45 protein-coding genes, 1 tRNA gene and 2 pseudogenes (1 of these 48 only partly in view) are annotated in these 57,671 nt (G+C 70.3%); 30 read left to right on the top strand and 18 right to left on the bottom strand.

The genetic code is table 11. The features are described from left to right. Positions 1–445, top strand: the 3' portion of a protein-coding gene (locus ACWEVS_RS16850; RefSeq protein WP_452412792.1) for a 1-aminocyclopropane-1-carboxylate deaminase/D-cysteine desulfhydrase. 377 nt of this gene lie to the left of the window's left edge; only the last 445 of its 822 coding nucleotides appear in the window; the start codon falls outside the window, past its left edge; it ends in the stop codon at positions 443–445. Here ACWEVS_RS16850 and ACWEVS_RS16845 read toward each other — a convergent pair. Continuing rightward, positions 379–1,053: a DUF6766 family protein gene (locus ACWEVS_RS16845; protein ID WP_449916559.1), complete on the bottom strand. Its 675-nt coding sequence runs from the start codon at positions 1,051–1,053 to the stop codon at positions 379–381. The two genes, ACWEVS_RS16850 and ACWEVS_RS16845, sit on opposite strands and share 67 nt — an antisense overlap. A gap of 79 nt (positions 1,054–1,132) precedes the next feature. Then, the gene (locus tag ACWEVS_RS16840) at positions 1,133–1,519 is read right to left on the bottom strand and encodes a hypothetical protein (protein ID WP_452552195.1); all 387 of its coding nucleotides are present in this window, start codon (positions 1,517–1,519) and stop codon (positions 1,133–1,135) included. Positions 1,520–1,561: 42 nt separating this feature from the next. Between ACWEVS_RS16840 and ACWEVS_RS16835 the strand changes: the two genes are divergently transcribed. The 5 genes and pseudogenes from ACWEVS_RS16835 to ACWEVS_RS16815 form a co-directional block, all read left to right on the top strand. Further along, positions 1,562–2,065 (top strand): DinB family protein, encoded by a 504-nt coding sequence (locus ACWEVS_RS16835; RefSeq protein ID WP_449916554.1) that lies wholly within the window; start codon positions 1,562–1,564, stop codon positions 2,063–2,065. A gap of 494 nt (positions 2,066–2,559) precedes the next feature. Then, the gene (locus ACWEVS_RS16830) at positions 2,560–2,871 is read left to right on the top strand and encodes a PEP-utilizing enzyme (RefSeq protein WP_452552193.1); all 312 of its coding nucleotides are present in this window, start codon (positions 2,560–2,562) and stop codon (positions 2,869–2,871) included. A 427-nt stretch (positions 2,872–3,298) separates the two neighbouring features. Continuing rightward, a tRNA-Ile gene (locus ACWEVS_RS16825) sits at positions 3,299–3,372 on the top strand. A 530-nt stretch (positions 3,373–3,902) separates the two neighbouring features. Then, positions 3,903–4,586 carry a hypothetical protein gene (locus tag ACWEVS_RS16820; protein ID WP_452552192.1) on the top strand — a complete coding sequence of 228 codons (684 nt, stop codon included), beginning with the start codon at positions 3,903–3,905 and terminating at the stop codon, positions 4,584–4,586. Between the two features lie 38 nt (positions 4,587–4,624). Further along, a pseudogene (locus ACWEVS_RS16815) lies at positions 4,625–4,769 on the top strand (IS1380 family transposase); the annotation flags it as partial. A 472-nt stretch (positions 4,770–5,241) separates the two neighbouring features. On the opposite strand, the gene ACWEVS_RS16810 reads toward ACWEVS_RS16815, so the two are convergent. Continuing rightward, on the bottom strand, positions 5,242–6,084 hold the full coding sequence (locus ACWEVS_RS16810) for a sulfurtransferase (protein WP_452412797.1): 843 nt from the start codon (positions 6,082–6,084) through the stop codon (positions 5,242–5,244). A gap of 315 nt (positions 6,085–6,399) precedes the next feature. Between ACWEVS_RS16810 and ACWEVS_RS16805 the strand changes: the two genes are divergently transcribed. Beyond that, a complete protein-coding gene (locus ACWEVS_RS16805; RefSeq protein ID WP_358145912.1) occupies positions 6,400–6,525 on the top strand; it encodes a hypothetical protein in 126 nt (41 codons plus the stop codon). Between the two features lie 34 nt (positions 6,526–6,559). On the opposite strand, the gene ACWEVS_RS16800 is transcribed toward ACWEVS_RS16805, so the two are convergent. Together ACWEVS_RS16800 and ACWEVS_RS16795 are read right to left on the bottom strand one after the other, a co-directional pair. Continuing rightward, positions 6,560–7,645, bottom strand: a complete 1,086-nt coding sequence (locus tag ACWEVS_RS16800) for an RICIN domain-containing protein (RefSeq protein WP_449916547.1) — start codon at positions 7,643–7,645, stop codon at positions 6,560–6,562. Positions 7,646–8,455: 810 nt separating this feature from the next. After that, positions 8,456–10,138 carry a hypothetical protein gene (locus ACWEVS_RS16795; protein ID WP_452552190.1) on the bottom strand — a complete coding sequence of 561 codons (1,683 nt, stop codon included), beginning with the start codon at positions 10,136–10,138 and terminating at the stop codon, positions 8,456–8,458. Between the two features lie 409 nt (positions 10,139–10,547). Here ACWEVS_RS16795 and ACWEVS_RS16790 point away from each other — a divergent pair, with 409 nt between their 5' ends. The 7 genes from ACWEVS_RS16790 (at position 10,548) to ACWEVS_RS16760 (ending at position 18,326) form a co-directional block, all read left to right on the top strand. Continuing rightward, positions 10,548–11,756: a vanadium-dependent haloperoxidase gene (locus tag ACWEVS_RS16790; RefSeq protein WP_452412799.1), complete on the top strand. Its 1,209-nt coding sequence runs from the start codon at positions 10,548–10,550 to the stop codon at positions 11,754–11,756. A gap of 731 nt (positions 11,757–12,487) precedes the next feature. Continuing rightward, complete coding sequence (locus ACWEVS_RS16785; RefSeq protein WP_452412800.1) at positions 12,488–12,622, top strand: hypothetical protein; 135 nt, start codon at positions 12,488–12,490, stop codon at positions 12,620–12,622. Between the two features lie 713 nt (positions 12,623–13,335). Beyond that, on the top strand, positions 13,336–14,088 hold the full coding sequence (locus ACWEVS_RS16780) for a hypothetical protein (protein ID WP_452552188.1): 753 nt from the start codon (positions 13,336–13,338) through the stop codon (positions 14,086–14,088). Between the two features lie 186 nt (positions 14,089–14,274). Further along, complete coding sequence (locus tag ACWEVS_RS16775) at positions 14,275–16,116, top strand: peptidoglycan-binding protein (protein ID WP_452552186.1); 1,842 nt, start codon at positions 14,275–14,277, stop codon at positions 16,114–16,116. Next, positions 16,109–16,786 carry an ABC transporter ATP-binding protein gene (locus ACWEVS_RS16770; protein ID WP_354913179.1) on the top strand — a complete coding sequence of 226 codons (678 nt, stop codon included), beginning with the start codon at positions 16,109–16,111 and terminating at the stop codon, positions 16,784–16,786. Before ACWEVS_RS16775 ends, ACWEVS_RS16770 begins: the two co-directional genes overlap by 8 nt. 2 nt (positions 16,787–16,788) lie before the next feature. Next, positions 16,789–17,967, top strand: coding sequence for an ABC transporter permease (locus ACWEVS_RS16765; RefSeq protein WP_452412803.1), 1,179 nt, complete (start codon positions 16,789–16,791; stop codon positions 17,965–17,967). A 53-nt stretch (positions 17,968–18,020) separates the two neighbouring features. Next, on the top strand, positions 18,021–18,326 hold the full coding sequence (locus ACWEVS_RS16760; protein WP_452552185.1) for an ATP-binding protein: 306 nt from the start codon (positions 18,021–18,023) through the stop codon (positions 18,324–18,326). A gap of 20 nt (positions 18,327–18,346) precedes the next feature. On the opposite strand, the gene ACWEVS_RS16755 is transcribed toward ACWEVS_RS16760, so the two are convergent. From ACWEVS_RS16755 to ACWEVS_RS16745, 3 genes are all read right to left on the bottom strand, one after another. Then, entirely contained in the window at positions 18,347–19,132 is a 786-nt protein-coding gene (locus ACWEVS_RS16755; protein WP_449916533.1) for a carbon-nitrogen hydrolase family protein, read from the bottom strand. Positions 19,133–19,259: 127 nt separating this feature from the next. Next, entirely contained in the window at positions 19,260–20,996 is a 1,737-nt protein-coding gene (locus ACWEVS_RS16750) for an ABC transporter family substrate-binding protein (protein WP_452552183.1), read from the bottom strand. A gap of 199 nt (positions 20,997–21,195) precedes the next feature. Next, the gene (locus tag ACWEVS_RS16745) at positions 21,196–22,803 is read right to left on the bottom strand and encodes an N-acyl-D-amino-acid deacylase family protein (protein WP_452552181.1); all 1,608 of its coding nucleotides are present in this window, start codon (positions 22,801–22,803) and stop codon (positions 21,196–21,198) included. Between the two features lie 152 nt (positions 22,804–22,955). Here ACWEVS_RS16745 and ACWEVS_RS16740 point away from each other — a divergent pair, with 152 nt between their 5' ends. From ACWEVS_RS16740 to ACWEVS_RS16730, 3 genes and pseudogenes are all read left to right on the top strand, one after another. After that, positions 22,956–23,936 carry an ABC transporter permease gene (locus ACWEVS_RS16740; protein ID WP_449916526.1) on the top strand — a complete coding sequence of 327 codons (981 nt, stop codon included), beginning with the start codon at positions 22,956–22,958 and terminating at the stop codon, positions 23,934–23,936. Continuing rightward, positions 23,929–24,837: an ABC transporter permease gene (locus tag ACWEVS_RS16735; protein WP_452552179.1), complete on the top strand. Its 909-nt coding sequence runs from the start codon at positions 23,929–23,931 to the stop codon at positions 24,835–24,837. The genes ACWEVS_RS16740 and ACWEVS_RS16735 overlap by 8 nt, the downstream gene beginning before the upstream one ends. Further along, positions 24,834–26,893: pseudogene (locus ACWEVS_RS16730) on the top strand (ABC transporter ATP-binding protein). Before ACWEVS_RS16735 ends, ACWEVS_RS16730 begins: the two are co-directional and overlap by 4 nt. Before the next feature lie 34 nt (positions 26,894–26,927). Here the strand turns inward: ACWEVS_RS16730 and ACWEVS_RS16725 are convergent. From ACWEVS_RS16725 to ACWEVS_RS16715, 3 genes are all read right to left on the bottom strand, one after another. Further along, positions 26,928–29,843, bottom strand: coding sequence for a BTAD domain-containing putative transcriptional regulator (locus tag ACWEVS_RS16725; RefSeq protein ID WP_452552178.1), 2,916 nt, complete (start codon positions 29,841–29,843; stop codon positions 26,928–26,930). Positions 29,844–29,962: 119 nt separating this feature from the next. Further along, a complete protein-coding gene (locus ACWEVS_RS16720) occupies positions 29,963–30,670 on the bottom strand; it encodes a serine hydrolase domain-containing protein (RefSeq protein ID WP_452552204.1) in 708 nt (235 codons plus the stop codon). A 38-nt stretch (positions 30,671–30,708) separates the two neighbouring features. Next, the gene (locus ACWEVS_RS16715; protein WP_452552176.1) at positions 30,709–33,837 is read right to left on the bottom strand and encodes an AfsR/SARP family transcriptional regulator; all 3,129 of its coding nucleotides are present in this window, start codon (positions 33,835–33,837) and stop codon (positions 30,709–30,711) included. A gap of 123 nt (positions 33,838–33,960) precedes the next feature. On the opposite strand from ACWEVS_RS16715, the gene ACWEVS_RS16710 reads away from it, so the two are divergent. After that, complete coding sequence (locus ACWEVS_RS16710; RefSeq protein ID WP_452552174.1) at positions 33,961–35,106, top strand: serine hydrolase domain-containing protein; 1,146 nt, start codon at positions 33,961–33,963, stop codon at positions 35,104–35,106. Between the two features lie 76 nt (positions 35,107–35,182). Then, a complete protein-coding gene (locus ACWEVS_RS16705) occupies positions 35,183–35,386 on the top strand; it encodes a hypothetical protein (protein WP_452552172.1) in 204 nt (67 codons plus the stop codon). A gap of 10 nt (positions 35,387–35,396) precedes the next feature. Here ACWEVS_RS16705 and ACWEVS_RS16700 read toward each other — a convergent pair whose 3' ends face one another. Continuing rightward, entirely contained in the window at positions 35,397–35,561 is a 165-nt protein-coding gene (locus tag ACWEVS_RS16700) for a hypothetical protein (protein ID WP_449916514.1), read from the bottom strand. A gap of 152 nt (positions 35,562–35,713) precedes the next feature. On the opposite strand from ACWEVS_RS16700, the gene ACWEVS_RS16695 reads away from it, so the two are divergent. From ACWEVS_RS16695 to ACWEVS_RS16680, 4 genes are all read left to right on the top strand, one after another. Beyond that, complete coding sequence (locus ACWEVS_RS16695; RefSeq protein ID WP_452552170.1) at positions 35,714–37,555, top strand: serine hydrolase domain-containing protein; 1,842 nt, start codon at positions 35,714–35,716, stop codon at positions 37,553–37,555. 425 nt (positions 37,556–37,980) lie between these two features. Continuing rightward, positions 37,981–39,024 carry a CAP domain-containing protein gene (locus tag ACWEVS_RS16690; protein WP_449916506.1) on the top strand — a complete coding sequence of 348 codons (1,044 nt, stop codon included), beginning with the start codon at positions 37,981–37,983 and terminating at the stop codon, positions 39,022–39,024. Between the two features lie 249 nt (positions 39,025–39,273). Beyond that, entirely contained in the window at positions 39,274–41,076 is a 1,803-nt protein-coding gene (locus tag ACWEVS_RS16685) for a DUF5107 domain-containing protein (RefSeq protein ID WP_452552168.1), read from the top strand. A 321-nt stretch (positions 41,077–41,397) separates the two neighbouring features. Then, positions 41,398–42,882, top strand: a complete 1,485-nt coding sequence (locus tag ACWEVS_RS16680) for a serine hydrolase domain-containing protein (RefSeq protein WP_452552166.1) — start codon at positions 41,398–41,400, stop codon at positions 42,880–42,882. A gap of 6 nt (positions 42,883–42,888) precedes the next feature. Here ACWEVS_RS16680 and ACWEVS_RS16675 read toward each other — a convergent pair whose 3' ends face one another. The 5 genes from ACWEVS_RS16675 to ACWEVS_RS16655 form a co-directional block, all read right to left on the bottom strand. Next, positions 42,889–43,497 carry a cysteine hydrolase family protein gene (locus ACWEVS_RS16675; RefSeq protein ID WP_452552164.1) on the bottom strand — a complete coding sequence of 203 codons (609 nt, stop codon included), beginning with the start codon at positions 43,495–43,497 and terminating at the stop codon, positions 42,889–42,891. A gap of 80 nt (positions 43,498–43,577) precedes the next feature. Beyond that, positions 43,578–44,561: a GlxA family transcriptional regulator gene (locus ACWEVS_RS16670; protein WP_452552162.1), complete on the bottom strand. Its 984-nt coding sequence runs from the start codon at positions 44,559–44,561 to the stop codon at positions 43,578–43,580. A 192-nt stretch (positions 44,562–44,753) separates the two neighbouring features. Further along, complete coding sequence (locus tag ACWEVS_RS16665; protein ID WP_449916494.1) at positions 44,754–46,148, bottom strand: glucose-6-phosphate dehydrogenase; 1,395 nt, start codon at positions 46,146–46,148, stop codon at positions 44,754–44,756. Beyond that, the gene (locus ACWEVS_RS16660; protein WP_452552160.1) at positions 46,145–47,974 is read right to left on the bottom strand and encodes a glycoside hydrolase family 15 protein; all 1,830 of its coding nucleotides are present in this window, start codon (positions 47,972–47,974) and stop codon (positions 46,145–46,147) included. The genes ACWEVS_RS16665 and ACWEVS_RS16660 overlap by 4 nt, the downstream gene beginning before the upstream one ends. An 81-nt stretch (positions 47,975–48,055) precedes the next feature. Next, on the bottom strand, positions 48,056–49,129 hold the full coding sequence (locus ACWEVS_RS16655) for an NAD(P)-dependent alcohol dehydrogenase (RefSeq protein ID WP_452552158.1): 1,074 nt from the start codon (positions 49,127–49,129) through the stop codon (positions 48,056–48,058). A gap of 286 nt (positions 49,130–49,415) precedes the next feature. Between ACWEVS_RS16655 and ACWEVS_RS16650 the strand changes: the two genes are divergently transcribed. The 6 genes from ACWEVS_RS16650 (at position 49,416) to ACWEVS_RS16625 (ending at position 54,423) form a co-directional block, all read left to right on the top strand. Next, positions 49,416–50,090, top strand: coding sequence for a YqeB family protein (locus tag ACWEVS_RS16650; RefSeq protein ID WP_449916487.1), 675 nt, complete (start codon positions 49,416–49,418; stop codon positions 50,088–50,090). Positions 50,091–50,333: 243 nt separating this feature from the next. Beyond that, positions 50,334–51,479: an epoxide hydrolase family protein gene (locus tag ACWEVS_RS16645; protein ID WP_452552157.1), complete on the top strand. Its 1,146-nt coding sequence runs from the start codon at positions 50,334–50,336 to the stop codon at positions 51,477–51,479. A gap of 99 nt (positions 51,480–51,578) precedes the next feature. Continuing rightward, a complete protein-coding gene (locus tag ACWEVS_RS16640) occupies positions 51,579–52,010 on the top strand; it encodes an SRPBCC domain-containing protein (protein ID WP_354913142.1) in 432 nt (143 codons plus the stop codon). Next, positions 52,000–52,380: an ArsR/SmtB family transcription factor gene (locus ACWEVS_RS16635; RefSeq protein ID WP_452412819.1), complete on the top strand. Its 381-nt coding sequence runs from the start codon at positions 52,000–52,002 to the stop codon at positions 52,378–52,380. Before ACWEVS_RS16640 ends, ACWEVS_RS16635 begins: the two co-directional genes overlap by 11 nt. Positions 52,381–52,605: 225 nt before the next feature. Beyond that, positions 52,606–53,466 carry a DUF899 domain-containing protein gene (locus tag ACWEVS_RS16630; protein ID WP_452412820.1) on the top strand — a complete coding sequence of 287 codons (861 nt, stop codon included), beginning with the start codon at positions 52,606–52,608 and terminating at the stop codon, positions 53,464–53,466. A 219-nt stretch (positions 53,467–53,685) separates the two neighbouring features. Next, on the top strand, positions 53,686–54,423 hold the full coding sequence (locus tag ACWEVS_RS16625; protein ID WP_449916477.1) for a dienelactone hydrolase family protein: 738 nt from the start codon (positions 53,686–53,688) through the stop codon (positions 54,421–54,423). A 64-nt stretch (positions 54,424–54,487) separates the two neighbouring features. Here ACWEVS_RS16625 and ACWEVS_RS16620 read toward each other — a convergent pair whose 3' ends face one another. Next, positions 54,488–56,626: an alpha-L-fucosidase gene (locus ACWEVS_RS16620; RefSeq protein ID WP_452552156.1), complete on the bottom strand. Its 2,139-nt coding sequence runs from the start codon at positions 56,624–56,626 to the stop codon at positions 54,488–54,490. Between the two features lie 356 nt (positions 56,627–56,982). Between ACWEVS_RS16620 and ACWEVS_RS16615 the strand changes: the two genes are divergently transcribed. Next, entirely contained in the window at positions 56,983–57,369 is a 387-nt protein-coding gene (locus tag ACWEVS_RS16615; RefSeq protein ID WP_452552155.1) for a hypothetical protein, read from the top strand. The last annotated feature ends 302 nt before the right edge of the window (positions 57,370–57,671 follow it).

Below are 57,671 nucleotides of genomic sequence, written 5' to 3'. Positions count from 1 at the left end.
GCGGGGCTGCGCCGAGCTGCCGGGGGAGATCGACGTCGACTACGACCTGATCTGCTGCCCCGTCGGCACCGGCGGCACCCTGGCGGGCATCGCGGCCGGGCTGCCCGAGGGAAAGCGCGCGCTCGGCTTCGCCGTTCTCAAAGGCGCCGCCTTCCTCGCCGACGAGGTGGCCAGGCTCCAGCGCGAGGCCTACGGCGAGGTGAGCGGCAACTGGGACCTCGACCTCGACTACCACTTCGGCGGCTACGCCAAGCTCTCGCCCGCGCTCGACCCCTCCTTCGAGCAGGTCTACGTGGCCAAGATGATCTACGGAATCGTCGACCGGGCGAGGCAGGGCGCCTTCGCCCCCGGCACGCGCGTCGTCGCCGTCGTCACGGGTCAGCCCTCGACTCCCGTCGCGTCGTGGGGAGCGCCGACCGGTTTCGACTCCGGGGACCCGCGCTGACGCAGGAAGATCGACAGCACCACCATCGACGCCACGGCGAGGAACTCCGACTGCCAGTTCTGCAACGTCCTGCTCCAGAACTCCGGGCCGATGACGTAGGCGCCCCAGTCCTGCGGGTCACGCAGCTCGGCCAGCCGCTCGGAGTTGTTCGCGGCGAGCCCGGCCACCGACTGGGCCAGCCACGACAGCACGAAGATGGTGCCCATCACCCAGCCGAGCGAGTTGCTGAACACCGCGCTGCGCCAGCCGCCGGCCGTGGCCCAGTTCGGCGACTCGGGCTGGGCGTGCCTGCCCATCATCTGGTCCTCGTCGGACTCGCCGCCCTCCTTGCCGACCTCCTTGGACTCGGGCGAGCCCCGCTGCACCAGCCACACCGTCGCCACGATGAACAGCAGGAACTGCAGGTACTCGGACTGCCAGTTCTCGGCCACGTCCACCGCGAAGTCAGACGAGGCCACGTACTCGACCACCGAGATCGGCTGCCCGCCGTCGACCAGTTGCCGGTCGTTGTACTGGCCGTTGCCCGCCACCGCCTGGCCCACCAGCGCCAGGGCGAAGATCAGCAGGAAGAACAGCGACAGCGAGTTCTCCTTGAGGAAACGCTTCATCGGTGCATCAGCCCCATCGCGAAGAACCACGTCAGCCCCACCACGACGATGAGCACCGTGGTGACGAACACCGCGCGCATCAGCTCTCCACCTCGCAGTCGTACGGCAGGTCGTCGCCCCGCGGCGTGCAGCCCGCGGCCCTGACCCGCCAGCCGCCGCCGAAGCGGTGCAGGAAGATCGTGTCGCCGGTCGTGCGCACCTGCGCCTCGTCACCCCACACGACGGCCGACACCACCGGGCCCTCCCGAAGACCGAGCTCCACCAGCGCCTGAGCGCACGTCTGGCCCTTGTCGGGCAGCTTCTGGGCGGCCCTCGCGGCCAGCAGCGCGCAGGCCGCCTCTCCCTGCCGGGCGGTCACGGCGGCGACGAACCGCTCCGCCGTACGGGCGGGCGCGCCGGTGTCGGCGGCGCATCCTGCGACGGCGAGCGGCACCAGCAGCGCGAGCAGAACGACGGCGGACCTCATAGCCGACAGCTACCCGAAATGACGGATGAGTAGCTTGGGGCCATGGAGAGAACCGATGTCCCGCGAAGCTGGGACGAGCGAGCGACCGTGCAGACCTTCCTGACCTACGCGCGTGCCACGGCCGTGGCCAAGTGCGAAGGGCTGAGCGACGAGGCCGCGCGGAAGGCGCCGCTGCCCGACTCGCCGCTCATGACGATCGCCGGGCTGATCAGCCACCTGCGCTGGGTCGAGCACTGGTGGTTCGAAGTGGTGTTCCTCGGCGAGGACGTGCGCGCGCCGTGGTCGGAGGAGGCGCCCGACATGGACTTCACGCCGGACCCCTCGCGGACGCTGGCCGATGTGGTGGACGAGTACACGCGCGCGTGCGCGGAGATCGACCGCAAGCTCGCCGACCACGACCTGGACGAGCTGTCGGCGCGCAAGGGCCGCGCCGGCCACGAGTTCACGCTGCGATGGGTGTTCGGGCACCTGATCGAGGAGACCTCGCGGCACAACGGCCATCTCGACGTGGTGCGGGAACTGGTCGACGGGGTGAAGGGCGTCTAGTAGCCGCCCGGTCCCTGGTCACCCGGTACCGCCCGCCCGCTTCGGCGAAGCGGCCCGGTTCTGGTCACCTGGTACCACCCGCCTGCCTCGGCGAAGCGGCCCGGCGAACGGCTCGCCGACCTGCCGGCCGACGCGTGGCAGCGTGCGGTGGGGGTGGGCGAGCCGGACGACCCCCAGGCCGTCGCCAAGGCGACACAGGACCATCTCGACGCCGCCGCGTACGTCGCGCAGGCTAGCCCGCGCGACTCGCTCGGTTTCGACCCCGTCCGCTGGGCCGCCTCGCCCCACGGCCGCGCCGACCTCTACGACGCGCGGCGTGCCGTACGAGATGTCCAATGCGGTGACCGGCTTCCCCGGTGCGCCCGGCATCGTCGAAGGCGTGGCGAGAGTCATCCCGGGGCCGGAAGAGGGCGAACGGCTCAAACAGGGCGAGATCCTTGCCACCACCCTGACCAACGACGCCGCTGTTCCTCCGCGCCGCCGTCGTCACCGGCATGGGCGCCCCGCTGTCCCACGCCACGATCGTCGCGCGCGAACCCGGCATCCCCGCCGTCGTCGGCACCGGCACCGCCACCATGCGCATCAAGGACGGCGACCGCGTCCGGGTCGACGGAGAGCGGGGAACGGTAGAGGTTCTGCCAAGTCGACCGGTCGCCCCGTACAGGACGGCCAGGATGCCAGGCATGACTGAGGAGGAACGGGAGCTGGAAGCCAGGTGTGAGGCCTACCGTAAGGCTTGCCAGGACCTTGGCAGGGTCGGGACTTTCGAACCGCGGCGGCCCGCGGACGAGAAGACACCCGCCTGATCCTGCGGCATCGGCCGGGAGACGCCCACCCGAAACGCCTGGCTCATCCGGCGAGACGGGGCGGCGGGACGAAGAAACGCCCGCCCGATCCGGCGGGATCGGGCGGGCGTTTCCCCACGTGTGCGAACCGGTGTGCAGGTCGCCTCTCGGCGAAAGGCGCAACACGGCTCCAGCCGAACGGTATTCCGTGAAGGCAATAGGTGAGGCCCGGGGACACTGGGCACACCGGCCACGAGGGATGTAACCCCGAGAGCCGCGCATCCATTCCCGGCTCCCTTCCTGGCTCCCGGAACGGGGGTGCTCCGCCCTCCGCGGGGGCGGGGCACCAGAAGGAAGGGACGCGAGGGAACGCCATTGGCGCCCCCGCCGGTGGGATGCGATCTATGCTGGCAAGCGCGAGATTTTGTGGGAGACTGCACTCTCGCAGGGGGCGGTAGCTCAGCCGGTCAGAGCATCGGACTCATAATCCGTGGGTCGTGGGTTCAAGTCCCACCCGCCCTACTCATTCCCATCGCGTTGACCTGGGGTTTCTCGGTTCTTCTCCGACTCGCCGTGAGTCGAAGGCGGCGAGTGGTTGCTCGCTGGCTGCTCTTGTGTACGGACCGTGTTGATGTGTAGATCGCTTAGGCCCGTAATGTCAACTCGGGTTGTCAATATGACCATCAGAAGGCCAAGCGCCTCCGTGCTGCTGGCGCTTCTGGCGGACGGGGGTAGCGCAACGTGAGCGCGCTCATGCGAGACCAATCGGTGCTGAGCGAGTGCTCGCTGATCGGCGGCGAGCCGATGGTGACCGGCATTCCAGCGCATTGCGCCACACCTTTAACCGGATGCTTGGCTGTCTGTTCCACTGCTTGCAGGCCGGCCACGCCTACGACGGCCTTGTGGCCTTCCTGCCGCGGCGGGGGGCGGGAGTGACCTTCACTCGGATCGCCCGTCAGCATGCTGTCGTAGCTGTGAGGGAGGATCACGGCAGCTATCGAACGCTGCGGCGGCGACCACCCGCCGATGACCCCACTGTCGAAAGGAGAGGCATGTTTCTCGAATCGCCCACCGCAAACTGGGATGCCGTGCCAGTTGAGGAGGCCCTGGAGCAGTACGACATGGCCGAAGCGAGCAACCGCACCAGCTGGGATGTCGACGACTATTTCGGTGAGGAACCCGAGCATTTCTACGTCCACCGCGGTGACCTGACGATCGACGGTGCGCTGGCGCTGGGCAACACGCCTGGCGAGGACGAGGACACGGTCTACGTCATCGATGGCGATCTAACCGTCAGCGGTCCCATCACCTTTTGCAACGCGGACGTCTACACTTCGCTCTACGTCACCGGCTCGGTCGTGGCACAGGATCTGGTGTGCCTCTGGGACAGTTGCCTGTTCGTCGGCCGGTCTTTGACCGTCCGGAACCTTCTCGCGACTTCGCTGTACGACCCGGCCGCCCTCGTCGTCAAAGGGCCGGTGTCTGCACATACCTGGCTTGAGATGGGCGGCCGGGGCTGTATCTACTTCGCCGGCAAACCAACGACCGACACCTGTGTTCGCGGGCACCTGGACGAGTACGCCGAGGGAGCCAATGCCGCTGTCTACCTCGGCGGGGAAGGCAAGGCCGTCAGCGTGGCGGAGGCGGTCCTCCCTGAGTTCCTCGAAGAGGACAGAATCTGCGACAGCCTGAAGATCCTGAAGGCGGTGCTTGAGGGCAGGCCCGTCCTGCGGTAGGCACCCGCCCAGGCGCGCTGTTGTGCCGGTTCGGGGTTCCCGCGAGCGCGTGGACCCCGACCGTCGAAGCCGACGGCACCGTCGGCGAGGACGCGTGGGACGGGGCTGGTCGTGCGGAAGGAACGCCCGCACCCCGGCGCCCAATTGTGGGCCACCGACGTGGACGTAAACCGCGTTCGCTGCGAACACTCCTGGGCTCACCAGCGGAAACGCAGGAACTACATTCGGTAAGACAACGGCTTCTAGGTATCGACCGTGTGGGTCGACGGCGGCTACAACGCCGCTGTGATCCGGCATGGTACTCGGCGCGGAATCGCCGTGGAGGTAGTGAAGCGTCTTTCCGAAAGCGGCTTCCACGTGCTGCCGCGCCGCTGGGTTGTCGAACGCACGTTGGGGTGGCTGATGCAGCATCGGCGGCTCGTAAGCGGCGCGTGGCTGGCGGCGTCGAGGAGCCCGATCACGATCTCGACAGCGGTGGCCGGCCGCGTGTCCCCTCCCAGCCGCTACACGCTCTCGCCGCGGGCTCACCAGGCCCAGTCGCCGAGGATCGCGTCGGACCCTTTCCAGCAGTGCGGCGGGTGTCGGCGATCGTGCGCGTGGCGGGCGCCGAGGCCCGCCAACGGGCGGCACCGCTGGGTGAGCCTGCCGGAGACACTCAGACGTTGTCCCAGATCCGGCCGTCGCCCAGCTCGACGGGGACGCCGACGAGGGAGCCGTACTCCGTCCACGACCCGTCGTAGTTGCGCACCTCGGGCAGGTCGAGCAGCTCGTGCAGGACGAACCAGGTGTGCGCGGAGCGCTCGCCGATCCGGCAGTAGACGATCACTGGGCCCTCCGGCTCGCCATAGAGCGCGCGCAGCTCTTCCTGGGACCTGAACGTGCCGTCGGAAGCGCAGGCCCTGGACCAGGGAACGTTCGTGGCGGTGGGCACGTGTCCAGGCCGCTGCGCACCCTCCTGAGGCAGGTGGGCAGGGGCGAGCAGGCGGCCCGCGTACTCGTCGGGCGAGCGCACATCGATCAGCTTGACGCTGCCGACGCCCTTGATCACGTCTTCCCGCAACGCCCTGATGTCGGTGCGAGGCTCGTGGGCGAGGTAGGCCGTGGGCCGGCGGGCAGGCTCATCGAGAGTGAGCGCCCTGCCATCGAGCTCCCACTTCTTACGTCCGCCGTCGAGCAGCCGGACGTCCGCGTGGCCGTAGATCGTGAAGTACCAGTAGGCGTAGGCCGCGAACCAGTTGCTGTTGCCCCCGTAGAGCACCACCGTGTGATCACTGGAGATGCCTTTTCTGGCCATCAGCCTTTCGAACCCGGCCTTGTCGACGAAATCCCTCCGGACGGGATCCTGCAGGTCCGTGGTCCAAGCCAGGCGAACCGCTCCCGGCAGATGACCTCTGTCGTAGGCGGAGGTGTCCTCGTCCACTTCGACGAAGACCACCCGGGGGTCGCTCAGATGCGCCTGCGCCCAGTCAGCGTCCACCAGCGCTGTGTCCCTGCTCATGGGAAAGCCCTCTCTATCCGGACATGTGCTGGGTCCAGCGTGAAGCCGGCGGATTGACGCCGGATGACAGGGCCGATGACGGATCTCGGAGACCGTCAATCAATCATCAAGTTCGTGACCGCAGGATCCAGAGGTCGACCACGTTCGACGGGGAGACCTCTGCCGAAGTGGAATCAGCTCACGACAGGCGCCGGCACGCTGCTCCTCGCCACGTCTGAAAGACGTCCGTGCCGGCAGGGGACACCGTCCACACGCGGTGCTGCCCTGCCGATCTTCGTCGAACCAGCCGCCGACCGGCCAGAGCGGTCGCCATGATTGACCACGCTCACGCTCGGTCAGCCGGAAGGGGCGCGCACCTCGTGGTCGGCGGCGCTTGACGCATTCGAGGGCGTCGGCGTGCCGAAGGCTGACGAGGTGCGCGCCCGGCTGACCGTCGGGTGAGCGCCCGGGGGCTGGCACCCACCCGACGGTCAGGTCAGGACAGCTTCCACAGCTGTTGGTTGCCCGGCTTGTTGCAGTCGATCGCCCAGATGGGCCTGCCGCCGTTGTCGTCGACGGTCAGGCAGCCGCCTTGTGGGTAGCCGTGGGTCATGTTGTAGACGTTCTTGATGCTGTACCAGCCGTCCCCTTCGGGGTCGATGAAGCGCCACAGCTGGGTGGGGCCGTGGTGGGCGCGTCTGTCCTCGACGCGCCAGTTGTTCGGGATGACTTCCAGGACGTTGCCGGTGGCGGGCACCTCGATCTCCCAGGTGCCGTCGCCCTTGTCCCACACGGTGCGTCGGCCGAGGGAGAAGCCGCCCTGTGCGGTGATGGTCAGCTGCTTGCCGTGCTCGAGACGGTTACCCGGAACGGGCTTGGAGCCGCCGCCGCCCTGGCATCCGTCCTCCAGGTCCTCATCCCCGCAGTCCGGCTTGTTCTCGACGCCGTAGGGGGCGAATGTCACACTGGTCTGCCAGTCGTTGCAGCCGCCGGCGCCGCAGGACCCGAGATAGTCGTCCTCCTTGACCTGGACGCCGTCGTCGGCGCGGTTGGCCGTCTCCGGCTCGATCCACTGGATCCGGTCGCGCTGGCCCTTACGCCCCTTGAGCGTGGCTTCGCCCTTCTCGAAGATGGCGATGCTGTAGGAGAACGTCTGCTGGGTGCCGTCCGCGCCGAGGTCGACCGTTTCCTGCTCGAGGATCGGCCTGCCGTCGGGGCAGTCGTCGCACCGCAGCTTGCTCAGGTCGACTCGGCTGTCGTCGGCGATGAGCACGTGGTACCCGAACGGGAGCTGGTCGTCGACCCCTGGACTGTCGTTGTTCCAGACGTCGTCAAGGACCGCCCGCATGTACTCTCGGCGATCATTCGCCTTCTGGGCCTCGTTCTTGAAGTGCCGCACGATGGCCTTGACGAGCTCTTTGGCCAGCCGGCGGCCGATCTTGGCCACGACAACCGGCAGGATGCGTTGCTGAACTCCGGCGTTTACCTGGGCCGTGGCGGCCTGTGCCGTACCCGCGGCCCCGAATACCAGGCTCGCGCCCACGATGATGCCGACGAGCGCGCCGGCGATGCTTCGTTTCACTTGTGTCCACTCCTCGAGAACGGGATCTTTCTCGCTGGAGAGTCCACAAGATTCGCTTTGACAGCTGATTACTCGGTGATAGGTGAGCAGGTCCGCGAAGTCGACACGGCGTCCATCCGCAGTCCAAGGACGAGGCGGTGTTCACCACCCTGGCGGAGATCCTCCGCGCGCGCCGCGTCCCAACCGCGACCGCATCGCCTGCCTTCCCCGGTGAACGGCCTAGAACTGACGGGCAACGCGACCGAGCCGCCCGTCCATGCTCGGTCCAAAAGAACGCCGCCGCCTGTCGCAGTTCGCTTCGCCATTTCGTGTCAGGCCCGGCGGCCTCAGCTGCCGTTCGCTGTCCAGCGGTGATGCCCTCGGCGTGCGCAAGCAGGCATGCCGCAGTCGGCGGCGAGAAGGCGGTCCTCCGGTTGCGTCCCACGACCCGAAGCCTCGCGATCGTGTGCTTCCGTCACAGGTTTCCGCCGTCTTCCTCATGCTCATGCGGAAAGCAATGTGACCGCGATCGAGGAGTGAAAGAGCATGGCCGCCGACCGGGGATCCACCCATCGGTCAGCGGCCACCGGGGTGGCCACGAGATGCGGGAGATCGTCAACGCGATCCTCTACCAGGGCCGACCGGCCGCCAGCGGGATTTCCTGCCCCACGACCTGCTGCGCCGGCAGGTACGGGAGAGGCGGGGACGACCAGCCGACCCGAGCCTGGTGGTGCCGGACACGCGGAGCGTGCACACGGCGGCCGGGGTACCTTCAGACACGACGGGCAGGGCGCGGCCGCACCGCCAAGATCTCCACCTGCCTCGAACGGGTCACTCATTGACCGCCGGTTCGAGCTTGCTCCAGGTCCGCTCGCCCGCATCCTGAACCAGCAGGGGCATGTACGGCCGCTTCTCATTCACCTTGTCCCAACGGACGGCGGCCTTGGCGCCGGTGTTCATCTCCACGTCGTCCGTGGTGAACCGGATCTCGTCCTTCTTGTCCTGGTAGATGACCTCGATGCCATAGGCTGCGCTGTCGCCCTTGACCTTGCTGGTGTCCAGGATGAAGCGGCCGAAGCGCTTGCCGTCCAGGGGAAGTTCGGCGCTCATCGTGCTACCGGCGACGTCGGCGGAGTTGGAGACGTTAAAGGTGAGGTACTCGTCGTCGGAGATGCTGGCGCCGAAGTGGACGACGGGGGAGACCGTGTCGCTGGCGGTGTAGCCGAACTTGCTCATGTCGGCACTGACGTCGAAGACGTCCTTGGCTCCCTTGCGGAGCTGGATCTGCTCCGCGGCGACGTCGAAGGCGTCGTAGATGATGCCCACCTGGACGTCCTTCACGTCCTTGGTCAGATGGCCGCCGTCCACGGTGATGGTGATGTGGTTGTCGCCGGGAATGGTGTACTCGGGTTCGGGGTCGTCACCGGGTTTGCCGCCCTTGGGCTTGCTGACTGCGGCACCGGGGATCTCGTTCACCAGTTTGCCGTCGACGTAGCCGGTTCTACGGCCGGCGTCGTCGGTCAGGAGCAGGTGCGGGTGGTTGGCGGCGTCGCCGTCCAGGTAGACGAGCTTGGTGTCGGCGGCCGGTTCGCCCTTGGCGGAGCCCTTGCCGCTCTGCTCGCTGTCGTCGTTCCTGCCGCAGAAAGAGCAGGGCTGGATCTCGGTGACGGCCTCGACAGGGGTCAGTTCCAGGGTGCCGGTTTCGGCGTCGCCCTCATAGAGGTCGACGGGTTCGCCGGGTTTGGTGGTGGTTTTGTACTCCCAGGTGTCGCGCGTCAGATCAACCCTGACCTTCTGCGTGACGCCCGGGTAGTTGTTGTCGTACACCAGGATGTTGACCTGCCCGTCGCCGGCCTTCTCGATCGCGTAGGGCGTGATCTCGTGGCCGCCGGAGCCGTCACGTTTGTAGAAGCCGAGCGACATGCCCTCCTTCTCCTCGGCGGACCAGGCCTGGATGAGGCGGTCGACGATCTGGCTGGGCGTGCCCTTGATCATTTGCTGCTTCACGACGGCGCCGTACTGGGTGGCGAAGTTCTGGGCGATGACGCTCTGGAGGGGCTGGTTGTCCTCCTTCGCCAGTTCCGGGGTGGTGTCGGCGCCGTAGTCCGAGACGTTGAGCGTCTGTTGCCACATCTGGAGGCTGGTCAGCGACATGCCGTAGCAATGGCCGCCGTCCATGGACTTGTTGGTGTGCTCCATCCACGCCTCGGCCTGCGGGATGAGCTCGCAGGACTCGGTTTCCGCGTCGATGCAGACGGCGTCGCCGAACAGGTTGTGGACCTCCTGGGAGGTCAGGTTGGTCTCGTCCCCGCCGCCGTAGTTCTCGAACCCGAAACCGTTAGTCTCGGGTCGGAAGCCGCTGTCGGCGATGAGTTTCCCGGTGGGGGCGTCGTCGATGGCCGTTCCATAGGTCAGGTTTCCTTTGCCGCCGCTGTCCTCGGTGTCCGAGCACGCGGTCGCGGTCGCGGTGAGCATCACGGCGACCGCCAGGGCCGCAAGGGTTCTCGAGGGCATGAGCTGACGGTGGCGGGCTCGGATTGACGATCCATAACCAGTCGGTTGACAGCGGATCTGCTGGAAGGGATCACGGGGCCGGTCATTCAGCACTTCTGGGGGCCGAGATGGCCACGCGGGCGACCGGGCCGGCCGACGATGTGGTGGACGACGCGCTTCGAGCATTGGGCGATCCCCGATTGGGTGGCTACGCTCGGGCTGCGTGAGTCGCCCGTGGAGCTCCAGAACGAGCTGTTCGGACGGTCGGATCGCGGCTCATCCAAGCGGCCAGAGCCGACGGGGTCGGAGGGCAGATCTCCCGCCCAGCCCCCCAGCGCATTTCCTGAGCTCGCCGCGTCCACGGCCAACGCGGGCGGGGCGGGCTCCGTATTCCCTTGCGCAGCTTTCATCCGCAGAAGGGAAAATCTCCGTGCGACGAAGAGCTCTCCTGGCCGGGCTCGTGGCCATGACCTCCACCCTGGCGGGGACGTCCGCCCCCGCCTGGTCCGCCGGACGCGCTCCTGCTGACACGGTCCTGGAATGGTTTGACGTGTCCGCGTCCGTCATCCCGCCTTCGACCCGGCAGACGCCTCAGGTGACCAACGGCCGGGCGTGGGCGATCGCCTGGATCGCCGCGAGCCGCGCGCTGCGAGGCGACAGCCGGTCCCGCGACTTCCAGAACGCGGCGCTCGCGCAGGCCGTACACGACTCGCTGGCGGCGCTCGTCCCCGGCCAGACCGGCACGCTCGACAGTGCGCTGGCCCGCACGCTGGACCGCGTCCCCGCCGGGGCCGCCAGGGACCGCGGCGTGCTGGCGGGGCGCGAGCAGGCCCGCCGCACCCTGGCGGAACGGGCCGGCGACGGCCTCGACGCCGCGTCGGTCAACACCCCCTACACGCCTCCACCTGCGGCGCCCGGCGTGTGGCGGCCGACGCCTCCCGGCGAGGAGAGCGCCGTACAGGCAGGGCAGGCTCGTGGCAGGACGTTCCTGCTCGGCCAGGCCGACCGGTTCCGTCCAGGCTCCGCCCCCGCCCTCGACTCGGCGCGGTACCTGAGGGACCTCGCCGAGGTGCGCGCCTACGGCGTCAAGGACAGCGCGGTACGGACGCCGGAGCAGACGGCGACCGCGACGCTGTGGTCGCAGGCCTCCCTGTCCGGCTACACCCAGGCGTTGCGCGCGGCCGTGGCGCACGCCGGCGGATCTCCCGCTCGGCGCGCCGAACTGGTCGCCGTCTTCCACGCGGTGACCGTGGACGCGCAGATCGCGGTGTTCGACGCCAAGTACACCTACACGCGCTGGCGGCCGATCACCGCGATCAGAGAGGGCGGCGACCCGGCCTGGGAGCCGCTGATCACGACGCCCGCGCACCCCGAGTACCCCGGTGGCCACTCCACCTACGCGGGCGCTGCCGAACAGGTCCTCACGCGGCTGGCCGGCCCCAGGACGGCGCCGTTCCAGATGACGGGCCCGGCGGGTACGAGCCGCACCTACACCGAGTGGCGGCAGCTCACCAGGGACAACGTGAACGGCCGAGTCTGGTCGGGCATCCACTTCCGCTTCTCCGACGAGAGCGGCGCGCGACTCGGCGACCGCGTGGCCCTGTGGGACCTGCCCAGGGCCCAGGCGCTGTTCCGCTGAACCGAGGACCGTTTTCGGCCGCCCAGCCAACCCGGCCGGCTGGGCGGCCTGGAGTACGGGCGTGATCCAGTACGACGCCGACCGAACTGTTCATACCTCGCCATGGCCGGCTGAGCGGACGTGCGGTGAGTGTGGGGAGCGGTACCGAGTCGCCTCACGCGGGGAAGGAGGGCTGTTTCATTTCCGGGTAATGAGTCTGAAGTTAGAACCGGGGTTGCGCGTCAGGATCATCGGACACTGGCGTTCTGGAGACTGGCGCCCGGGGAAAGCGCTTGAACTGCGGCGACGGGATGGCTTCAGACTTCCGATCATGGACGCTCAGATGGAGCCTGCCGTCAACGAAAAGAGCGAGCTCCGGGGACAGCGAATCCTTCTGATGCCAGAACACCAGTCGCTCCAACCTGGTGGCTGCATCTGGGAGATGCCTTCCGATCCACTGGGATCTTAGGAGCCATCCGTGCGGACGATCACGAATGAAGCCGGACGGACTTGCGTAGTCCAGGCAACCAGCAGGGTGAACGATTCCGAACGACTCTTGAGATCGTTTGGGGCCCACGGGTGGGAAGGTCAGACCGTGCTCGTTACGTGCCCGTATGGAAGGTCAACAACGGGAATCACGGGGACATAGGGCGACCTCAACAAGGCCCTCTGACCTGCGGCTTGGCAGCTCAGAGCGGGACCGCCCCAAATCTTCCAAGCTAGCTGCGAGATTGGCGCCGGATGATTGGCCAATGACCGTTCTGCTTCAAGAGCCGTTTCGCGGCATGCTGTGTGGCTTGAGAACTGGACCGCCCGACAGCGATCTCCCTGAGCAGCCCGGCGAAGAGCCCGACTTCATCGTTGATCATCCACGCCAGCGCTCGTGAGATCCAATACTCGGACGGCCCCGAAAGCCCACACTGGATGACCGCATGCAGGACCTGGGCGATGTCTGGATCACCGGGACCAAGCACCTGCCCGGCAAGCCTCTCCCCTTCGTCCCTAGGCCTCTCCAAGAGCGGTAAGAGTGCAAGCCCTGGGGTATCCACCCCAGCGTTTCGCGACTCGACGTTCCAGGTGGTCCCGTTGACGAGCACCAGCCACGGACCACCCCGCTTTACGGCCAGGACCCTGCGCGCGGAACCAGTCTCCATGTCCGCCAGATTGGCACGTCGCCACAGCAGGATCCGGAACATACACGGAATGATCAACGAAGCCGAGCCCGCGGCCGGCAGGCCCGCAGTGACGAAGGCCGGATAGGGGGAGTCGAGGGCGTGCGCGGTCGCTCGCTGCCCTCGATCCGTGCACCGCGCTTCAGGTGCGTTCAGGTTCGCTTCAGCAAGCCCACGGGAAGGTGAACCGGCTTCGCGGCCCAGTACCGCGAGACCACCCCCGATGGACGAACTCCGATGAGCGGGCCTGACTGCACGGTTGCGCCGCGGTGCTTCGTGCTGCCCGCTCATCCCCTTGTCACCTGCGAGAGGCCCCCATGATTCACTCCCACAGATCGCTCGCAACCGTGGTGGCCGGCGCGGCCCTGCTGGCCGCTATGACCGGCTGCGCTTCGACCGGTCAGGCGCAGCCATCGGCGGCTCCTTCCGTGGATCCCCAGAACAAGCAGCGCCAGAACCAGGCCCAGCTCGCCGCCTGCATGAAGGGCAAGGGCTTCACCTACCACCCGATCGTCTCCGCGCCGGACCTCCCCGAAGCGCAGAAGAAGGAGATGTCCGGCGACTACGAGGCCATGAAGAAGCACCGGAGCAAGTACGGCTTCGGCTGGGCCGCCTCGATCGTCTATCCGAACGACCCGGGCGGGCGCATGGTCTCCCGGACCGTTGAGGGCCCGGGAGACGACCCGAACGCGAAGGTCGTCGCCGGGCTGTCGAAGGCGCAGCGGGACGCCTACTTCGCCGGGATGGACGCGTGCATGCTGGAGATGCTCAACAAGGCCACCGGCCGCAAGATGACCTCCATGCAGGAGGCGGCGAAGGCCCAGTCCGAGATGATGAAGCAGGCGATCAACCGCGAGCTGAACGGCGACGCCCGCCTGGTGGAGCTGGCCGGCCGGTTCGCCGACTGTCTCAAGGGCAAGGGCTTCACGGTTACCTCCCAGCAACCCGTCGAGATCGCCAACAGCACCGAGGGGTCGTTCGGGCAGGAGCTGAGCAAGCTCGGCGAGAAACCCACGCCCGAGCAGGCCCGCCCTCTCCTGACGCGCGAGATCAAGGCCGCGCTGGACGACCTGGAGTGCGGCAAGGACTTCTACGCCGCCTACCGGCCCAAGCTGAACGCCGTCTACGAGCAGGCCGGCCCGTTCGCGGGCATGGGCATGCCCATGGCCGTCGAGGGATAGCCCCTGAGGGCCCGCCGCTTCCACCCCTCCCTCCCTTTCCATCGAAGCGAGTTCAGTATGCGCAAGTTCAGGGCGTCCGCAGGCGAGCCGGCCGCGGAGCCCGGCGGACCCGGCGGTCCAGGCGGTTCAGGCGGTTCAGGCACAGGCAGGTCGGGTGCCTCGAAGGCCGGTCTCTCGAGGAACAAGGTGCTGGCCGGTGTCGTGGCCGCGGTGGTGGCGCTCGCCGGCATCGGCTGGGCGGTGGGTGCGGATCTGCGTTCCCCCGCCGACCAGTTGGCCGCGCGCCGCCCGCCGAAGCCGTCCCTGGTCACCGCACTGGTCGAACGGCGGAAGCTCACCAGCACCGTCACCGTGAACGGCACGCTCACCTACGGCTCCCCGCTGCCGGTCACGCTGGCCGGCACGGTCGGCGTGACCGGCGCCACGGGTGGAGGCGGCGGTACGGGTGGAGGCGGCGGCACGCCCCAGCGCGTCACCAAGGCGCCCCAAACCGGCCCGATCGGTGAGGGTGACGTGCTGATGCAGGTCAACGGGCGGCCGGTGTTCGTCTTTCGCGGGCGGCTGCCGATGTACCGGCCGCTGGTGCCGGGCACCGAAGGAGACGACGTCCGCCAACTGCAGCGCGCGCTGCGCCGCAAGGGCGTGCGGGTGCCTGTCTCGGGCGTCTTCGACCAGGCCACCGTCACTGCGGTGAAACGCTGGTACGCCAAGCGCGGCTACCAGGCCCAGGAGCCTGACATGGAGGCGCGCAAGAACCTGCAGACCTACCGCGAGACCGTGCGCAACAGGCAGGCGGAGCTGGCAGAGGCCCGCAAGGCGCTGGATGAGGGCCTCGATGTCCAGCCGCTCAAGCTGCGCCTCGACAACGCCCGCCGCGACCTGCGCTCGGCCGAGCGGGCGCTGCGGGAGGCGATGCGGCAGGACATGACGCCCGATCAGGCCGCCAAGCTGACGAGCCTGCGGCAGGCTGTGCGCACCGCCGAGGAAGCGGTGCTCGCGGCCGAGAAGGAACTGACCGAGGCCATGGAGCAGAACAACAACACCCCGCCGCCGGCGCCGCCGCCCGCGCCGACGCCGTCCGGCACACCCTCCGGCACCCCGCCACCACCTGCGCCACCGCTGCCCACTCCCACACCGTTCCGTTCGACGGACACCCGCCTGCTGGAGATGAAGCTCGCCAACGCCCGGCAGGCCCTGGACGAGGCCCGCACGGCCGTGGACGACTACTTCGAGCAAGTCCGCGACGAGCAGGACAAGCGGCTGGAGGAGCTGCGCAAGGGGGTGCGCACCGCCAAGGAAGCCGAGGCCACCGCCAAGCAGAGCCTGCGCAGGGCCCGGGAGGTCTCGCCGCTGCGGATGAAGGTCAGCAACAGCGCCGCCGGCCTGGCCGACGCCCGCGACATGCTGGCCGGGTTCCTCAAGACCTATGGCGTCAGTCTCCCGGCGGGCGAGGTCGTCTTCCTCCCGACGCTGCCGGCCCGCATCGACAAGGCCGAGGTCAAGCCCGGCGACACCATCGAGTCCAAGGTCGCCACCGTGACGAGCTCCGCCTTCGCGATCACCGGGTCGGTGGACGCCAAGGAGGCCAAGCTGCTGCGCCGGAACCAGAAGGCCACCATGGAAACCCTCGACGGCACCCTGCTGCAGGCCAGGCTGACCGCCACGGGGGAGGCCGCCCGCGTCACCTCGCAGGACAAGAAGGACGAGAAGCAGGACACGCCCGACACCGGCTCGGTGCCGGTCCTGCTCACTCCCGACACCGCCAAGGGGCTCAAGGCGCTGGTCGGCTCGTCGCTGACGGTGCGGATCTCCGTCGGCTCGACCGAAGGGGAGGTGCTCAGCGTGCCGGTCGCCGCCGTCGTCACCTCCGCCGACGGCCGTCCTCGGGTGCGGGTGGCGCTCGACGGCGACAGGACCCGCGAGGTCGAGGTGCGCACCGGGCTGACCGCCGACGGAAACGTGGAGATCACGCCCGTGCAGGCCGGGACGGTCAAGGAAGGCGACCGGGTCGTGGTGAGCGATGCCTGAGCCCGTCATCGAGCTGACCGGCGTCTGCCGGGAGTTCCCCGCCGACCCGCCGGTGCGCGCGCTGGACGACGTCACACTGCGCGTCGACCACGGCGACTACGTGGCCATCATCGGCCCGTCCGGGTCCGGCAAGTCCACTCTGCTGAACATTCTCGGGTTGCTGGACCGGCCGAGCTCGGGCTCGTACCGGCTGGACGGCATCGAGACCACCGCCCTGCGCGACGGCGCGCGAACCCGGCTGCGCGGCGCGCGCATCGGGTTCGTCTTCCAGTCCTTCCACCTGCTCCCCCACCGGACGGTGGCCGAAAACGTGATGCTCGCCGAGGTCTACGGGCAGCACCCGCGCCGCGGTCGCCTGGCCCGTGCCGAGCAGGCCCTCGAGCAGGTGGGCATGGGACACCGCATCGGTTTCCGGCCGGACCGCCTGTCGGGCGGCGAACGCCAGCGGGTGGCCATCGCCCGCGCCCTGATGGCCCGTCCGTCGCTGCTGCTGTGCGACGAGCCCACCGGCAACCTCGACAGCCGCAACACCGAGGCCGTGCTCGACCTGTTCGACGGGCTGCGCTCCCAGGGCCTGACCATCCTGGTGATCACACACGAGGACGAGGTCAGCGCCCACGCCAAGCGCCGGGTGCGCATCGGCGACGGCATCCTGACCGAGCAGGGGTGAGCATGAACATCCGCGATCTGTGGGCCGAGTCCCTGGCGGGGATGCTGGCCCGTCCCGTCCGATCGGCCCTGACCACCCTGGGCACCGTCCTGGGGATCACCACGCTGGTGGTCACCATGGGCATCGCCGCGACCGCCGGCAACCAGATCGTCGGCCGCTTCGACGAACTGCTGGCCACCAGTGTCACCGTCGAGGTGCCGCAGAACAGCCGCCAGGCCCTGGTGTCGTGGGAGGCCGCCGCGGACCTGCGGCGGCTGCGCGGCGTGGTATCGGCCACCGCGCTGGCGCAGAGCGACAAGAGCTCCAACCTCGTGGTGACCGCCAACAACCTGCTCGACCCGACCCAGGTGGCAGGGCAGACGCTCGCCGTCGTCGCGGCCACCCCGGACCTGCCGGCCACCACCCGCGGCAGACTGCTGACCGGCCGCTTCTACGACGCGGGCCACCTCACCCGCGGCGACCGCGTCGTCGTGCTGGGCGAGCAGGCCGCCGCCATGCTCGGCATCACCCGGCTGGACCACGCGCCGGCGGTGTTCATCAACGACCGCGCCTACACCGTCATCGGCATCATCGGCGGCCTGCAGCGCGAGCAGATCCTCGCCAGCGCGGTCCTGGTGCCGCCCACCCTCGGCCCCGACTTCGGCCTGAAGAACGTCACCCGTGTCCTGGTCGGCACCCAGCTGGGCGCCGCCGAGCTGATCGCCCGCCAGGCCCCCCTCGCCCTCAGCCCCAACCACACCGGGGAACTCCAGGTGATCGCCCCGCCCAGCCCCAAGCGCGCCCGCGACGGCGCCCAGGACGACGTCAACGGTCTGTTCCTCATCCTCGGCCTGGTCTCCCTGATCGTGGGCGCGGTCGGGATCGCCAACGTCACCCTGGTCACCATCATGGAACGCGTCGCCGAGATCGGCCTGCGCCGAGCTCTGGGGGCCGCCCGTCGCCACATAGCCGCTCAGTTCCTGCTGGAGTCCAGCCTGATCGGCCTGACCGGTGGAGTCATCGGCGCCAGCCTGGGCACCGTCGCCGTCGTCGTGGTGGCGGCCGTCCGCCAGTGGACCCCGGTGCTGGACATCCGTCTGGCCCTGGCCGCCCCCGCGGTCGGCGCGCTGGTCGGGCTTCTGGCGGGACTGTATCCGGCCTTGCGCGCCGCCCGCATGGAGCCCGTCGACGCCCTGCGCTGACCGGCAGCTGGCCGCATGGGGGTGAGCGGCCCGCGATCGCTCCATTGCTTGGCATGCTGCGAGGGAGAGATCAGGACGAGCGGGCCATCGGGGACCTGGTGGACGGCGCGCGGGCCGGACGCAGCGGGGCCCTGGTCGTCCGCGGCGACCCGGGCATCGGCAAGACGGCGCTCCTCGACAGCGCGGCACGCGCGGCCGAGGGGTGTGGGATCCTGCGCTGCACCGGCGTGGAAACCGAGACCGAACTGCCGTTCGCGGCCCTGCACCAGGTGCTCCTGCCTGGGCTGGCCAGGGTGGACGGGCTCCCCGACGCACAGGCCGACGCGCTCAAGGGCGCGCTCGGGCGGCGAGACCGATGAGGAAGCGATCACGCCTTGCCTCAACCACTGGCGCGATCGGCCAGGGCTCCCATCCACTTTCCGAAGACAGCTGGGTTCTGCGCCACATCCCAGCGCGGCAGCATGGACCTGCCCGTCGTATCGATGTCCGCCACCACCAAGCCCGGCTCCGCTCCGTCCGCCTCACCGAGGATGCGGCCATCCGGGCCGATGATCCGCGTCGCCGCGCCTCCCTGCCGTCCTTCTGCCCTGCCACATACATCAGCCGCGATCACCCAGCAGTCGTTCTCCACCGCTCGAGCGATGAGCGCTGATCGCGTCCGGACCTTCCAATCGCGGGTGACCTCCATGGGAAGATCGTTGTTCAGCGGGCACACGAGGAGGCGGGCCCCGGCCAGTGCCAGCAGCCGGGACGGCTCGACGAAGTTGGCGTCGTTGCAGATCACGACACCGAAGGCGCATGCGCCGTGATGAAAGATCGGTAGTTCCTCACCCGGGTTGAAAGCCGGCTCTCGAGGAAACAGCTTGCGCATGACGCCGAGCAGCCGTCCCGCACGCAACACCGCCGCCGAGCTGTACAGCGCCCCGTCGCCGGCTCGTTCGGTGAAGCCGGCCACCACAGTCAGTTCCGAAGGGCAGTCGCGAAGCGCCTCGACCAAGTCCGGGTAAGGCGCCGCCATCGCAACCGCATCCGCGTCGGGCCTGGCGGCGCGCATGCCGCCGAAGTAGCACTCGGGCAGCACCAGCAGCTCGACCTCCTGCCGCTCACACAGCTTGATCGCTGCAGGAAGGCCACCCGCCCGCCACCCGTCCAGTTTCGACTGCAAGGCTGCAACTCGCACAGGCCACCCCGGTTCGTCGTTCGTCGTCTGCACTCAGAGTGGGGCCGAAACAGACTGGTGACCAAGATGTCAAAGATCGTCCGGAACTGAGCCGAAGAGGGCCCGCCGCAGGTCATGAGCCGTTCAGCAGGCCCCACTGCTCGCTGTTGTAGGTCGGGAACGCCAGGCTGTTGTCGCGGATGTTGCCGAGCTTCGCGTTGTAGGCGAGGAAGGACCTGTTCTGGTAGAGCGGCAGGATCGAATAGTCCGATGAGACGATCTTGTCGGCTTCCTGCAGCTTCTTGGTCGCCTCTTCGGCGTCGGTCGCCGACAGGGCGTCGTCGAGGAGTTCGTCGACCTTGGGGTTGCCGTAGTTGCCGAGGTTGAAGCGGCAGAAGCTCGCGCCCTCCTCGCAGCTCAGGAAGTACGGGATGTTGCTGGTCGCGGTGAACGGCGACTGCGACACCGTGCCCACCGTGAGCGCCCAGTTGCCTTCCTGGACGGCGTCCATCGTGTTGGACACCGTGGCCACCTGCACGTCGACGCCCAGCGGCGCGACCGCGGCCTTGACCAGCTGTGCCTCGCTGGCACGCAGCTGGTCGCCCGCCTGGACGGCGAAACGCAGCGTGCCCACGGCCTTGCCGTCCGGTGCGACGAGCTTCGTGCCGACTCCGGTGTATCCGGCGTCGGTCAGCGTCTTCTTGGCCTTCTCGGCGTCGCCGATGCCGTACTCGAAGGCGCTCACCACGTCGGCGTAGCCGGGCGCCCCGCTGAGGAACATCTGGCTCAGCCGAGGCTCCGCGGTGTTGTCGAACTGGCCGATCGTCTTGGCGATCAGGTCCTTCACGCTCACCGCCTGGAAGATCGCCTTGCGCAGGGCGACGTCCTTCAGGGCCGGGGCGTTGTGGTTCAGCCAGATCTGGTGAACCGACGCGCTTGGCGTCACCTGGTAGCGGACCGCGGGCAGGTCGTCGACCTGCTGCACGATGTCCACCTGCGGGTTGGGGTAGATCACGTCGACCTCGCCGTTCGCCAGCGAGGTCGGCTGCTGGGAGACGTCGGTGATGAGACGGAAGACGAGCTTGTCCAGGTGCGGCGCCTTGCCGTACCACTTCTCGTTGCGGACCATCACCACCGAGCCGTCGGCGGTGAACTCCTCGATCCTGAACGGGCCCGCGGAGAACTTCGGGACCGACTTGGCGAAGCCTTCGTTGAAGCTCTTCTCCAGGCCGGCGGGGGTGTCGGTGGGGCCGTAGGTCTTCGCGACGTGGGCCGGCAGGATCGGCGAGAACAGGGCCTGCCAGTCGACGTACGGCCGGTCGAAGACGACGGTGACGGTCCGGCCCTGGTCGGAGCCCTTGACCGAGGTGATCCGGTCGTAGCCGGCGGTGTTGCCGGCCTGGCACTTCGGGCACTGGCGGGGGTTGAGCGCCCGCCAGGTGTAGGCGAAGTCGTCGGCCGTGATCGGCGTGCCGTCGGACCAGACGGCCTTGGGGTCTATCGTGTACGTGATCGTCTGCGGTTTGTCGGCGGTCTTCTCCGCGCTCGTCACGAGCGTCTCGTTGCGGGCCACCGTCCCGTCCGGCTGGATGACGAACGCGTTCGGCAGCAGCACGCTGGAGATGTCGATCACCGAGTAGGTGGCGCCGCCGGTGTTCAGGACGTTCCAGTTCGAGATCGGATAGGTGATCGTGTAGGTCACTGTGCCGCCGGTGCCGACGGCGGTGGTGGTGTTGACCGTGTTCAGCTCGCCGGTGACGCGGCCGTCGCCGGACGTCGCCGTCTTCGCGCCGCCGCCCGCACAGGCGGTGAGCAGCAGCGCCAGGGCGCCGGCCGTCAGAGCCATCGAGTTCGTTCTGCGGATAGCCATGGTCGGCTCCCAGGGGTGAGAAGGTTCAGTGGCGCTCGCCGCGCAGCTGAGCGACGGCTTCGGCAGCCGCCCAGCCGATCAGCGTGTCGAGGTGCGGGGCGTTGGGGGTGGGGTCGGCAGCGCGGGTGAAGACGCCCACGGCGTACCTGCACCCAGGCTCGCGCGCCGAGCCGGCCGAGGACCTGCTCCGCCTGCTCCTTCACCGTGACCTGCCGCGCCGCAGCGCCCGGCCGGGCAGCTGCCCGGTGGGGACGCCGTCGGCGAGCGCGGTCGTCCCGTTGACCACCACGTGCCGGATCCCGCGGGCGTAGCGGTGCGGGTCCTCGTAGGTGGCGAGGTCGCCGACGGTGGCGGGGTCGAACACGACGATGTCGGCGTAGGCGCCGGGGGTGAGCAGGCCACGGTCGCGCAGGCCGAGGTTGGCGGCCGGGAGGCTGGTCATCCGGCGTACGGCCTCGCCGAGCGTGAGAAGCCCCTGCTCGCGCACGTATCGGCCGAGGACGCGGGCGAACGTCCCGTAGGCACGCGGATGGGTGGGAACGTCGGTGTGGGGCGGTTCGGCGGCGAAGGTCTCGGCGTCGGAGCCGACGGAGACCCACGGGTTGCGCAGCGCGGTCCGCAGCACCTCCTCGTCCATCATGAAGTACATGGCGTGCAGCGACGGATCCTGCTCGACCAGGCACAGCAGCGTCTCCACCGGGTCGGCGCCCCGCTCCTCCGCCGTCTGCCGGAGGCTGAGCCCCCGGTAGCGGGCCACCGGCCCCTTCGGGTCGGGCAGCAGCATCACGCCGTCCGCGCCGCCCGAGGCCAGGTAGATGTTCTCCCACCGCTCCGACGGCGTCCGCACGCCCTCGTGGATGCGGGCGCGCTCGGCCGGGTCGGCCAGGCGGGCCACGAGCGCCTCGTGGCCGCCCTCGTGGAAATGCGGCGGGATCGCGGCGGCCAGGTGGGTCTGCCCGGCCAGATAGGGGTAGATGTCGGCGGTCACCGGCAGGCCGGCGGCGCGGGCGGCCTCGACCTTCTCCACGGCGCGGGCCATCTTCGGCCAGTTGCGACGCCCGGCCGCCTTGAGGTGGTAGATCTCGGCCCGTACCTCGGCGCGGCGGCCGATCTCGATCAGTTCGTCGACCGCGTCGAGGAAGTGGTCGCCCTCGCTGCGCAGGTGCGAGATGTACATGCCGTCGTACCGTGCGACGACTTCGCACAGCGCGACCAGTTCGTCGGTCGGCGCGAAGCATCCCGGCGGGTAGATGAGCGCCGATCCCAGGCCCAGCGCGCCGTCGGCCATCTCCTCGTCCAGGACGCCGCGGACATGGGAGAGCTCGGCGGCGGTCATCGGCCGGTCCTCCGAGCCCGCCCCGATCATGCGCAGGTTCTCCGCGCCGACGAAGCTTGCGACGTTCTGGACGACGCCCTTGCTCTCCAGGTGCGCCAGGAACTCCGACAACCGCTCCCACACCAGCGGGGGAGTGGCGGGACCGAAGACCGCTTCCAGCTCGGCCCGGACGGCGGGGGTGAAGGGTCCGATCGAGATTCCCTCGCCGAAGACCTGGGTGGTGACCCCCTGGTAGAGGTCGGACAGGCCACGGCCGTCCGTCTCCAGGGTGAAGTACGCGTGACTGAGCACGTTCACGAACCCGGGCGCCACCACCAGCCCGGTCGCGTCCAGCGCGGGCGCGTCGTGGCCGCCCGCCTCGGGGCCGACGGCGACGATGCGATCGCCTTCGACCAGGACGTCGGCAACGCGGCCGGGGCCGCCGCTGCCGTCATGGACTGTGCCACCGCGGATCACCAGAGAAGCCGACATGCGGTCATCCTGCGACGCCGGGCGCGCCGAGTGTTCATCGGATCCGATGAACTGACGCCGATCTTACGTCGCGTACGACGAAGTGCACGCCGGCCGAAACGACTGCACTGAGTGACCACAGCTCACCCGCGACAGAGAGCGGTGATCCGACCGTGCTCACCTATACGTTCCGCCGCCTCCTGGTCGCCCTGCCGGTGATCGTGGCCTCGACCTTCGTCGTGTTCCTGCTGGTGACGATGTCCGGCGACCCGCTCGCCAACCTCAAGGGCCGCAACCCGCCCCCGTCCCCGCAGGTCATCGCGGTCGAGGAACACCGGCTGCACCTGGACCAGCCGGTGCTGCAGCGCTACTGGACCTGGATGGCCGGCGTGGCCCGCGGGGATTTCGGTCCTTCGGTGCGGACCAACCTGGACATCGGCCACGAGATCGCCGCCAGGTTCGGCGTCACACTGCGGCTCATCGCCGTGGCCGTCGTCCTGGCCCTTCTGCTCGCCGTGGTGGTCGGCGTCCTCAGCGCGGTGAAGCAGTATTCGGGCGTCGACTACGGGTTCACCTTCGCCGCGTTCCTGTTCCTGTCGATGCCGTCGTTCTGGTTCGCCGTCCTGCTCAAGCAGGGCGGGATCTCGCTCAACCAGCTCGTCGGGGACCAGGTCGTGTACACGATCGGCGAGAGATCCGTCGTCGTGGACGGCGGCGCCTGGGCACAGCTGGCCGACGCGGCCGGTCACATGGTGCTGCCGACGATCTCGCTGGCGCTGATCTCGTTCGGCGCGTGGAGCCGGTTCCAGCGCGCCTCGATGCTCGACGTGCTCAACAGCGACTACGTGCTGTTCGCACGGGCCAAGGGACTGTCGCGGAGACGTGTGGTCGTACGGCACGCGCTGCGCACCGCGCTCATCCCCATGACCACGGTGACCGCGCTCGACTTCGCCTCCCTGATCTCCGGCGCCGTGATCATCGAGACGGTCTTCCAGTGGCGCGGGCTCGGCGACTTCCTCGTCACCTCGGTCAACCAGCGCGACGCTTACGCGGTGCTGGCCTGGCTGCTCGTGGTCGCCGTGGCGGTCATCGTGTTCAACCTCATCGCCGACCTCCTGTACGCCCTTCTCGACCCGAGGATCCGCTATGAGTAAGAACACCGAGGCGATGACGGTCCGCCCCTCGCCGTCGGCTGCCGTCGTGCGCCAGCGCAGCCAGGGCGAGCTGGTGCTGCGCCGCTTCCTGCGGCACAAGGCGGCGGTGATCAGCCTGGTGCTGTTCGTCGCCGTCGTCCTGCTGGCCTTCGCCGGCGGCGCGCTCTGGCGCCACGACTACGCCGACATCACCTCGGCGGTGTCGGAGCCGCCCTCGTTCGAGCATCCCTTCGGCACCGACAACCTCGGCCACGACACCTTCGCCCAAGTGCTGCGTGGCACCCAGCGCTCGATCGAGATCGCCCTGCTCATCGCCTTACTGGCCGGGCTGGTGGGGACCCTGTGGGGGGCCTTCTCCGGCTACTACCGAGGTGTCGTCGACAGCGTGATGATGCGGTTCGCCGACCTGGTCCTCACCCTGCCGCTGCTGGCGGTCGCCGCGGTGCTGACCCGCGGCACCTCGGGCTCGTGGTGGTTCGTCGCCCTGGTCATCGCCTCCCTGCAGTGGGCGTACGTCTCCCGCGTGGTGCGCGGCGTCGTGCTGTCGCTGCGGGAGAAGGAGTACGTGGAGGCCGGCCGCGCGCTCGGCGCCACCGACCGCTGGATCATCTTCCGGCACCTGATCCCCAACGCGCTCGGGCCGATCATCGTCAACGTCACGATCCTCGTGGCGGCCGCCATCCTGGTCGAGACGGCCCTGTCGTTCCTCGGCCTGGGCGTCCAGCCGCCCGACACCTCGCTCGGCCTGCTGGTCAGCGGGGCCACCACGGCGGTCAGCACCCGGCCCTGGCTGTTCTACTTCCCCGGCGCGTTCATCGTGGTGATCGCCCTGACCATCAATTTCATCGGAGACGGGCTGCGCGACGCCTTCGACCCCACCCAGCGGAAGGTGCGCCCATGACCGAACGCGAGATCGTGCTGGAGGTCGAGGACCTCACCGTGTCGTTCCCGACCGAAGACGGCCTGGTCAGAGCGGTGCGCGGCGTCAGCTACACCCTGCGGCGGGGCGAGGTGCTCGGCATCGTCGGCGAGTCGGGCTCCGGCAAGTCGGTCACCTCGATGGCGGTGATGGGCCTGCTGCCGGGCTCGGCGAAGGTCGGCGGCTCGGTCCGGTTCCGCGGCCAGGAGCTGATCGGGGCACCGGACAAGGAACTGCGGACCATCCGCGGCGGCCGGATCGCGATGGTCTTCCAGGACCCGATGACCTCGCTCAACCCCGTCTACCCGGTGGGCGACCAGATCGCCGAGGCGGTCAGGGCGCACAACGACGTCAGCGCCGCGGCCGCCCGCGAACGCGCGATCGAGCTGCTGGCGATCATGCAGATCCCCCGGCCCAGGGAACGCGCCCGCGACTACCCGCACGAGTTCTCCGGCGGCATGCGCCAGCGCGTCGTCATCGCCACCGCGATGGCCAACGACCCCGACGTCATCATCGCCGACGAGCCGACCACCGCGCTCGACGTGACCGTCCAGGCGCAGGTGCTGCGGGCGCTGGAGACCGCGCGGGCCGCGACCGACGCCGCCATGGTGCTGATCACCCACGATCTGGGCGTCGTCGCCGGTACGGCCGACCGGGTCCTCGTCATGTACGCGGGCCGGCCGGTGGAGCTCGGAGACGTCGACTCCATCTACTACGAGCCGCGCATGCCGTACACGCTGGGCCTGATCGGCAGCCTCCCCCGGCTGGACGACGCGCGCAGGGGCGAGCGGCTGGTCCCGATCACCGGCTCGCCGCCGTCCCTGCTCGACCTGCCGCCGGGGTGCCCGTTCGGGCCGCGCTGCCCGATGCGGCAGGAGGTCTGCGAGAGCGCCGAGCCCGAGCTGCTGGCCGCCTCCGCCCCGGACCATCTGGCCGCCTGTCACTTCTCCGCCGACCTGGAAGGGCGGCGTCCCGAGGACGTCTTCGCCCTGACCTCGGCCGACCACCCTGGAGGCGCACGATGAACGGGTCGCCGCTGCTGTCGGTGCGGGATCTGGTCAAGCACTATCCGGTACGCGGCAAGGGGTTGTCGCGGCGTACGGCGGGGCAGGTGCACGCCGTCTGCGGGGTCTCCTTCGACCTGCACCGGGGTGAGACCCTCGGACTGGTCGGCGAGTCGGGCTGCGGCAAGTCGACCACCGGGCGGGCCGTGCTCAACCTGCAGCCGCCGACCTCCGGGCACGTGGTGTTCGATGGCCTGGATCTCGGGACCGTCGGCGCCGCGGAGATGCGCCGGCTGCGGCAGCGCATGCAGATCGTCTTCCAGGACCCCTACGCCTCCCTCGACCCGCGCATGACCGTCAGCGACGCCATCGCCGAGCCGCTGCGCATCCACGACACCTACCGCCAGGAGGGCCCGGACCGGGTACGGGAGCTTCTCGCCACGGTCGGGCTCAACCCCGAACACGGCAACCGGTACCCGCACGAGTTCTCCGGCGGCCAGCGCCAGCGCGTCGGCATCGCCCGGGCGCTGGCGATGAGGCCCGAGCTGATCGTGCTCGACGAACCGGTGTCGGCGCTCGACGTCTCGATCCAGGCGGGCGTGGTGAACCTGCTCGAGGACCTCCAGGAGCAACTGGGTCTCGCCTACCTGTTCGTGGCCCACGACCTGTCGGTGGTTCGGCACATCGCCCACCGGGTCGCGGTGATGTACCTCGGCCGGATCGTCGAGGTCGGCGACACCGACGAGCTGTTCGACCGGCCCGCTCACCCCTACACCCAGGCGCTCATCTCGGCCATCCCGCTGCCCGACCCGCGGCTCGAACGGGTCAGGGCGCGCGAGCGGATCGTCATCGGCGGCGACGTGCCCAACCCGGCCGCTCCGCCGAGCGGCTGCCGGTTCCGCACCCGCTGCCCGAAGTTCACGCGGCTCACCGAGGCGGAGCGGACGGTCTGCGTCGAACAGCCGCCCGACCTGGCCGAGCGCGGCCACGGCCACCCGGTCGCCTGCCACTACGCGGAGGCCGCCGCCGGGTGAAGCAGTCAAGCCGGCCATGGCCGGCACAGGCGTCCTACCGGGCCACTGTCGCGTCTGTTGCGGCGTTGCCGGTGTCGCCCACCGCTGAGCTGTTCTCGTGGCCGCGAGACGGCTGTCGCTCAGCCTGGGCCGGCCCCCTCGGGACGGGCCTTTCCAGCAGCGCTCTGACTTCCGCGGCCTTGGCGGGAAGTTGTTCGTACAGCTCCAGTGCCCGTTCCCAGCACGAGCGCGCCCGGCTGTGCTGGCGCAGGGCGTGCAGCACCTGGCCCAGCTCGCTCCAGGACGCGCCGTCGGCCCAGCCGCCGCCGCGGCGTTCCTCGGCCAGCACGACGGCCGCCTCGGCGTGGGGCAGAGCCTCGGCGGCGCGATCCAGCGCGAGCAGCACCCGGACCAGGTAGATCAGTGTGGACTGCTCCCACGAGAAATTGCGCCGCTGCCGGAACAACGCCAGCGCCTCCCGCAGCAGGGGAAGCGCCTCATGGTGGCGTCCGGCGCGGGTGTACACCTTGGCCATCGCGACCACGGCGTACGGGTCGCGGACGTCGTCGCCCAGGTGGGCCCGCATGACGGTCTCGGCCTCATGGAGGGTCTCGATCGCCTCGTCATAGCGTTCCAGGGAGGCCAGCCGCTGGCCGACGCCATACAGCATGGCCGCCTCCTGATAGCGCTCGCCGAGCTCGTGAAAGCCTGCCGCGGCCTGCCGATAACTGTCGAGCGCCACATCCTGGCGGTCGTGACGATCGGCCTGGATTACGCCCATGGTCGACAGGGCCACCCAATGGTGGTTCATGTCGCCCGCGCGCAGGGTGACCTCCAGGGCCGCGGCGCACTCGGCGATCGCGTCGTCCAGGCGGCCGGCGTCTCGCAGGACATGGGCGAGGGAGGCGCGGGCGCGCCCCTCGACGAAGATCTCGCCCGCGGTAGCGGCGCGGGCGGCGAGGTCGTGGAACCTGGGCACCAGGCTGTTGGACTCATAGGCGAGCAGCAGGATCAGGTCGAGGATCTGCAGCTCGCTCGAGAGATCCATCGCTTGTACCCGGATGAGGCATTCCCGCTCACGGGCGACCCACGCGGTGGCCGCCTCGATCGTGTCGAAGGTGAGCCCTCCCTCGGCCGTCACCGAGGCGGCCGAGGGATCGCCTGGATTGAGGGTGGTGAAGGCGTTGCCTGCCGTGGCGAGGTAGTGCTCCAGCAGCCGGGCGAGCGCCGGCCGGTCGGGCTCGGCCAGCGAGCGTGCGTAGGCGCGCAGCAGGTCGTGGTAGCGGTAGCGGCCGAGGGAGGGGGATTCCAGCAGGCTGAGATCCACCAGCGACTCCACCAGATCCTCGGTCTCGACCTCGCTCAGGTCCAGCATCGCGGCAGCGGCCGCCAGCGGGAGGTCCGGCCCCTGCGACAGCGCGAGCAGCCTGAAGGCTCGGGCCTGGGAGGGATCGAGCTGGCGATACGACAGCTCGAAGGCGGCACTCACGGCCACGTCAGCGGTCCGCAGGGCGCCCAGCCGCTTGCTCTCGTCGGCCAGCTTGTCGACCATCACGCGGATCGGCCAGCCGTGGCGGGTGGCGAGCCGGGCGCCGGCCACCCGCACCGCCAGCGGCAGGCGCCCGCACAGCTCGACCAGGTGCTCGGCGTCCGCCGTCTCCGCGGCCACCCGCGGGGTGCCGACGATCCGCTCCAGCAGCGCCAGCGCCTCGGCGGTGGGCGGCACGTCCACCTCGACGAGGCCGGCGCCCGGCAGGAGGTAGGGGCGTGCCCTGCTGGTCACCAGCACCCGGCAGGAGGACGAGCCCGGCAGCAGCGGCAACACCTGTGCGCGATCATGGGCGTTGTCGAGAACCACCAGCACGCGCCGATCGGCCACCGTGGAGCGGAACAGCGCCGCCCGCTCCTCCAGCGTTTCGGGCAGGAGCTCGTCGGCGACGCCCAGCGCCCGCAGGAAGGCGGCCAGCACAGCCGCCGGATCGGCCGGCGCGGTTCCTGCGCCCTGCAGGTCGGCGAAGAGCTGCCCGTCCGGGAAGTGCTCCCGTACGGCATGCGCCGCCCGCACGGCCAGCGTGGTCTTGCCGACGCCGCCGATGCCGGTCATGACCGTGACCATGGGCGCCTGCCCAGCTCGGGCAGCCAACGTCGCGACCAGGCCGGCGACCAGCTCGGCGCGGCCGGTGAAGTCGGCAGGAACGGGCGGCAACTGCGCCGGGCGCGCCGGGACCCGCATCGCGGCGGGCGCGGGAACGTCGTCGGCGCTCAGCAGGCGCTGAAACAGCTCGGCCACCTCGGGGCTGGGGTCGATGCCCAGCTCGTCGGCGAGCGTCTGCCGCAGGTCGGCGAAGACCGCCAGCGCCTCAGGACGGCGTCCGCCGGCGGCCAGGGCTCGCATCAGCAAGGCCCGCAGCCGCTCCCTCAGCGGATATCGCGCCGACAGCTCGGCCAGCTCTGCCAGGACCTGACCGGGCGCCTGCCCGCTGTCCAGCTCCTGGGCACAGGCCGATTCGATGGCCAGGAGCCTGGCCTCCTCCAGGCGGCGCAGGTGAGGTCCGCGCAGGCCGGGAGGCTCACCCGTCCACAACTCCAACGCCTCGCGGTAGGCACCCTGGCGGGTCAGCCTCTCGAAGTCGGCCAGATCCGTGCCGACGCCGGTGAGCGCGTACCCGCGTCCCCGCGACACCAGGTGCTCATGGCCTATCGCCTTGCGCAGCAGCGACACGTAGGTGCGCACGATCGAGACCGCCGAAGCCGGGGGCTCGTCGTCCCACAGGGCGTCGATGATTCCCTCGATCGGCACCGTACGCTCACCGGCCAGCACCAGCACCGCCAGCAGCTCCCGCTGCTTCGGCGGCCCGAGCCGCATCTCCGCACCGTCACGCCAGCCGCGCACCGGCCCCAGCACAGCCACCCGTACCGCCACGAACACCCCCGGGCCGAAACTATAGGGGAACGCGCGCGACCGAATCATGGAGATCGCTTTCCTGCCGCGAATCCGGTCCGATCTCCCCGCGTGGCCGGGCCGGCGAGGTGGCCACCGGCGTCCGCCGGCCTCGGGCGGACATCGCGAGCCGGTGGCGGGCAGCGTGCTTACGCGCCGACGGAGATGCCGAACTCCGCTTCGATGATCTCGAACATGGGGTCCCAGGTCTTCCATTCGGTGTTGGTGTGGACGGCGATCGTGTGCCGGCCGTCGGGGGTGCCCACCGCGAAGAACCAGGATCCCCAGAGGCTGCCGCCGACGCCGCGCAGCGTCCGGCCGCCCGTCGCCTGCTTGTCGAACTGGAACAGGCCGAGGCCGTAGCGGGCGTGCGGCATCCAGTGACCGCCCTCGGTGGAGACAGTGGTCCACATCTGCCGGTGCTGGGCCGGCGGCAGCAGGCTGCCGCCGGCCATCGCGTCGACGAAGCGGATCATGTCGCCGGTGGTGGAGACGACATCGCCGGCCGACCAGGCCAGGGAGGAGTTGAACTCGGTGACGTCCAGGGGCGGGAGGCCGGGCTCCTCGATCAGCGATTCCCAGTTCTCAGGGGTGACCGCCGCCGGGTCGACGCCGTCCTTGAAGAACAGGTTCGAGTATCCCCGCGGGTGCGGATCGGGGTATCCCGTGTCCGTGGAGGGGCGCACGTAGGTGCAGGTCAGGCCGAGCGGCCGGATGACCCTGCGCTCGACCTCCTCGGCATAGCCGTTGCCGGTGACCTTCTCGATGATCGCGCCGGCGAGGTGGAAGCCGCCGTTGGCGTACTCGAAGCGTTCGCCGGGCTCACCGACCGGCGGCTGAGAGACCGCCACCCTCAGCGCAGGCTGATCGACCCGCAGGTCACCGGCCGGCCCGATCAGCTTGGTGACTCCGTGCGGGTGTTGATCAGGTTGTCGATCGCTTCAGGCCGGGGCATGTCGGCGCCCCGCTGATAGGCCCTGGCATAGCCGGTACGGCCGAGCCGGTCCACCAGGGTGGCCACGAGCGCGTTCAGCTCCAGATCGCCGCGGTCGAAGGTGCCGCGGATGGCCTCGCTCATGCCGAGCGCGGTGGCCGCGCCCGCCGGTTCGCCCTCGAGCAGCAGCAGCCGGGCCAGGAGCTGGGCGGCCGGCGGTAGGTCCATGTTCGCCTGTGCCGCCTGGACGGCGGCGGGCAGCATCTCGCGCGCCCGTACGGCGTCACCGGCGGTGAGGAGGTTGGCCGTCCTGGCGGGAAGCAGCAGGCTCTGGCTCGTCTCGGCGGGAAGGGACCACTCGCGGGCGACCCGTTCCAGCCGGTCGAGTTCTCGATCGGCTCGGTCGATCTCGCCGCAGCGGCGATACAGCTCTGCCGAGCAGGCGTGGACCTGGATCTCCAGCATGGGCTGACCGTGGTCCCAGGCCGCCTGCCGCGCGGTTTCGAGGTCGTGCCCGGCGCCCTTCAGATCGCCGGCGCGCATGCGCTCGGTGGCGAGCCCGAGCCGGGATGAGATCTCCTCCTGCCAGGCGAGGCCGGTGCTGAGCGAGATGCTGCGCTCGTGGTCGGCGACCGCACGGTCGTGGCGGCCCTCGATGGCATGGATCTGCGCCGTGCCGTTCAGCATCATCGCGGTCCACCACCGGTCGCCCGACTCCTCGAACGCGCGCAACGCCCTCGCCGCCGCGCTCGCGCCGCCCGCCCAGTCTCCGCGGGTACGGCTGCGCAGCGCCTCGACCAGGTGGGTGTGAGCGATGGCCCAGCCGTCCGAGCCGTCCCGGACCCGGGCTGTCTCCCGGTCGACCAGGTCGTCCAGGCCTGCCATGAAGGCCGCCGTCAGCGTCATGGCCAGCAGCATCGGATAGCGCAGCAGCGCGCCCGTCCGCGCGCAGTCCTCGGCCGCCGCCCGCAACCGCTCGGCGTCTCCTCCACCGGCCAGCAGGTGGATCGTGGTGAACGCGGCCCTGGCCGCCGGGGGCAGCGCGTCGCCGTACTCCAGCACCCTCGCCACGTAGGCATCGGCCCGGCCGTCATAACGCAGCGTGTCCCAGTACCAGTACAGCGGGCCGAGGATCCGGGCCGCCGCCTCGGCGTCGCCGTCGTCGATGGCCGTCTGGAGGGCGTACACGAGGTTGTCATACTCGAACTCGAACAACCGCAGCGACTCCGCCTGCTGGTGCGAGCGCAGCAGCGGTTCGTGACGCTCGGCCAGGCCGGCGTAGTGGCGCGTGAGCTGGTGCCGTACGGCTTCGCGCTCCTCGGCGGAGCGGAGTTCGCCGGCCGCGTAGGCCCGGATGGTCTCCAGCATCCGGTAGCCGTCACCGGCCCGCTCCACGATGGACCTGTCGACCAGGGAATCCAGCAGACAGGCGACATCTCCCGCGGAGCCATCCGAACACACCGCCTCGATCGGGCCGAGACCGGCCTTGGCCGGAAACACCGACATCCGGCGGGCGAGTGTCCGCTCCTGATCGGTGAGGAGGTCCCAGCTCCAGTCGATGACCGCGCGTAGAGTCCGCTGCCGCGGCTGGGCCGTCCTGTTGCCGGTGTCGAGCAGCCGGAAGCGATCATCCAGCCGCCGGGAGAGCTCGCCGGCGTTCATCGTGCGCAGCCGCGCCGCGGCCAGTTCCAGGGCGAGCGGCAGCCCGTCCAGCCGGCGCACGATGTCCACCACCGGGCCCGCCGTCGATTCGTCCAGCGCGAAGCCGGGCCGTACGGCGACCGCCCGATCGAGGAACAGCCGTACCGCGGTCGCCTCCGCGGCGCGAACGGGATCCGCGTGTGCCGGGGGCAGGGCGAGCGGAGCCAACCGGCACAGCGCTTCACCCATGACCTCCAGCGGCTCCCTGCTGGTGGCCAGGATGGTCAGGTTCGGCAGGCGCTCGAGCACCTGCCAGGCGAACTCGGCCACCGCTTCGGAGATCTGTTCGCAGTTGTCCAGCACCATCACGCCCTCGCCACCGGCCAACAGGGCGACCGATCGATCCAGCGGCGTCCCCGGCGGCAGGGCCGCTGTCGTGGTGATCGTGCCCAGCACCGCCTCGGGCAACCCGGCCGGCGTGTCCACCCCGGCCAGGGGGACGAGCCAGACGCGGCCGCGCCGATGGGCCCGATGCCGGCTCACCGCCTCCACGGCCAGCCGGGTCTTGCCCACGCCTCCGGGACCCACGACCGTGACCAGCCGCGAGCTCTCCAACAGGCCCGCGAGCAGTTTCAGCTCCTCCTGCCGGCCGACGAAGCCGGTCAGCGGGGACGGCAGCCGACCCGCCGCCGCCCGGGAGCGCTCCGGCAGCTCGCCCTCGCCGCGCAACACCGCCAGGTGCGTCCTGCGCAGCTCCTCGGAGGGGTCGACGCCCAGCTCCTCGGCGAGCGTGCGGCGCACCTTCTCGAACAGGGCCAGCGCCTCGAACCGGCGGCCGGCCGCGTGCAACGCCCGCATCCGCAGGACGGCCAGCCGTTCGCGCAGCGGATGCGCCGCGGTCGCCGCCTCCAGCCCGGCCAGGATCTCGCCGTGGTCGCCCAGCAGCAGCTCCGCCTCGAACCAGTCCTCGGTGGCCGCGGCACGCAGCTCCTCCAGGCGGGCGGCAGCCGTACCGGCGAAAGGGATGTCGAGCACGTCGGCCAGCGCGTCGCCCCGCCACAGCGCCAGCGCCTCGCCCAGCAGCGCGGCCGCCTCCCGTCCGGCACCGGCGGCCAGCGCGCCGCGGCCCTGCTTGGCCAGCTCCTCGAAACGACAGGCGTCGACGTCCTCGGCGCGTACGTGAAGACGGTATCCACCGGACGCCAGCTCCACGACCTCCGTCTCGCCCAACGCCCTCCGCAGCCGGTACACCAGCGCGTGCAGCGCTCTGGCGCTCTCCCGCGGCGGGCGGTCGCCCCACAGTCCGTCGATGAGCGAATCGACCGGCACCACCTCACCGCCCGCCAGCGTCAGCCTGGCCAGCAGCGCACGAACCCTGGCCCCGCCGACGTCGATCGGCGCGCCGCCGTCGCCGTAGGCCCGGACCGGCCCCAGCACCTCAACCCGCATGGCCACCAGGCTATGAGGACCCGCTTACAGGGACCGCGCCGCCTGTCGTAGCGCTGTAAGAGCGCTGTCATCGCCGATCGGCATCGTCGAGACCGTCAACGACGACTTCCTGAAAGGCACGACATGACAGGCAAGGGGCACGAGAAGACGCAGCGGCTGCTGGAGTGGGCGGTGGCCGAGCTCGGGATCCCCGGCATCGTCGCCGAGGTCAAGGACGCGGACGGCACCTGGTTCGGCACCGCAGGAGTGGCCGACCTGACGACCGGGGCCAGGCGCGGGCCGGGGGAGTACCTGCCCGTCGGCAGCGCAGGCAAGGCCTTCACCGCCGCCGCGATCCTCACCCTGGAGGCCGAGGGCCGGCTGGACATCGAGGATCCGGTGAACAGGTGGCTGCCCGGTGTGCTGGACGCGGGCGGCTACGACGGCGACAGGATCACCATCAGGCACCTGCTCAGCAACACCGGCGGCCTGTTCGCCACGGGTCTCGCGCCGGAGCTGGTGTCCGGCTACGCCAGCAGATCCCGATTCGCCGAGCACCGCTTCGACGTCTGGACCCTCGAGGACCTGCTGAGGCTGACGGTGTCCCAGCCGCCGGTCGCTCAGCCCGGCGAACGCTTCCTCTACGCCAACGGCGGCTTCTCCATCGCCCACGCGATCATCGAGAAGGTCACCGGCGACACCTACGCCCGCGAGGTCGAGCGCACGGTCATCCGGCCGCTCGGCCTGACCTCCACCTACGTGCGGTCCCCAGGGGACACGGGGTACCGCGGTCCGTACCCGCGCGCGTACTCGACCCAGTTCTACAAGGACGGCGTCGACCCCGCAGCCGTCACCCCGGAGAACTGGGAGTCGATGATGGAGGAACCCGGGCTCGAACCCCTCGACGTCACCGAGTTCGACACCTCCTGGGAGCCTGGGAACCTCGTCTCGACCACCGGCGACATGATCCGGTTCGTCGACGCCGTGGCCGGCGGCGGCCTGCTGCCCCCCGCGCAGCACCACAAGATGTGGACCACGGTCTCCACCGAGGGTGCCGGCTGGCTGCCGCACACCCGCTACGGCCTCGGCCTGTTCGAGCTCGACAGGGCGGTGACGGGCGGGCGTACCGTGGGCGGGGTGGCCGGCAGCTACTGGGGGCACATGTTCTGCGCGCTGGGCACCCCCGACGGCGAGCGCACCATCGCCTTCCACACCAACACCGAGGCGAAGAGCTGGGATCTCCTCTTCAAGATGGCTGAGGCGGAGCTCGGCATCACGCTCGGCGCATAGGCACCAGGCTCGGGCAGCGACCGCGCCGCCTTCGTGGACCTTCCCGGCTGTTCCCGGCCCGTGGCAGGAAGACCCGGTGAGGCTTGGCGGCCGCCTCGTGCGGGGGCGGCTCGGGGAGGGCGGCCAGGGGGTCATCCGTCGCTCGCCGCTCGGGAGCGGCTCGTTTCCGGTCGTGATCAAGCGGGTGCTGCACCACGAGCCGGACCTGAGCGGGCTGCCCGAGAAGCTGCGCGGGATCGCCACCGAGTGCCTGGCCAAGAACCCGCCCCCCACGGTGTGAGGGTGCTCGGTCAGGCAGGGCCCCGGCGTCGCCGCTCCTCGAACACTGCCAGCGCCCGCCTGTGTACAGCGTCAGTCTGCGGCTCGTCCTCCAGCGGCATGGCCGGCCGCTCCTCGGCGGTGAGGTCTGCCCGCTCCTCGGGGGTCAGGGTGTGGGGGTTGTCGTGAGCGTCCATGTCGCCAGCATCGGCGCCGGCGTGGCGGTCAGGCGGGCGAACAGCGCTTTGTCCCGATCTGCTCAAGAAGCCTCAGTGGTCTGCCATGCTTCGAAGGCATTTCTTGACCGTCGGTGCCCCGCGCTCGGGCCCGCTCCGAGGAGTTCACCCCCATGGACCGCAGACGTTTCCTCACCCTGACCGGCGCCACCGCAGGCCTGCTCGCCGTGGATCTCCCTCGGCGGGCGCTGGCGGCGAGCTACCCGTTCGCCAACGGCGGCGTCCCTGACGAGATGCATACCAAGATGGGGGAGTTGGCGCCGTACGGCATCGCGGCTGTGGCCTTCACGCCGTCCAACGGTTGGGTGATCGTCACCCAGGACGGCCGCTACTTCGCCCGCGGCGTGCCCGACGCGTGTTTCGCCGAGCTCGGCAAGATGGTCGACGCGGGTGCGAAAATCCACTGCGTGGCCTTCCCGCCGGAGGGCGGCGACCGCTGGGTGATCACCAGTGACAGGGGGATGTCCGCGCGCGGCCTTCCCGAGGAGTGCCACCAGCGCGTCAGCGACAGCTACGCCGCCGGCCAGCAGGTCGTGCACGTCGCGTTCCCGCCGGCCGGAGGGAACCGCTGGGTGGTGGCCGACACCACGGCCTTCTTCGCCCGGGGTGTCGACGACGAGTGCTACCAGATGATGCGCAACCTGACCCAGGGCGGACGGCGGGTGACTCGCGTCGCCTTCCCCAAGGGCGGCGGGTGGGCGGTCGTCGCGCAGGACGAGCTGCACGTGCGCGGCATCGATGAGGCCTGCTTCCAGGAGATGAACGACCTCGCGGCCGACGGCTGGCAGATCCACAACGTCGACTTCTCGCCGGCCGGCGGCTGGTCGCTGAGCACGCGCGGCAAGGTGCCGTCGCTGCCCGCCGACCGGGCGCGGCAGGTGGAGAACGCGGTGGGCGGCGCGACCATCTGGCAGCGGATGAGCGCGTGGAAGACGCCGGGAGTGGCCATCGCGGTGGTGGTCGGCAACAAGATCGCCTGGTCCACCGGGTACGGCTGGCTGGAGGCGGGCAGCGGCGCCGCGGCACACCCGGAGACCGCGTTCCAGGCCGCCTCCATCAGCAAGGCCGTGGCCTCGGTCGGCGTGCTGCGCCTCATGCAGACGCTCAAGCAGCCCCTGACCAACGACGTCCGCCCCTACCTCGGCTGGACCCTGCCGGGCCGTTCCTGCGTCTCCTCGACGGCGGTTCCGACGATCGACCGCCTGCTGACGCACCGGGCCGGCGTCATCGGCCGTGGCTCCACTTTCCCGGTCAGCGCCTGCTCCGGCTTCGATGCCGGCGGCGGCGGCTTCGCCGGGTACGGCCCGGACGCTGCCGTACCCTCGCTGCTCCAGGTCATGAACGGCCAGGGCAACTCCCCGAAGATCGAGCTGTCCACCAGCCCGGGGGCCGAGTTCCACTACTCCGGCGCGGGGTTCGTGCTGCTGCAGCGGATGGTGGAACAGAAGACCGGCCTGCCGCTGGCCCAGTACATGGACAAGGAGGTGTTCGCGCCGCTCGGCATGAAGAACAGCTCGTACGCGCTGTCGCCCGGCTTCGAGCTGGCCGCCGGCCACACCAAGGCGGGCGCCGTCATCCCGGGCAAGCGCAACCGCTACCCGGAGTCGGCCGCCGCCGGCCTCTACACCAACGTCCTCGACCTGTGCCGCCTGGTGTGCTACCTCAACAAGGCGTGGACCGCCTCCGGTGACATCGCCGGACCGCTTTCCAAGGCCTCCACCCGCACGCTGCTCACCCCGGGCCCCCAGCCCACCATGGGGCGCGGCTTCTTCATCGCCGGCTCCGGGACGAACAGCTTCTCCTACACCCACGACGGCTCCAACTACGGCTTCAAGTCTGTGTTCAAGGGCTATCCGCAGCTCGGCGCCGGGTACGCGATCCTGGCCAACGGCGACAACATGGACCTGGTCAACGAGATCGCCTCGGCCATCCGATCGGTCTACGGCTGGGCCTGAGCCCGCAGGGCCCGGCAGGCAGGTGTCCGGCTGGGACGGGACGGCCGCCGCAGGCTGCTCAGCAGGCGCGGCCGTCAGCCTCCCGCCCTCGGCCGGGACGAGGAGGGCGGGGGCGAACCGGAGCGGGGACATGGTCTGCTCCCTCCCCAACCCTTGAGACAGGCCAGGGAATCGGCGTCCTTATTCTCGTCGGGCCGTTACACTCAAGGATTTGCAAATCATAGATTACGTGATATGCGGGGCGAGGCCTGTCGAAACAGCGGTATGCTTTTTCTGCTCCCTCAACCGGCCGGCCCATTTCGGTGAGCTCTGCGCAAGACGCTTTTCGTGAAGTCGGATGATATGGCCAACTCGTAAGAGGAGGCACTGTCATGGCAGCGAGCGTACTCAAAACGGGAAGGCGTGCGTCGCGGTCAATTGTCGCGATGGCATTCGTCGTCACGTCGACCCTCCCGGCTTCCGACGCCGTCGAAGTCGGCCGTGACCGAGTCCGTCAACCCGTGACCGTGTGGATCGGCAACGTGGCCAGCGGCCTGCTCGTCCAGGCCGGGCCGGAGTCCGCCGACGCGCCGCCGGTCCTTTGGTATCCGCGCTGGTCATCGAGAGATGACCACTTCAGGCTCGAGCCCATCGGTGAGCCGGACGGCTGGAACGGCTCCTTTCGCATCAAGTCGCTGCAGTCGGGGAAATGCCTCGCTCTCCGCTTCCCCGCGTCGCATCAGGACGGGGTCAGGATAGACCAGCAGGAATGCGGCGAGCACCCGACCCAGCACTGGCGTCGCGAGCCTCTTGAGGGCGGACAGTGTTCGGCCGACAGGCTCAACTGCTCGGGCCCGGTCAGAATCCAGAATGTCTACGGTCGGAAATGCCTCGATGCGGCCAATCCGAATTTTCCGAAGCCGCCACAGGTCGGCGCCCCCCTGCAGCAATGGTCATGCGTCACCTCCAGTTCCAGCGCATGGGCCGTCAACCAGACCTGGGATTTCGGCAAAAGGATCAGGGCGAGGTCGACGACCTTCCCCACCGTTGAGATGCAGCAGATGGTGGACCAGGTCATCCGGGTACGGCGCGACGAAGGCCGCTGCCCCGATCCGAGCGTGCGGATCGACGTTCGGCTCAGCGACATAGCGAGAGCTCACAGCCAAGACCTGGCCGCGAACTATGCCCGACTCATCACCGCGTACCCGGAAGGGGACTCCAAGCGCGGCCATATCGGTTCTGACGGAACGATGCCACCGGACCGCATCAAGTCCGGGAGATTCACCCCCGCGCAGAAGTCGGAGAACTGGGCGCTCGGCACCAACCTGACGCTGGCCCAGGCGATGGACGGGTGGCTGTACCACGATGAGAAGTCCAGCTGGGGTCACCGCGACGCCATCCTCAACTGCGAGTACAGGGTGATCGGCGTGGGACGTGCCCTCGGCCACGACAACCGCGTGTACTGGACGCAGAACTTCGCCCTGAGGTGAGCCGCGCAGGACGCCACCCGCGCGGCAGGCTCGAGGGAGCATGTCGGCGGGCGGACCTCGGTGGCCCAGCGGATCACCGTCCGCCGGGCCGGGGGCATGACGTCACTTGCCGGTGCACAGACCTGTCGTCAATGACTCGTATTCGGACCGTTATACGCACCGATGGCGTCGTTGACAGACCCGCCGGGCGGTCTCTACCGTTCGCACCGGATCTTCTTAAAACGTTCTGCGCGAAGGGCGGACGTCCGGATGAAGCTCACCATCGCCGACCCCGGGCCGGTCAGCGCGCTGCCGATTCTGCGGCCCCCCGCCGTGGCCGTCACCGACTTCGGGCACCCGCCCTCGATGCTCCCGTACGGCAGGCGCGACTCCTACGGGCGGCACCCGGTCGAGCGGGAGGTGCCCGCCGTCACGCTGGAGAACGAGCGGTTGCGGGCGGTGTTCCTGCCCGGCCTCGGCGGGCGGTTGTGGTCGCTGGTCGACCTCGCCACCGGCCGGGAACTGCTGCACCGCAATCCCGTGATCCAACCGGCCAACCTCGCCCTGCGCGACGCGTGGTTCGCCGGCGGCGTGGAGTGGAACCTCGGCACGACCGGCCACTGGGCGTTGACCTGCGACCCGCTGCACGCGGCCTGGGTGGAGGCGCCGTACCCCGTGCTGCGGCTGTACGAGTACGAACGGCTGCGCGGCCTGGTCGTCCAGATCGACGTCGGCCTCCCGCCCGGCTCTCCCGCCCTGGTCGTGTCCGTCTCCGTCCGCAATCCGCGCCGGGAGACCGTACCCGTCTACTGGTGGTCCAACATCGCCGTCCCGCAGACGCCCGGCACCCGCGTCCTCGCCCCTGCCGCCCAGGCCGATCACTTCGGATACACCCAGCGCCTGACCACCGTCGCCTACCCCGGCGACCCCGACGCCAGCTATCCCGACACCTGGCGCGCGGCCGCCGACTACTTCTTCCACGTCACGTCGGACACCCCCTGGATAGCCGCCGTCGACGGCGAAGGCCGCGGCCTGCTGCACACCTCCACCTCCCGGCTGAAGGGCCGCAAGCTGTTCGGCTGGGGCACCTCTCCCGGCGGCGCCCACTGGCAGCGCTGGCTGTCCGGCCCGCACGCTCCCTACCTGGAGATCCAGGCCGGCCTGGCGCGGACCCAGCTGCAGCACCTCCCCCTCCCCGGCGGCACCACCTGGACCTGGACCGAGACCTACAGCCCCCTCACCCTCGCCGACCCCCACGCCCCCTACGACCAGGCCCGCGCGGCCGTCGAGGCGACAGCCGGGACACTCGCCCGGACCCGGACCGCCGCCCAGGGGCACGCGGGCGGCGCGTGGGCCGATCGTCCCGTCGCCGAGGCCGTCCACCGCGGATCCGGATGGGGGGCGCTGGAGCGCAGGGCCGGGGAACTGCCGGCATCGGCGGTCACGCCGTTCCCCGACGACACGCTCGGGGAGGAACAGGCGCCGTGGCTGACCCTCCTCGACGAGGGCCGGTTGCCGGGCGAGGCGGTGTGCGTGGTCGGACCGCGCTGGCTGAGCCTGCTGCGCGCGGCGGCGGACTGGCACGGCCTCTACCATCTGGGCCTCAACCTGTGGGCCACGGGTGACCGGGCCCAGGCCACGGACGCCTGGAGCAGGGCACTGGCCGAGCGGCGCCATCCGCTGGTCCTGCGGGCGCTCGCCGAATCCCACCGCATCGACGGCGACGACCCGGCCGCGGCCGTCCTTCTCCTGGAAGCGCACACGCTGGCGCCCGCCGTACGCCCGCTCACCGTCGAGGCCCTGTCCGCCCTGATCGCCGCCGGCCGCCCGGCCGACGCCCTGGCGCTCGTCGACGGCCTGGCCCCCGGCGACCGCGCCCACGGCCGCATCCGCCTGCTGGAGGCCCAGGCCGCCCTGGCCGCGGGCGACCGCGACCGGACCGGCCGCATCCTGGAGGAGGGCCTGGTCGTGCCCGACCTGCGCGAGGGCGAGGACGCCCTGGACGACCTGTGGTCCGCCTATCACGGCGGTGACCGCGACCTCCCGGCGGAATACGACTTCCGCATGAGCTAGCGGCGCAGCCGTTGTCCGCGACCCGGCCACGTCGTGGGAGCGGGGCACTACCGGATGGTCCGGCTCCTGGCCCCAGGAAGGAGACGATGATCGTCCACGGTGGGGAGGAACGGGCGATGGGCGGCTCCTAGCGTGAGCTTCGATCGTTCGAACCAAGGAGTCGTCGTTGCTCTCGCTCTTCCTCGCGGCGGGCCCTGTCGCCCCACCAGACGGACCCGCCTGGCATCCCTCCCGCAACGTCGTCCCGCCGTCGTCCGGGCCGGCCGCGATCTCCGCAGCGGTGACGCGCACCCGGGGGCGACGGCCGGAGGTGGACACCCTGTGATCCGGAAACGGACAAGCGTCCTCGTCGTCGCGGTGTCGGCCGCCGTCGCGGCGCTGCTGGCCACCCTGGTCGTACCCGCCCGCCCGCACCTCGGCCCGCAGACAACGGGTGATCCGGCGCTGGCAGGAGCGGTACGGCACGCGGCACTGCCGTCGGCCGGCCACGTCGGACTGGCCGTGGCTCGCATCGAGAACGGCTCCGTCAAGACCGCGGGACTGGGCACCGACCGCCTGCGAGACGGGAAGCCCGTGACCTCGCGCACCCTGTTCGAGTTCGGGTCGGTCATCAAGACCATGACCGCCATGATCCTCGCCGACATGGTGGACAGGGGTGAGGTCCGCCCGTGGACCACCCTCGCCGAGGTCGTTCCGGCCCTGCGCGGCACCGCGGTGGCGGCGACATCGCTGGAGGAGCTGGCCGGCCACCGCTCCGGCGTTCCGCGCCTTCCTGCCTCGTTCGGCATCTCGTCGGTGATAGCCGGCGAGACCGGCGGCAACCCCTACCGCGGGCAGAGCACCGCCCGCGTGGTCGGCGACGCCGCGCGCACGGTCCCCGTGGGCAGGGGCGAGATCGCCTACTCCAACCACGGCTTCGCCCTCCTCGGCCATGCGCTCGCCGCGCGGGCGGGAACCACCTACGAAGCGTTGCTGCGCGAGCGTCTCCTCGATCCGCTGGGCATGCGGGACACGGTCCTGATCAGCGACAGCGCGCGCCTGCCCGAGCAGCGGGCGCACGGCTACCTCACCTCCGGCCTGGAGGCGGACCCCTGGCCCAGCGAGGGGTACGCGCCCACCGGCGCGGGCGGCTGGAGCACGGCCGAGGACCTGGCCCGCTACCTGGCGGCCACCATCGCGGGCGACGCGCCGGGGGCGTCCGCGACCGAGCCGCGTTGGAAGATCGCCGACGATGACTTCATCGGCTACGGCTGGCGCACCACCGGCGCCATCACCTGGCACGACGGCAGCACGGGCGGCTTCTCCAGCTACGTCGGCCTCGACCGGCGCAGCGGGCGCGGCGTGGTCGTCCTGGGCAACTCCTCCGCCTCGGTGGCCTACATCGGTGAGGCACTGCTCGGCGTCCGGACGCCGGCCCACGCCGACCCGCTCGCCGGCGGGCTTCCGCTGATCGCCATCACGGTTCTGGGCCTGCTCGCCGTCGCCCGCACCGCGGAGGTGGCCGTTCGTCGCGGGAAGCGCCCCATGCTGCCGCTCCCCGACCGGCTCAAGCTGATCTCGATGACCTGGCGCGGGCTGGTGCTGCTCGCGATCACCTGGATGCTGGGCGCCTGGGCCGTCGTGTGGCCGGGGCTGTGGGTCCTGGCGGCGGTGTCGCTCGCCGCCGGAGCGGCCGTGGGGCTGGTGAGGGCGCCGCGGCTGCCCCTGGCCAGGACACCGCGACTGCGCTGGGTGACCACGGCGGCCTCGCTGCTGCTGTGGGCCTGCGCCGCCTCGGCCGTACTCGTGGCGTGGACGGCACGCTAGCGTCGGTCAGGAGGGCAGGGCATCGGCGGTGGGCACCACCACGCCGAACAGGTCACCGATCGTGGTCAGGGCGGCGGCGTGCAGGGTGGCGGCGGACAGCGGCGCGCCGCCGGGGCCGGAAAGCGGGCGGGTGGCGCAGGCGTCGGCGACGACGGTGGGACGGTAGCCCAGGTTGAACGCTCCCTGCGCGGTGAAGGTGACGCACATGTGAGTCATGAAGCCCGCCAGGATCAGGTCGGGTCCGGCGTTCAGGTCGGCCAGGACCTGGTGCAGGCCGGTCTGGTGGAAGGCGTCAGGGAACGTCTTGACCACCACCGGTTCGCCGTCGCGCGGCGCGACCCGTGGGCTGATGGCGCCGATCTCGGCCCGGATGTCGTAGGGAGTGCCGGGACCGCCGTCGTTGACGACGTGGACGACGCGGGATCCGGCGGCGCGGGCGCGCTCCAGCAGGCGGGCGCCGGCCGCAAGAGCCCGATCGGCGGCGGGCAGGGCCATGACGCCGGTGGTGTAGGTGTTCTGGTAGTCGATCAGGACGAGGGTCGCGTCGGCCAGGCGCACCGGGTCGGTGGGCAGGCCGACGACCTGACGGAGGGTGGGGGAGACGGTGGTGCTCATGGCGGGGTTTCCTTTCGGGGTTCGGGCAGGCTCACGCCGCCGTCGGGCGCGCGGTGAACGGGTGAACGGGTGAACGGGGGTCAGGCCACCGTGTGGAAACGGCGGCGGTAGGAGCCGGGGCCGGTGCCCAGGCGGCGCCGGAAGGCGCGGTGCAGGGTCTCCACCGAGCCGAGGCCGCTGTGGGCCGCGACCTGCGGCAACGGCAGGTCGGTGGTCTCCAGCAGCCGTCGCGCCACCTCCACGCGGGCGGACTCGATGTAGGCGGCGGGGGTGGTGCCGGTCTTCTGCCGGAACACGCGGGTGAACTGGCGTTGGCTCAGCCCCATCCGTGCCGCCAGTTCCGTCGTGGTGAGCTCCTCGGCGAGGTGCTCGCCGATCCACAGGCGCAGGTCGTCGATGTCGCGGCGGCCGGAGGCGGCGTGGGCCATGGGCACGCTGAACTGGCTTTGACCGCCCTGGCGTTTGAGGTACATGACCAGTTCGCGAGCCACCGCCAGAGCCGTCGCCTCGCCATGGTCCTCAGCCACCAGCGCGAGGGTCAGGTCCAGGCAGGCGCTGATGCCCGCGCCCGTCCACACCCGGCCACTGGACCGTACGAAGATCGGATCGGGGTCGACGGTGACGTCCGGGTGGTCGGCGGCCAGTTGCGCGGCGGTGGACCAGTGAGTGGTGGCGGTCAGGCCGTCCAGCAGCCCCGCCGCGGCCAGGACGTGCGCGCCGACGCACACCGAGGCCACGCGGCGGGTGGAGGGAGCGATCCGCCGCACCCATGCCACCACCTCGGCGTCCGTCAGGGCGCGCGGCCCGTCAGGGGTGACGTCCACGGCGCCCGGGACCAGCAGGGTGTCCACCTCGTCGCCGACCTCGTCGAACCTCAGGTCCGCGACCAGTCGCACCCCGGCGGCCGTGGTGACCTGGCCGCCCTGGGGCCCGGCGAGCCGCACGTCGTACAGGGCGCGGCCACCGATCCGGTTGGCCAGGGCGAACACCTCGGCCGGGCCGGTGACGTCGAGCAGGTCGACGTTCGGGAAGAGCGCGATGACGACGCGGTGCGCGGTGGACATGAGCAGATTGTTACCGGCCCCTCCGAGTGGCCGCAACGACAGTTATCTGTCACATACGGACATCGCCGCAGCTCGTCGCTCGGGTCCGGCTCAGCGGCGGGAAGCGGCCGGGGAACGAGGCCGCTACCTGTCTGGGCGATGCCGATCTCGGCCGATGCGCAGGCCGCCTGGGGAGATGGCATCAGGTACTCCTCACCGGCCTGACCGGGCCCCCGCCGGGCTGACCTCCTGGGGGCGGGCGGGCCCGTCCGATCCGGCCGGGTATTCGAGAAGCGGGACCAGGTCCCTGGACCAGGCCGACATGACAGGTGCGAGGACCCGCCAGGACTCCTCGGCCTCGTCGCCGCGGATGGACAGGGCGGCGTTGCCGTGCAGGACGTCCAGCAGCAGCCGGCCGTAGGCGGGCAGATCGGGGGCCTCCAGCTGTGCGGTGAGGGTGAGCGGGGCAAGGGCATGGCCGCCGGGGCCGACGCCGGTCAGCGCGAGGGTCATGCTCTCCGGCTCCAGCCCGAAGCGCAGCACGTTGGGCGCGTGCTCGCTGTCGCCGAAGGGCAGGTGTGGTGCGGGCCGGAACCGTACCGCGACCTCTTTGCGGTCCTGTTCGAGCGCCTTGCCGGTGCGGAGCCGGAAGACCGTGCCGGACCAGCGCCAGCTTTCGAGTTCCAGCTCCACCTCGGCGAAGGTCTCGGTACCTCGCCGTGGGTCCACGCCCTCTTCCTCGGCGTAGGGCGGAACGTCACGGTCGCCGACGCGGCCGGCCAGGTAACGGGCGCGGCGGGTACGGTGCACGACGTCGTCGTCCGTGAGACGGCGTACCGAGCGCAGCACGTCGATCTTCCGGTCGCGCAGGTCACGCTCGCCGAGGCTGAGCGGTGGTTCCATGGCCACCAGGCACAGCACCTGGAGCAGGTGGTTCTGCAGCATGTCCTTCAGCGCCCCTGCGCCGTCGTAGTAGCCCGCCCTGCCTTCCAGTGTCAGGGTCTCGTCCCAGACGATCTCCACCTCGGAGATGTGCGCGCTGTTCCAGATCGGCTCCAGCACACGGTTGGCCAGCCGGCTGCCGAGCACGTTCTGGACGGTCGTCATGGCCAGGAAGTGGTCGACACGGAACACCGCCTGCTCCGGCACGACCTCCGACAGCAGCCGATTCAGCGCCACAGCGCTGTCCAGATCTTCGCCGAACGGCTTCTCCAGCACGATCCGGCTGCCCGGTGTCAGGCCCGCGCCGCGCAGAGCCGCCACCGTGCCAGGGAAGATCGCTGGAGGGAGGGCGAGGTAGACGGCCACGGGACCGTCGCCGGCGATGGCCGCAGCGACGTCGGTGACGTCGGTGGCGTCGGCCCGCAGGTAGCGGGCGGACTCCGCGATCGCCTTCCTGGCGTCGGCGGGGGAGGAGAGGTCGTGCCGGCCGAGCTGGTCGGCCGCCCAGCGCCGGAACCCCTCGTCGGTCCAGTCCGCCCGGTCCACGCAGGTCAGCTGGAAGCCGTCGTCCAGGTGCCCGGCTGTCCGCAGGGCAGCCAGCGCCGGGAGCAGGTAGCGCGCGTTGAGGTCGCCGGTGGCGCCGAAGATGACGAGCCTGTTGATCACGTCATCATCCCTTCCTTCGCTCGTGCGAGGCGGACGCCGGCGGCGATGACGCCGATGTGGCTGAACGCCTGGGGGAAGTTCCCCATGAAGGTGCCCGTCGACGGGTCGATCTGCTCCGGCAGCAGCCCGAGCGGGCCGGCCCGGGCGCACAGTGACGCGTAGAGTTCCTCGGCCTGTTCGACACGGCCTTGCAGGACGAGGTTCTCGACCAGCCAGAAGCTGCACAGCACGAAGGCGCCCTCGTCGCCGGGCAGACCGTCGGGCGAGTTGTCGTGCAGGTAGCGGTAGAGCAGTCCGTCGCCGGCGGACAGACGCTCGGCGATGGCCGCGGTGGTGGCCGCCATCCGCGGGTGGTCGGCCGGGATGACCCTTCGCAGCGGGAGCGCGAGCAGGCTGGCGTCCAGCCCGCCGCTGCCGTCGAGGTGTTCGCCCAGGGACCGCACGTCCTCGTTCCAGGACTGGTCCAGGATGAGCTGACGCAGCTTGCCGGCCGTGGCGCGCCACGTCGTGACCTGGCCGGGCAGGCCGAGCCGCTCGCCGATCGACGCGGCCCGGTCCAGGGCCACCTGGCACATCCCGGCCGAGTAGGTGAAGACGCGGCCCGCGCTGCGTACCTCCCAGATGCCCTGGTCCGGCTGCCGCCACGCACTCACGGCGGCGTCGGCCAGCTCCGCCAGGCCGGTCCACAGCGCGGGCTGGATCTCACCCCCGGAGCGCAGCCACTGGTCGGCGCAGTCCAGCACCTCGCCGTAAACGTCGTGCTGGCGCTGGTCAGCCGTGCCGTTACCCCATCGCACCGGAGCGGAACGCCGGTAGCCTTCCAGGTCGGCGTCCTGGATCTCCTCAGGTACGGGATCGCCGCAGAGGCTGTACATGATCCGCGGCCGGCGGCTCTGTTCGAAGGCGTCGAGGACCCAGCCGAGGAAGGCGTCGGCCTCGCCGTCGAAGCCGATGCGGCGCAGCGCGAACACGGCGAAGGCGGCATCCCGGATCCAGGTGTAGCGGTAGTCCCAGTTGCGTACGCCACCGATCGGCGCCGGCAACGAGGACGTAGGGGCGGCGACCAGCGAGCCGTTGACCCAGTCGTCGCACAGCTTGAGCGTGATCGCGGCGCGGCGGACCAGCGGCTCCTCCGGCCCGCTGTAGCGGCAGTTCCTCATCCACCGGCGCCACGCCTCGGCGGTCTCTCGCAGCATCGCCTCGGGGTCGAAGCGGTGGTGGCGGTGAATACGACCCCAGGACAGCACGAGATCAAGGCGATCGCCCTGTTCCAGGTCGTGGACGGTGTGCAGGCCGGTCAGGGGACGGTTGGAACGCAGATGCAGGCGCAGGTCCGGCCGCCGGGACGCCTGTACCTCCAGGCCGCTGCCCAGAAGCCGGGTCTGTGCGCCACCGCGGGGCCACAGCTCCGCCGACACGCGGACGGTCCCGTCCAGGACCTGGACGGAACGGACGAGCTCAGCCCGGCTCGCGCCCGCGTCGTCGCTGAGATCCGCGCCGGCACGCAGCGCCAGCGCGTCGGTGATCCGCACCGAACCGCTCGGGCCACGCAACTCGGTCACCAGCACCGCGGTGTCAGGTTCGTAGCGCTGCCGGGCCTCCCGCAGATCCTCCACCGTCAGCGTGAAGTGCCCACCTCGTGCGTGATCGAGCAGGCCGCACAGCAGGGGTTCGCTGTCGAAGCGGGGCAGGCAGAGCCACCGGATCGAGCCGTCCAGGCCGACCAGCGCCGTGGTCGTGCCGTCCCCGATGAGGCCGAGATCCTCCAGCGGCAGGTAGCCCTCCCGCCGGCGGATCGGGCGGAACGATGGATCGGGATCGAGCATGCCAGGTTCCTCTTTCGTCGTACGACGCGCCGTCGGAGGGCACCGCTGCTTGCGAGGGCGAAACGCCGCCCGGTCGCGGTCCTAGAAGGTGATCAGCACCTTCACGACATCCTCGAGTTTCTTGTCCGATACCTCGAAGGCCCGCTCCATCTCCTCGAAATCAAACGAATGGGTCGTCATGTGGGTTGGGTCGAGCCGTTTCGTCTGGAGGATTCGCAGCAGTCGCTCCATGCGCAGCCGGCCGCCTGGGCACAAGCCCGTCGTGATCGTCTTTTCGGCCATGCCGACTCCCCATTCGACACGGGGGATGCGCACGAATTCGCCTTCACCGTAATAGCCGGTGTTGGACACCGTCCCGCCGGGCTTGGTGACTTTGATCGCGGTCTGGAAGGTCGCGTCCGCGCCGAGGGCCTCGATGGCGGTGTCCACGCCCTGGCCCTGCGTCAGTTCGAGGATCCGCTCGACGACATCCTCTTGGGTGAAGTCCACGACTGCGTCCGCGCCGTAGGTTTGCGCGAGCTTCTTGCGGCGGGGGACCGATTCGACCCCGATGACGAGGCCGGCGCCGCAGAGCCTGGCTCCCGCGGTCGCCATGAGTCCGACCGGGCCCTGAGCGAGAACGGCCACCGTCCCGCCCAGCGGCAGATGGCCGTTCTCGACGCCCATGAATCCGGTCGAGAGCATGTCGGCGCAGTAGACCGCCATCTCGTCGGAAACCTCTCCGGGTATCTTCGCCATGTTGGCGTCGGCCTCGTTGACGTGGAAATACTCGGCGAAGACCCCGTCCTTGGAGTTGGCGAACTTGAACCCGCCGAGCGGTCCGCCGGACTGTGACGGATGCCCGTTCTGAGCGGCGAGGTCGCCCCAGTCAGGGGTGATGGCGCCGACCAGGACACGATCGCCGGGCCGGAAGGTCCGCACCTCCTCTCCGACCTCGTGCACCACGCCGACCGCCTCGTGGCCGAGCGTCAGGTTCTCGCGGGGCCCGATGCCGCCCTTGACCGTGTGGGAATCCGACGTGCAGATCAGGGCGGTGGTCGTCCGTACGACGGCGTCCAGCGGGCCGGGCCGCGGTATGGGCTTGTCCATGAAGCCGACGCGTCCGATCTCCTTCATCACGAACGCCTTCATGGTTCCCCCGGTTCGTCCTGTCATGATCACTCCCCGAACGTCGCCCGCATCGTCCCGACACCCCGGCGACATGGCTGATATCTGGCCTTCCCCTGCCAGGGGGGCGGAAGCGGGGCTCCAGCAAGGACTAGTCCTTATGTGGACAAAAGACCCATGACGGACGGATCGCGCAAGGGTGCCTACGATCTCGCGGCGTACGGCCCCTGATCGGTGCCGCCGACCCTCCTTAAGTCGCTGATTTCCGGACTTTGGTCGCCGATCGGGGCATGCGCCGGACAACGCGCCTCGGCTGGCGGTATCTACAGATGACGTGAAAGCCGGTAAAGACCCAGAGGCCACCGTCGTCGCCGATTCCGCCCTGATCGTGATGCTGGTCTGCGTCGCCGGTGGCGCCGTCCTCGGCTGGGTGGTGAAGCTGCTCGCGCGATGGCTGGTGTCCCTGCCCTGGGCGCCGTTCCAGGGCCCGGCCAAGCTGCTCAACTCGTTCCCGGAACCGGGGCTCACCGTCGGCGTCGTCGCCGTGGGCGCCCTGGCGGGCCTGCTGCTGGGCCTCACCGCCCTGCACGAATCCCTGACGGTCACCGTCTCCGACACCCAGGTGACGCTCTCCACCAGGGACGAGACCCAGGTGGTCGAGCGGGGTGACATCGCCCTGGCGTTCAAGGACGGCAAGCAACTCGTCCTGCTCGGCCACCACGGCGGGGAGGCCGCGAGGGAAGAGACCGACCTGAGCGCGAAACGCCTGTCCAGGGCCTTCACCAAGCACGGGTACGGCTGGGCGGACGCGGACCCGCACGACGACGCCTACCGGCTCTGGGTGCCCGGCGCCTCCGGCCTCCCCGACGGGGCGAACGCCGTCCTCGCCGCCCGGGCCAAGGCGCTGAAGGCGGACAAGGGCGGCGACGCCCGGGAGCTGCGCAAGGAACTGGCCAGATTCGGCGTCGTCGTGAGAGACAGGGACAAACGACAGTATTGGCGCATGTGATCTCCGACCGGTGAGCGGCACCCGGGCTGCGAAACTCCTAGGGCGCCGGCGCGGTCGTGCGGGTGCCGGGGGTGCCAGCGGTGCCGGGGGCGGGGTGCCGGGGGTGCCGGGGGCGGGGGTGCCGGAGGTGCCGGGGGTGCGGGATGCCGGGTGTGAGGGTGCCGGGGGTGTCGTGGGCAGGCGCCGGATTCAGCGGTCGATTGCGGAAAGAACCGTTCCGCAGTGCCGTCTAGCTTGGGCTTCATGACGCACGACGTGACCGACATCCGGCCCTTCCGCATCGAGATCCCGCAGGGCGACCTGGACGACCTGCGCGACCGGCTGGCCCGCACCCGCTGGCCCAGCCGCCTGCCGGGCGCCGAGTGGAGCCGCGGGGTGCCCGTGCCGTACCTCAAGGACTTGGTGGAGTACTGGGCGGGGGAGTACGACTGGCGCGCCCAGGAAGCGAAGCTGAACCGGTTCCCGCAGTTCACCACCGAGATCGACGGGCAGACCGTTCACTTCTTCCACGTCCGGTCCGCCGACCCTGACGCGCTCCCGCTGATCATCACGCACAGCTGGCCGAACTCGATCGCCGAGTTCACGAACCTCCTCGGCCCGCTGTCGGAGACCTTCCACGTGGTGGCCCCCTCGCTGCCCGGGTTCGGGTTCTCCCCGTTCCCCGAGCCCGCGGACGAGCGGCCCTGGAGCATCGAGCGGGTCGCCCGCACGTGGGCGGAGCTGATGAGCAGGCTGGGCTACGAGCGCTACGGCGTCCACGGCAACGACGCGGGCGCGCTGGTCTCGCCGCAGCTCGGCGCGCTGGCCCCGGAGCGGGTGGTCGGGGTGCACATCACCGGCGGCGTCGGCATGCCGACCGGCGACCCGGCCGAACTCGAGGGGCTGTCGGAGGAGGAGCGGGCTAGCGTGGAATGGCTGGCCGGCATGCTGAGCGGCGCGGGAGGCAGCGGCTACGCGCCTTACCTGGCCGCGCGGCCGCAGACGCTCAGCTTCGGCTGGGCGGACTCGCCGGTCGCCCAGCTGGCCTACCTGGTGGAGAGGTTCAAGGAGTTCGACGGCTGGCCCGACGGGGCGGCGCCCCGGGAGCCCATCGACCGCGACCTGGTGCTCATCAACGCGAGCCTGTACTGGCTGACGGGCACCGGCGGGTCGTCGTCGTGGACCTACTACGAGGGCGCGGCGGGCATGCCGATCGACCAGAACGTGGTGCCGACGGGCGTCTCCCACGGCGGCCCGTCGGCCTTCCGCCGGATCGCCGAGCGCGGGAACGACATCGTGCACTGGGAGGACCACGAGCACCCCAGTCACATGCTGGCGATGGCGGCCCCCGATCCGCTGGCGGCCGACATCCGGACGTTCTTCGCGGGCCTCGACGGGCACGTGGCCTAGCCCGGCCGTACGGTCGGCCGCCCTCGGGGCGCCCATTGACGCAACCAGTCGATTGCTATAGTGTCGCAACTGTTCGGTTGCTACTTGTGGGAGGGTCTCATGGGTTTTCCTGATCGCATCGAGCGGACCCTGGAGGTCGCTCACCCGCCGAGCAAGGTCTGGGCGGCGCTCACCACGGCCGAGGGTCTCGGCTCCTGGTTCGGCGACGAGGCGACGATCGACCTGAGTCCGGGCGGGCCGGCCCAGCTGAGGTGGGCCGGCGGAGCCACGGTCGACCTGCGCGTGGAACGGGTGGAGGAGCCGACGGTCTTCGGCTTCACCTGGCACATCCACGGGCTGCCCGAGGACGATCCGCGCCGTACCTATGTCGAGTTCACGCTCGAACCGGTCGGCGCGGGCACGCGGCTGACGGTGGTCGAGACCGGTTTCGCCCAGCTGCCCGAGGACGCCTACCGCAAGGCGTACGACTCCAACACCCACGGGTGGGCGAGCGAGCTGGGTGAGCTTGTCGAATACCTCGATGCCGCCTGACGTCGAGGCGGTCGCCGAACAGGTCTTCATCGCCCTGGCCGACCCGAGCCGGCGCGCCATCCTGGCCGCGCTGGCCTCAGGAGGGCCGGCCACGGCCACGGACCTGGCCGATCGGCTGCCGATCACGCGGCAGGCGATCGCCAAGCACCTGGCCCTGCTGGCCGAGGTGGGTCTGGTCACGGCCGAGCCAGGGGAGCGGCGCCGGGTGCGCTACCGGCTTCGCTCCGCGCCGATGCAGGTGGCCCAGCAGTTCCTGGCCGCGCTGGCGCGCGACTGGGACAGCCCGCTGGAGGCGTTGAAGGACCACCTCGACCGGGACGCCGGCGGGCCCGCCACAGCCCCATCCCGCGAAAGGGGACAGCAGGCCTGATCACGGGCTCCGGGTGACGGAGGCCGTTCCCTGGGAAGGTTTCCCTGGCTCGGCTTCTCCATCGACAGCAGCCCGCAGGGCTTGATCACCACCGGCGCGGGCGGCCCGAGAGCCGCGACCGCCCGCGCCTGCCCGCCGAAGAGGCGGCGGCCCGTCAGGGGCGGTGAAAGCGGCTCGCGTGCTCGGCCCGTGAGAGTGGGCCCGAACCAGAAGGAGGAGAGCACGATGAAGACCCCACCGATCGTCACGCCGCAGGAGTGGGAGGCAGCGCGACAGCAGCTGCTCGTGAAGGAGAAGGAGATGACCCGCGCCCGGGACGCGCTGGCCGCGGAGCGGCGGCGGATGCCGTGGCTGGCGGTGGAGAAGGAGTACACCTTCGAAGGGCCCGGGGGCAGGGCGAGCCTGCTCGACCTGTTCGAGGGCCGTCGCCAGCTGATCGTCTACCGCGCCTTCTTCGAGCCCGGCGTGTTCGGCTGGCCCGACCACGCCTGCCGCGGCTGCTCCCTGGTGGCCGACCAGGTCGCCCACCTCGCGCACCTGAACGCCCGCGACACCACGCTCGTCTTCGCCTCGCGCGCGCCGCAGCAGGACATCGAACGGGTGAAGGCGCGGATGGGCTGGACGATGCCCTGGTACACCATGACCGACGCGTTCGACGCCGACTTCGGCGTGGACGAATGGCATGGCACGAACGCGTTCATCCGCGACGGCGACGGCGTGTTCCGTACCTACTTCATCAACAACCGCGGGGACGAGGCGCTGGGCAGCACCTGGAGCTACCTCGACATGACCGCGCTCGGGCGGCAGGAGGAGTGGGAGGACTCACCCGAGGGCTACCCGCAGAGCCGGCCGTACGAGTGGTGGAACTGGCACGACGAGTACGACGACGCAGGGCCGGCGCAGGGATGGCTGGACAAGATCGCCGCGGCCACCGGCACCGGCGACGACGGCAAGGACAACCCCGGCTCCACCGGCCCTGGCTCCACCGACCCCGGTTCCACCGGCTCCCGGCCGCGGCCCAGCGTCGCGAAGGGCGAGGGCACGACGGGATCCAGCGGGTCGGCGGGGTGCTGCTGTCCGGAATGAGCGGCCAGGGCCGGGCGGCGATGTCCCGCTGTCGTCGACCGCTCCGGCGCCGTGGCCGACGCCGAAGAGACCGTGTCGGCGCAGGGGCTACGCCCGGCCGCGCGTCGACCGCCGGCGTGAAGCGACATGACGGTGCGGCCGCCGAAGCCCGCCTTCCGCGGCACCCGTGACGACCTGTTACGTTACGTCTCCTGTGACCGGGTCGGCGGAGGGCTGCCCATGAGGAGACAACACGCGCGCATCCCGTTACCGGACGGCAGCTCGCTGGCCGCGACGGTGGCACTGCCGGAGGGGCCGGCACCGGCGGCCGGATGGCCGGGGGCGGTGGTCGTGCACGAGGCCTACGGCGTCGAACCGGACATGCTGGATGTCGTGGACCTGTTCGCCGCCCATGGGTACGCGGCCGTCCTACCGGATCTGTACAGCCACGGGAGCAGGATCGGGTGCCTGACCCGGGCCATGCACCAGCTCGCGACCGGCAGGCCGGGCCGTCCGGCCGCCGACATCGACGCGACCCGGCAATGGCTGGCCGGCCACGACGGCGTCGACGGCGACCGGCTCGGTGTGATCGGGTTCTGCATGGGCGGCGGGTTCGCCCTCGCGTACGCCGCGAGCGCGCCGCCCGGTGTGCGTGCCGTGTCGGTGAACTACGGCGTGGTTCCCCGCGACCAGGAACAGCTGCGGTCGGTGTGTCCGGTCGTGGGCTCCTACGGTGGCCGTGACCTGGGCTTCCGGTCGCAGGGCGCGCGGCTGCAGGAGCACATGCGGGCGCTCGGCATCGAGCACGACGTCGAGATCTATCCGAGCGCCGGTCACTCGTTCATGACCGACGGCCATCACCCGGTGGCGAAACTGGCGGCCTTCCCGCTGCGTCACGGCCTCGTCCGCCCGGCGGCCGACGACGCGTGGCAGCGCACCTTCGCCTTCTTCGACACCTACGTCGCCGACCACCGGTAGGACCGGCCGGCCGTACCGAGCGGACAGGCCGGTCCCGCCCGCTCGGTCCTGACGAAGCCGGGTCCTAGCCTCTGACCTGGACCTCGGCCAGGGACAGCGGGTTGGACGGCGAGGCGAGCTGGATCCTGACGTACCTGCCTCTGGTGCCCTCGGGCAGCTTGATCTTGCTCGGCGACCCGGCCTGGGCGCTGACGTGCACGGCGGTCACGCCGGGCGCGGTGCGGGCCTGGTCCAGGTCGTCGGTGGTGAACGGCTGGTCGGAGGCCATCACCCAGAAGTCCTTCAGCCGGTCGGCGCAGCAGTCGAGCCGGTTCCAGATGTCCACGCTGTCGAGCGCGGCCGAGGCGCCGAGATCGACCTGCCACCAGGCCTGCTTCTCCGGCTCGGCGGTGTGCGTCGTCGTTCCGGCGCCCCAGTTGCCGTCGGTGTCGCCGTCGACGGCCCGGGAGGCCGGGGCGTCGTAGCCGGTGCTCTTCTGCGTGGCCGGTTTGCCGAGCGAGAGGTTGGGCCGGTTGACCGTCAGGGGCAGGGTGGTGGTGGTCTCCAAGCGTCCGGTGCGCTGGCGCAGCTCAAGCGGGTACTCCCCGGGAGGCGTTCCCGCCGGGGCGCGCACGCTGATCGGCACGGTCACGCTTTCGCCGGGGCCGAGCGGGCGCACGCCGGTCGCCCCGAGCGTGGCCGTCCAGCCCCGCGGCGCGGCGAGGGAGAGCGCGGTGGCAGGGGCGTGCCGCTTGCCGGGGTTGGTGACCGTGAGCTCACCGGTGATCGTCTGATCGGCGGCGATCTCCTTGGCCAGGCTGGAGGAGGTGCGCAGCAGGCTGCGCACGCCCGGCGTCTCGATCTTGAAGACGAAGGCGTGCTGCCCGGTCTGCTCCGGCGTGTCCACCACGACGCGGCCCCGCTCGTCGCGGCTCCACGACAGGGGCGCGCCGGAGCCGAGCATGGTGATGCGGGTGCTGTGGTTCACCGGCAGGTCGGCGCCCAGTGTGAGCTGCTCGCCCGGCCAGGTCAGCGCCGTGGCGTACAGGGTGCCGTCCTTCACCGTGTAGCGGACGTCGTCGGGGCCGCCCTTCTCCTCGGCCCGGTTCCAGTACGTGGTGCCGTAGATCGCCTCGCCGTTGGCCTTGAGCCAGGCCCCGATGTCCAGCAGCCGCTGCCGCTGGATCTCGGGGATCGTGCCGTCGGCCTTCGGGCCGATGTCGAGCAGCAGGTTGCCGTTCTTGCTGACGATGTCCACGAGCGAGTCCACGAGCTGGTCGGAGGTCAGGTGGTCCTCCTCCGGCTCGTTCTGGTTGTAGCCGTAGGAGTGCGCGATGCCGCGGCTGGACTCCCACTTGACCGGGTCGATGTCCGGTTTGACGGTGTACTCAGGGGTCTGGAAGTCCAGCTCGGGGCTGTCGAGGTTGCCGCTCTGGATCTTGCACCGGTTGGCGACCGCGACTTCCTTGCCGCTCTTGACCGCCTTGTTGTAGTAGTCGGCCAGCACCCCCGCGGTGTTCCAGTAGGAGGCCGGCTTCTCCCACTGGCCGTCGCACCAGATGATGTCGGGGTCGTAGCCGTCGATGAGCTCGCGCATCTGCGGGAGCATGTAGTCCTTGACGTAGTCGACCCCGCTCGGCGCTCCGGTGTAGGGAATCGCCGCGCCCGTGTAGGGGTTGGTCGCCGGCCGTCCGGTGTAGGCGGGGTTGTACCACTCGTAGAGCGAGTAGTAGAAGCCGGCCTTCAGCTTGGCCTCGTCCTTGCGCGCCGCGTCGAACAGCTCCTTGGCCAGATCGCGGCCCGGCCCGAGGTCGACGCTGTCACGTCCGCTGACCTTGCTGTCCCACAGGGCCATGCCCTCGTGGTGCTTGGAGGTGAGGACGAAGTACTTGGCGCCGGCGTCCTTGAACAGCTTGATCCAGTCGGCCGCGTCGAACTTCTCCGCCTTCCACTGCCGCAGGAAGGTGTCGTAGTCGAAGTCCTGGCCGTAGGTGGCTTTGTGGTGGGCGTTCGTCGCGCTCCCGCGCGCGTTCATGTAGTTCCAGTACCACTCGGCGTAGCTGCCGCGCGGTCCCCACGCGGGCACCGAGTAGGCGCCCCAGTGGATGAAGATGCCGAACTTGTCGTCATTGAACCATCGGGGCACCGGGTGGCTGTTCAGTGACTCCACCGTGGGCTCGTACGCGGGCGGCGTGTCAGCGGCGACCGGCTGCGTGACACACATAGGTCCGATGAGAAGGAGGCTGATGGCAGGAGCTAAGCGGAGTTTTCGCCTCATGTGGGGGGCTCCAGACGTTGATTGATCGGATGAAAAGTAACCTCCGTGTTATCGCCTTCACAAGGGGGTCAGGTCAAAACGAGAGTCGTCCCACGACGGGAGGCCCCGGTGCATGACGGCGAGCCCTGGCGGTCATTGCTCGCGCCACGCGGGCGCCGCGAGCGGGCCGACCGCCCTCACCTCACCGAGAGCTCCGGCGGCCAACGCCGTCTTCCCCGTGGCCACGCAGGGTGACGACGACGCGCGGGCACCCGAGGCGGCGCCGGTTCAGGACGATCACACAGCGTGCCGTACACGAGGTCATGCCCGCGACCGGTCGGTTGCGGGCGCGGGTGCGGGCGGGCGTCTACTCCCTGCGTTCCAGGACCTCGCGCCTTGCAGGCGAGCGGGTCGTGCTCAGCGGCGGGCGCAGGCTCGCCCCGGGACGGATCAGCCGTCAGGGCGCCACCCTGGTCGCCGACATCGGCAAGGGCCTCGCCCTCGACGAACTCTTCCTGGACGTCAAGCGGCCGGCGCCGGCTTGGTTCCCGAACGCCCAAAGTCGCGGTGCGGTCGCTTGGGCGCCGGAGCCGGTTACCGCCCTGGTGGTGAATGCGGTCGGGCTGATGGTCCTGCCGGAGGTGATGAGTTCGGGCGGTCTGCGGAGGGTGTCGCCCACCGCGCCGGGACGTCATTTCGCGGTTGCATGAGTGCATCGCCGGGTCGCTTGACGATGATCGCCAGGGCGTATCCGATCGGTTGATCTGCGGCCCAGGCGATGAGGGCATGGAGGTCTCACGCGCCAGGTGAGCTTTCCAGGGGGCTCCCTGGTGCTGAGCAGCCGTCGCAGGACCGTGGTAGACGCCCTGCGTGCACAGGCTCAAGATCGTGCTGACATCCGCCAGACCCCCGCCTTCAACGCTCTCTAGCCATAGGGTCCGGGATCGCCGCAGGTCAGAGGCTTCATTGCTACCGGGACCCCAAGAGGCCTGCCTGTATCCGGCCGTCCGCG

This window comes from Nonomuraea sp. NPDC003754 (assembly GCF_053605785.1).
Note: the sequence above shows the minus strand (reverse complement) of the source record. Positions and strands in the feature narration are given on the sequence as shown.

Excerpts from the sequence above, each read along its gene's own strand:
- ACWEVS_RS16845 (WP_449916559.1), bottom strand. The coding sequence starts at position 1,053 with ATGAAGCGTTTCCTCAAGGAGAACTCGCTGTCGCTGTTCTTCCTGCTG.
- ACWEVS_RS16840 (WP_452552195.1), bottom strand. The coding sequence starts at position 1,519 with ATGAGGTCCGCCGTCGTTCTGCTCGCGCTGCTGGTGCCGCTCGCCGTC.
- ACWEVS_RS16835 (WP_449916554.1), top strand. The coding sequence starts at position 1,562 with ATGGAGAGAACCGATGTCCCGCGAAGCTGGGACGAGCGAGCGACCGTG.
- ACWEVS_RS16830 (WP_452552193.1), top strand. The coding sequence starts at position 2,560 with ATGGGCGCCCCGCTGTCCCACGCCACGATCGTCGCGCGCGAACCCGGC.
- ACWEVS_RS16820 (WP_452552192.1), top strand. The coding sequence starts at position 3,903 with ATGTTTCTCGAATCGCCCACCGCAAACTGGGATGCCGTGCCAGTTGAG.
- ACWEVS_RS16810 (WP_452412797.1), bottom strand. The coding sequence starts at position 6,084 with ATGAGCAGGGACACAGCGCTGGTGGACGCTGACTGGGCGCAGGCGCAT.
- ACWEVS_RS16795 (WP_452552190.1), bottom strand. The coding sequence starts at position 10,138 with ATGCCCTCGAGAACCCTTGCGGCCCTGGCGGTCGCCGTGATGCTCACC.
- ACWEVS_RS16785 (WP_452412800.1), top strand. The coding sequence starts at position 12,488 with ATGACCGTTCTGCTTCAAGAGCCGTTTCGCGGCATGCTGTGTGGCTTG.
- ACWEVS_RS16770 (WP_354913179.1), top strand. The coding sequence starts at position 16,109 with ATGCCTGAGCCCGTCATCGAGCTGACCGGCGTCTGCCGGGAGTTCCCC.
- ACWEVS_RS16765 (WP_452412803.1), top strand. The coding sequence starts at position 16,789 with ATGAACATCCGCGATCTGTGGGCCGAGTCCCTGGCGGGGATGCTGGCC.
- ACWEVS_RS16760 (WP_452552185.1), top strand. The coding sequence starts at position 18,021 with ATGCTGCGAGGGAGAGATCAGGACGAGCGGGCCATCGGGGACCTGGTG.
- ACWEVS_RS16750 (WP_452552183.1), bottom strand. The coding sequence starts at position 20,996 with ATGGCTATCCGCAGAACGAACTCGATGGCTCTGACGGCCGGCGCCCTG.
- ACWEVS_RS16745 (WP_452552181.1), bottom strand. The coding sequence starts at position 22,803 with ATGTCGGCTTCTCTGGTGATCCGCGGTGGCACAGTCCATGACGGCAGC.
- ACWEVS_RS16735 (WP_452552179.1), top strand. The coding sequence starts at position 23,929 with ATGAGTAAGAACACCGAGGCGATGACGGTCCGCCCCTCGCCGTCGGCT.
- ACWEVS_RS16725 (WP_452552178.1), bottom strand. The coding sequence starts at position 29,843 with ATGATTCGGTCGCGCGCGTTCCCCTATAGTTTCGGCCCGGGGGTGTTC.
- ACWEVS_RS16715 (WP_452552176.1), bottom strand. The coding sequence starts at position 33,837 with ATGCGGGTTGAGGTGCTGGGGCCGGTCCGGGCCTACGGCGACGGCGGC.
- ACWEVS_RS16710 (WP_452552174.1), top strand. The coding sequence starts at position 33,961 with ATGACAGGCAAGGGGCACGAGAAGACGCAGCGGCTGCTGGAGTGGGCG.
- ACWEVS_RS16700 (WP_449916514.1), bottom strand. The coding sequence starts at position 35,561 with ATGGACGCTCACGACAACCCCCACACCCTGACCCCCGAGGAGCGGGCA.
- ACWEVS_RS16695 (WP_452552170.1), top strand. The coding sequence starts at position 35,714 with ATGGACCGCAGACGTTTCCTCACCCTGACCGGCGCCACCGCAGGCCTG.
- ACWEVS_RS16690 (WP_449916506.1), top strand. The coding sequence starts at position 37,981 with ATGGCATTCGTCGTCACGTCGACCCTCCCGGCTTCCGACGCCGTCGAA.
- ACWEVS_RS16685 (WP_452552168.1), top strand. The coding sequence starts at position 39,274 with ATGAAGCTCACCATCGCCGACCCCGGGCCGGTCAGCGCGCTGCCGATT.
- ACWEVS_RS16675 (WP_452552164.1), bottom strand. The coding sequence starts at position 43,497 with ATGAGCACCACCGTCTCCCCCACCCTCCGTCAGGTCGTCGGCCTGCCC.
- ACWEVS_RS16670 (WP_452552162.1), bottom strand. The coding sequence starts at position 44,561 with ATGTCCACCGCGCACCGCGTCGTCATCGCGCTCTTCCCGAACGTCGAC.
- ACWEVS_RS16660 (WP_452552160.1), bottom strand. The coding sequence starts at position 47,974 with ATGCTCGATCCCGATCCATCGTTCCGCCCGATCCGCCGGCGGGAGGGC.
- ACWEVS_RS16655 (WP_452552158.1), bottom strand. The coding sequence starts at position 49,129 with ATGACAGGACGAACCGGGGGAACCATGAAGGCGTTCGTGATGAAGGAG.
- ACWEVS_RS16645 (WP_452552157.1), top strand. The coding sequence starts at position 50,334 with ATGACGCACGACGTGACCGACATCCGGCCCTTCCGCATCGAGATCCCG.
- ACWEVS_RS16640 (WP_354913142.1), top strand. The coding sequence starts at position 51,579 with ATGGGTTTTCCTGATCGCATCGAGCGGACCCTGGAGGTCGCTCACCCG.
- ACWEVS_RS16635 (WP_452412819.1), top strand. The coding sequence starts at position 52,000 with ATGCCGCCTGACGTCGAGGCGGTCGCCGAACAGGTCTTCATCGCCCTG.
- ACWEVS_RS16630 (WP_452412820.1), top strand. The coding sequence starts at position 52,606 with ATGAAGACCCCACCGATCGTCACGCCGCAGGAGTGGGAGGCAGCGCGA.
- ACWEVS_RS16625 (WP_449916477.1), top strand. The coding sequence starts at position 53,686 with ATGAGGAGACAACACGCGCGCATCCCGTTACCGGACGGCAGCTCGCTG.
- ACWEVS_RS16620 (WP_452552156.1), bottom strand. The coding sequence starts at position 56,626 with ATGTGTGTCACGCAGCCGGTCGCCGCTGACACGCCGCCCGCGTACGAG.
- ACWEVS_RS16615 (WP_452552155.1), top strand. The coding sequence starts at position 56,983 with ATGCCCGCGACCGGTCGGTTGCGGGCGCGGGTGCGGGCGGGCGTCTAC.